General features: G+C 59.2%; 48 protein-coding genes, 1 tRNA gene and 5 pseudogenes (1 of these 54 running past the window's edge). 31 read left to right on the top strand and 23 right to left on the bottom strand.

What is annotated here, in order from left to right:
- From AC25BC_RS16255 to AC25BC_RS16225, 7 genes are all read left to right on the top strand, one after another.
- Positions 1 to 547, top strand: partial view of a class I SAM-dependent methyltransferase gene (locus AC25BC_RS16255; RefSeq protein ID WP_012758601.1) — the 3' portion only. It extends 146 nt beyond the left edge of the window; the window shows 547 of its 693 coding nt (coding positions 147-693); the start codon falls outside the window, past its left edge; the stop codon is at positions 545 to 547.
- Positions 548 to 718: 171 nt separating this feature from the next.
- Positions 719 to 1,144 (top strand): helix-turn-helix domain-containing protein, encoded by a 426-nt coding sequence (locus AC25BC_RS16250; RefSeq protein ID WP_012758600.1) that lies wholly within the window; start codon positions 719 to 721, stop codon positions 1,142 to 1,144.
- Positions 1,145 to 1,153: 9 nt separating this feature from the next.
- Positions 1,154 to 3,001, top strand: coding sequence for an SARP family transcriptional regulator (locus AC25BC_RS16245; protein ID WP_012758599.1), 1,848 nt, complete (start codon positions 1,154 to 1,156; stop codon positions 2,999 to 3,001).
- Positions 3,002 to 3,021: 20 nt separating this feature from the next.
- Positions 3,022 to 3,234, top strand: coding sequence for a hypothetical protein (locus AC25BC_RS16240; RefSeq protein WP_003561841.1), 213 nt, complete (start codon positions 3,022 to 3,024; stop codon positions 3,232 to 3,234).
- Between the two features lie 42 nt (positions 3,235 to 3,276).
- Complete coding sequence (locus AC25BC_RS16235; RefSeq protein ID WP_012758598.1) at positions 3,277 to 4,452, top strand: YcaO-like family protein; 1,176 nt, start codon at positions 3,277 to 3,279, stop codon at positions 4,450 to 4,452.
- Positions 4,449 to 5,165 carry a TfuA-like protein gene (locus AC25BC_RS16230; protein ID WP_487778524.1) on the top strand — a complete coding sequence of 239 codons (717 nt, stop codon included), beginning with the start codon at positions 4,449 to 4,451 and terminating at the stop codon, positions 5,163 to 5,165. Before AC25BC_RS16235 ends, AC25BC_RS16230 begins: the two co-directional genes overlap by 4 nt.
- 103 nt (positions 5,166 to 5,268) lie before the next feature.
- Entirely contained in the window at positions 5,269 to 5,517 is a 249-nt protein-coding gene (locus AC25BC_RS16225; protein ID WP_012758596.1) for a hypothetical protein, read from the top strand.
- A 404-nt stretch (positions 5,518 to 5,921) separates the two neighbouring features.
- On the opposite strand, the gene AC25BC_RS16220 is transcribed toward AC25BC_RS16225, so the two are convergent.
- Complete coding sequence (locus AC25BC_RS16220) at positions 5,922 to 6,128, bottom strand: hypothetical protein (protein WP_003542083.1); 207 nt, start codon at positions 6,126 to 6,128, stop codon at positions 5,922 to 5,924.
- 269 nt (positions 6,129 to 6,397) lie between these two features.
- Here AC25BC_RS16220 and AC25BC_RS16215 point away from each other — a divergent pair, with 269 nt between their 5' ends.
- Positions 6,398 to 6,646, top strand: a complete 249-nt coding sequence (locus AC25BC_RS16215; protein ID WP_128438247.1) for a hypothetical protein — start codon at positions 6,398 to 6,400, stop codon at positions 6,644 to 6,646.
- A 687-nt stretch (positions 6,647 to 7,333) separates the two neighbouring features.
- Here AC25BC_RS16215 and AC25BC_RS16210 read toward each other — a convergent pair.
- A pseudogene (locus AC25BC_RS16210) lies at positions 7,334 to 7,717 on the bottom strand (glycosyltransferase family 2 protein); the annotation flags it as partial.
- Between the two features lie 145 nt (positions 7,718 to 7,862).
- On the opposite strand from AC25BC_RS16210, the pseudogene AC25BC_RS16205 reads away from it, so the two are divergent.
- Positions 7,863 to 7,985: pseudogene (locus AC25BC_RS16205) on the top strand (non-homologous end-joining DNA ligase); the annotation flags it as partial.
- A 212-nt stretch (positions 7,986 to 8,197) separates the two neighbouring features.
- Entirely contained in the window at positions 8,198 to 9,247 is a 1,050-nt protein-coding gene (locus AC25BC_RS16200; protein ID WP_012758595.1) for a glycosyltransferase family 2 protein, read from the top strand.
- Here the strand turns inward: AC25BC_RS16200 and AC25BC_RS16195 are convergent.
- Positions 9,236 to 12,277 (bottom strand): trifunctional glycosyltransferase/class I SAM-dependent methyltransferase/polysaccharide deacetylase, encoded by a 3,042-nt coding sequence (locus tag AC25BC_RS16195; RefSeq protein ID WP_245459794.1) that lies wholly within the window; start codon positions 12,275 to 12,277, stop codon positions 9,236 to 9,238. The two genes, AC25BC_RS16200 and AC25BC_RS16195, sit on opposite strands and share 12 nt — an antisense overlap.
- Before the next feature lie 121 nt (positions 12,278 to 12,398).
- Between AC25BC_RS16195 and AC25BC_RS16190 the strand changes: the two genes are divergently transcribed.
- From AC25BC_RS16190 to AC25BC_RS16175, 4 genes are read left to right on the top strand one after another with little or no spacing between them, the layout of a single operon-like run.
- On the top strand, positions 12,399 to 13,247 hold the full coding sequence (locus AC25BC_RS16190; protein ID WP_012758593.1) for an ABC transporter permease: 849 nt from the start codon (positions 12,399 to 12,401) through the stop codon (positions 13,245 to 13,247).
- Positions 13,244 to 14,545: an ABC transporter ATP-binding protein gene (locus AC25BC_RS16185; RefSeq protein WP_012758592.1), complete on the top strand. Its 1,302-nt coding sequence runs from the start codon at positions 13,244 to 13,246 to the stop codon at positions 14,543 to 14,545. Before AC25BC_RS16190 ends, AC25BC_RS16185 begins: the two co-directional genes overlap by 4 nt.
- Positions 14,545 to 15,729 (top strand): glycosyltransferase family 2 protein, encoded by a 1,185-nt coding sequence (locus AC25BC_RS16180; RefSeq protein ID WP_113546066.1) that lies wholly within the window; start codon positions 14,545 to 14,547, stop codon positions 15,727 to 15,729. Before AC25BC_RS16185 ends, AC25BC_RS16180 begins: the two co-directional genes overlap by 1 nt.
- Complete coding sequence (locus AC25BC_RS16175) at positions 15,722 to 17,089, top strand: glycosyltransferase (RefSeq protein ID WP_113546065.1); 1,368 nt, start codon at positions 15,722 to 15,724, stop codon at positions 17,087 to 17,089. The genes AC25BC_RS16180 and AC25BC_RS16175 overlap by 8 nt, the downstream gene beginning before the upstream one ends.
- A 20-nt stretch (positions 17,090 to 17,109) precedes the next feature.
- On the opposite strand, the pseudogene AC25BC_RS16170 reads toward AC25BC_RS16175, so the two are convergent.
- The 8 genes and pseudogenes from AC25BC_RS16170 to xylF all read right to left on the bottom strand — a co-directional run.
- Positions 17,110 to 17,425: pseudogene (locus AC25BC_RS16170) on the bottom strand (glycosyl transferase); the annotation flags it as partial.
- Between the two features lie 28 nt (positions 17,426 to 17,453).
- Entirely contained in the window at positions 17,454 to 18,407 is a 954-nt protein-coding gene (locus AC25BC_RS16165) for an NAD-dependent epimerase/dehydratase family protein (RefSeq protein ID WP_012758588.1), read from the bottom strand.
- 840 nt (positions 18,408 to 19,247) lie between these two features.
- On the bottom strand, positions 19,248 to 20,624 hold the full coding sequence (locus AC25BC_RS16160) for a peptidoglycan L,D-endopeptidase MepK (RefSeq protein ID WP_026157450.1): 1,377 nt from the start codon (positions 20,622 to 20,624) through the stop codon (positions 19,248 to 19,250).
- Between the two features lie 463 nt (positions 20,625 to 21,087).
- Positions 21,088 to 21,450, bottom strand: coding sequence for a hypothetical protein (locus AC25BC_RS16155; protein WP_017994903.1), 363 nt, complete (start codon positions 21,448 to 21,450; stop codon positions 21,088 to 21,090).
- Between the two features lie 215 nt (positions 21,451 to 21,665).
- Positions 21,666 to 21,742: transfer RNA gene (locus tag AC25BC_RS16150), tRNA-Arg, on the bottom strand.
- Between the two features lie 205 nt (positions 21,743 to 21,947).
- Positions 21,948 to 22,730, bottom strand: a complete 783-nt coding sequence (locus AC25BC_RS16145; protein WP_003561812.1) for an ATP-binding cassette domain-containing protein — start codon at positions 22,728 to 22,730, stop codon at positions 21,948 to 21,950.
- A 14-nt stretch (positions 22,731 to 22,744) separates the two neighbouring features.
- Positions 22,745 to 24,058, bottom strand: a complete 1,314-nt coding sequence (locus tag AC25BC_RS16140) for a sugar ABC transporter permease (RefSeq protein WP_012758585.1) — start codon at positions 24,056 to 24,058, stop codon at positions 22,745 to 22,747.
- A gap of 266 nt (positions 24,059 to 24,324) precedes the next feature.
- Positions 24,325 to 25,365 (bottom strand): D-xylose ABC transporter substrate-binding protein, encoded by a 1,041-nt coding sequence (xylF, locus tag AC25BC_RS16135; RefSeq protein WP_003542055.1) that lies wholly within the window; start codon positions 25,363 to 25,365, stop codon positions 24,325 to 24,327.
- 227 nt (positions 25,366 to 25,592) lie between these two features.
- Here xylF and AC25BC_RS16130 point away from each other — a divergent pair, with 227 nt between their 5' ends.
- The gene (locus AC25BC_RS16130) at positions 25,593 to 26,843 is read left to right on the top strand and encodes an ROK family transcriptional regulator (protein ID WP_113546063.1); all 1,251 of its coding nucleotides are present in this window, start codon (positions 25,593 to 25,595) and stop codon (positions 26,841 to 26,843) included.
- 309 nt (positions 26,844 to 27,152) lie between these two features.
- Here AC25BC_RS16130 and iolG read toward each other — a convergent pair whose 3' ends face one another.
- Positions 27,153 to 28,145, bottom strand: a complete 993-nt coding sequence (iolG, locus tag AC25BC_RS16125; protein ID WP_012758583.1) for an inositol 2-dehydrogenase — start codon at positions 28,143 to 28,145, stop codon at positions 27,153 to 27,155.
- Between the two features lie 313 nt (positions 28,146 to 28,458).
- Here iolG and AC25BC_RS16120 point away from each other — a divergent pair, with 313 nt between their 5' ends.
- On the top strand, positions 28,459 to 28,740 hold the full coding sequence (locus tag AC25BC_RS16120) for a hypothetical protein (RefSeq protein ID WP_026157448.1): 282 nt from the start codon (positions 28,459 to 28,461) through the stop codon (positions 28,738 to 28,740).
- A 103-nt stretch (positions 28,741 to 28,843) separates the two neighbouring features.
- Entirely contained in the window at positions 28,844 to 29,137 is a 294-nt protein-coding gene (locus AC25BC_RS16115; protein ID WP_487778523.1) for a hypothetical protein, read from the top strand.
- A 120-nt stretch (positions 29,138 to 29,257) separates the two neighbouring features.
- Here AC25BC_RS16115 and AC25BC_RS16110 read toward each other — a convergent pair whose 3' ends face one another.
- The 3 genes from AC25BC_RS16110 to AC25BC_RS16100 all read right to left on the bottom strand — a co-directional run bounded on the left by AC25BC_RS16110 (position 29,258) and on the right by AC25BC_RS16100 (position 32,107).
- A complete protein-coding gene (locus AC25BC_RS16110) occupies positions 29,258 to 30,136 on the bottom strand; it encodes a Hint domain-containing protein (RefSeq protein ID WP_128438245.1) in 879 nt (292 codons plus the stop codon).
- A 310-nt stretch (positions 30,137 to 30,446) separates the two neighbouring features.
- Entirely contained in the window at positions 30,447 to 30,920 is a 474-nt protein-coding gene (locus AC25BC_RS16105; RefSeq protein WP_128406827.1) for a hypothetical protein, read from the bottom strand.
- Between the two features lie 182 nt (positions 30,921 to 31,102).
- Positions 31,103 to 32,107 (bottom strand): LysR family transcriptional regulator, encoded by a 1,005-nt coding sequence (locus AC25BC_RS16100; protein WP_020487016.1) that lies wholly within the window; start codon positions 32,105 to 32,107, stop codon positions 31,103 to 31,105.
- Positions 32,108 to 32,377: 270 nt separating this feature from the next.
- On the opposite strand from AC25BC_RS16100, the gene chvE reads away from it, so the two are divergent.
- From chvE to araD, 6 genes are all read left to right on the top strand, one after another.
- Positions 32,378 to 33,442 carry a multiple monosaccharide ABC transporter substrate-binding protein gene (gene chvE / locus AC25BC_RS16095; RefSeq protein WP_012758577.1) on the top strand — a complete coding sequence of 355 codons (1,065 nt, stop codon included), beginning with the start codon at positions 32,378 to 32,380 and terminating at the stop codon, positions 33,440 to 33,442.
- A 92-nt stretch (positions 33,443 to 33,534) separates the two neighbouring features.
- A complete protein-coding gene (mmsA, locus tag AC25BC_RS16090) occupies positions 33,535 to 35,073 on the top strand; it encodes a multiple monosaccharide ABC transporter ATP-binding protein (protein ID WP_012758576.1) in 1,539 nt (512 codons plus the stop codon).
- Positions 35,070 to 36,281 (top strand): multiple monosaccharide ABC transporter permease, encoded by a 1,212-nt coding sequence (mmsB, locus tag AC25BC_RS16085; protein ID WP_003561801.1) that lies wholly within the window; start codon positions 35,070 to 35,072, stop codon positions 36,279 to 36,281. Before mmsA ends, mmsB begins: the two co-directional genes overlap by 4 nt.
- Positions 36,282 to 36,399: 118 nt before the next feature.
- Entirely contained in the window at positions 36,400 to 37,395 is a 996-nt protein-coding gene (gene araD1, locus AC25BC_RS16080; protein WP_128438244.1) for an AraD1 family protein, read from the top strand.
- A 69-nt stretch (positions 37,396 to 37,464) separates the two neighbouring features.
- Positions 37,465 to 38,898: an aldehyde dehydrogenase family protein gene (locus tag AC25BC_RS16075; protein WP_012758574.1), complete on the top strand. Its 1,434-nt coding sequence runs from the start codon at positions 37,465 to 37,467 to the stop codon at positions 38,896 to 38,898.
- Between the two features lie 61 nt (positions 38,899 to 38,959).
- On the top strand, positions 38,960 to 40,699 hold the full coding sequence (araD, locus tag AC25BC_RS16070; protein WP_017994899.1) for an L-arabinonate dehydratase: 1,740 nt from the start codon (positions 38,960 to 38,962) through the stop codon (positions 40,697 to 40,699).
- Between the two features lie 90 nt (positions 40,700 to 40,789).
- Here the strand turns inward: araD and AC25BC_RS16065 are convergent, their stop codons facing one another.
- The 5 genes from AC25BC_RS16065 to AC25BC_RS16045 form a co-directional block, all read right to left on the bottom strand.
- Positions 40,790 to 41,851 (bottom strand): HD domain-containing phosphohydrolase, encoded by a 1,062-nt coding sequence (locus AC25BC_RS16065; protein ID WP_012758572.1) that lies wholly within the window; start codon positions 41,849 to 41,851, stop codon positions 40,790 to 40,792.
- Between the two features lie 362 nt (positions 41,852 to 42,213).
- On the bottom strand, positions 42,214 to 43,038 hold the full coding sequence (locus AC25BC_RS16060; RefSeq protein WP_012758571.1) for a transglutaminase family protein: 825 nt from the start codon (positions 43,036 to 43,038) through the stop codon (positions 42,214 to 42,216).
- A gap of 12 nt (positions 43,039 to 43,050) precedes the next feature.
- Complete coding sequence (locus tag AC25BC_RS16055) at positions 43,051 to 43,992, bottom strand: alpha-E domain-containing protein (protein ID WP_003561792.1); 942 nt, start codon at positions 43,990 to 43,992, stop codon at positions 43,051 to 43,053.
- Positions 43,992 to 45,401: a circularly permuted type 2 ATP-grasp protein gene (locus AC25BC_RS16050; protein WP_012758570.1), complete on the bottom strand. Its 1,410-nt coding sequence runs from the start codon at positions 45,399 to 45,401 to the stop codon at positions 43,992 to 43,994. The genes AC25BC_RS16055 and AC25BC_RS16050 overlap by 1 nt, the downstream gene beginning before the upstream one ends.
- Positions 45,383 to 45,550, bottom strand: a complete 168-nt coding sequence (locus AC25BC_RS16045) for a hypothetical protein (RefSeq protein WP_155248925.1) — start codon at positions 45,548 to 45,550, stop codon at positions 45,383 to 45,385. The genes AC25BC_RS16050 and AC25BC_RS16045 overlap by 19 nt, the downstream gene beginning before the upstream one ends.
- 218 nt (positions 45,551 to 45,768) lie before the next feature.
- On the opposite strand from AC25BC_RS16045, the gene AC25BC_RS16040 reads away from it, so the two are divergent.
- Positions 45,769 to 46,668, top strand: a complete 900-nt coding sequence (locus AC25BC_RS16040; protein WP_128438243.1) for a DMT family transporter — start codon at positions 45,769 to 45,771, stop codon at positions 46,666 to 46,668.
- Between the two features lie 96 nt (positions 46,669 to 46,764).
- On the opposite strand, the gene AC25BC_RS16035 is transcribed toward AC25BC_RS16040, so the two are convergent.
- Positions 46,765 to 48,492 carry a DEAD/DEAH box helicase gene (locus tag AC25BC_RS16035; RefSeq protein WP_128438285.1) on the bottom strand — a complete coding sequence of 576 codons (1,728 nt, stop codon included), beginning with the start codon at positions 48,490 to 48,492 and terminating at the stop codon, positions 46,765 to 46,767.
- A gap of 447 nt (positions 48,493 to 48,939) precedes the next feature.
- Between AC25BC_RS16035 and AC25BC_RS16030 the strand changes: the two genes are divergently transcribed.
- The 6 genes and pseudogenes from AC25BC_RS16030 to AC25BC_RS16005 all read left to right on the top strand — a co-directional run.
- Complete coding sequence (locus AC25BC_RS16030; RefSeq protein WP_128438242.1) at positions 48,940 to 49,977, top strand: hypothetical protein; 1,038 nt, start codon at positions 48,940 to 48,942, stop codon at positions 49,975 to 49,977.
- A gap of 162 nt (positions 49,978 to 50,139) precedes the next feature.
- Positions 50,140 to 50,223: pseudogene (locus AC25BC_RS16025) on the top strand (DUF2200 family protein); the annotation flags it as partial.
- A 36-nt stretch (positions 50,224 to 50,259) separates the two neighbouring features.
- Positions 50,260 to 50,940, top strand: coding sequence for a hypothetical protein (locus AC25BC_RS16020; protein WP_206642357.1), 681 nt, complete (start codon positions 50,260 to 50,262; stop codon positions 50,938 to 50,940).
- 125 nt (positions 50,941 to 51,065) lie between these two features.
- Positions 51,066 to 52,907: an FAD/NAD(P)-binding oxidoreductase gene (locus AC25BC_RS16015; protein WP_128438241.1), complete on the top strand. Its 1,842-nt coding sequence runs from the start codon at positions 51,066 to 51,068 to the stop codon at positions 52,905 to 52,907.
- Between the two features lie 177 nt (positions 52,908 to 53,084).
- Positions 53,085 to 53,231 (top strand): hypothetical protein, encoded by a 147-nt coding sequence (locus AC25BC_RS16010; protein ID WP_409565984.1) that lies wholly within the window; start codon positions 53,085 to 53,087, stop codon positions 53,229 to 53,231.
- Positions 53,232 to 53,441: 210 nt separating this feature from the next.
- Positions 53,442 to 54,083 (top strand): annotated as a pseudogene (locus AC25BC_RS16005) (type IV secretory system conjugative DNA transfer family protein); the annotation flags it as partial.
- On the opposite strand, the gene AC25BC_RS16000 reads toward AC25BC_RS16005, so the two are convergent.
- Positions 54,080 to 55,195: a DNA alkylation repair protein gene (locus AC25BC_RS16000; protein ID WP_128438240.1), complete on the bottom strand. Its 1,116-nt coding sequence runs from the start codon at positions 55,193 to 55,195 to the stop codon at positions 54,080 to 54,082. The pseudogene AC25BC_RS16005 and the gene AC25BC_RS16000 sit on opposite strands and share 4 nt — an antisense overlap.
- A 155-nt stretch (positions 55,196 to 55,350) precedes the next feature.
- The gene (locus AC25BC_RS15995) at positions 55,351 to 56,379 is read right to left on the bottom strand and encodes a LacI family DNA-binding transcriptional regulator (RefSeq protein ID WP_128438239.1); all 1,029 of its coding nucleotides are present in this window, start codon (positions 56,377 to 56,379) and stop codon (positions 55,351 to 55,353) included.
- Positions 56,380 to 56,541: 162 nt separating this feature from the next.
- Between AC25BC_RS15995 and AC25BC_RS15990 the strand changes: the two genes are divergently transcribed.
- Positions 56,542 to 57,489 carry a dihydrodipicolinate synthase family protein gene (locus AC25BC_RS15990; protein ID WP_027683480.1) on the top strand — a complete coding sequence of 316 codons (948 nt, stop codon included), beginning with the start codon at positions 56,542 to 56,544 and terminating at the stop codon, positions 57,487 to 57,489.
- Positions 57,490 to 57,671 lie beyond the last annotated feature (182 nt).

The following is a 57,671-nucleotide window of genomic DNA, read 5'->3' as shown; positions in this document are numbered from 1 at the left end:
CGGCGGGGCGGCGGCGGCTCTTGCGGGAAAAGGATATTATGTCGTCGGCGTCGATCCTTCCAGCGATGGCATCGCCAAGGCCAATGTCAATTATCCCGAATTGCCGTTGAATGTCGGCTCGGCCTATGACGACCTTTCCAGGGAATACGGCACCTTCAATGCTGTCATCAGCCTGGAAGTCGTCGAACATGTCTACGATCCGAAGGCTTTCACCTCGACGATGTACGATCTCGTCAAGCCGGGCGGCATCGCCGTGATGTCGACGCCTTATCACGGTTATCTGAAGAACCTGGCCCTGGCTGCGATGGGGAAAATGGACGATCATTTCATGCCGTTGAAGGATCATGGGCATATCAAGTTTTGGTCAAAAGACACGCTGAGCACGCTGCTGCTGGATGCCGGCTTCGACAATGTTCATTTTGAATATGTCGGAAGGATTCCCGTTTTCGCCAAGTCGATGATTGCCGTTGCGCGAAAGCCTCTTAGAGATGGCGTCGGAGCGACACTGATTTCGGAGGGCATTCGTGCGCTGCGACGGGTGCGATAGAGCACGATGCGCATCCGCGCCAGATGGTGCTGGCTACGATAATCCACAGGTTGTTTTTACTGTGTGTGCTGCTGAAAAAATTCCTTACGAAATATTTACTTTTAGTTGCATTCTTGCTTAAACTCTCCATTATACAGCCGGGCGTGCTGATAAAGCGGGAGACTTATTCACATGAAGGCTAAATCGCCGAATTCGATTGACGTTTATGTTGGCAACCGCGTGCGCGTTCGGCGAAAGACGCTCGGGATGACCCAGAACGGCTTGGCCGAACTTCTGGGCATTACCTTCCAGCAGATCCAGAAATACGAAAAGGGAACGAATAGAATAGGCGCCAGCCGTCTTCAGCGCATATCCGAGATTCTTCGCGTGCCCATCGGCTTTTTCTTCGAGAACGGCGGCGCCGGACCGATCGACGGCGCGACGAATGAATTGAACAGCTTTTTGTCCTCGAAGGAGGGGTTGGCGCTCAACAAGGCATTCATCGCCATCGAAGACCCGAATATCAGGCAAAAGCTGGTGGCGTTGGCCAAAAGCCTGGCAGTCACGGGATTGTCTGACAGCGACAATGAGTTGCAAGATTCGGTTGTGAACAGCTGAGGATGGATCGTGCTTCATCTGCAGACATTTGGCGATCTGCGGTTGATCGAGACGAATGGCGACCAGGTTCGCTATCCGATCAAGGGCCTGTTGATGATGGCCCATCTCTATGCCGGCGCGAGCCATGAGCTCAGCCGGTACGAATTGGCCCAGTTTCTGTGGAATGATGTCGAACCAGAGCTGGCGCGGCTCAATCTGCGCAAACTGCTTTCCCGCATCCGCGAGACAGACGGCGGGCGCGCCGAATTGCCCTTCGATTTCACCGCCACCACGGTTCGTCTCAACACGCAGGCAGTTTCCAGCGATCTGGATATTTTTCGCGCCGGCGGTTCGCCGCTGGAGCGGCTGAACGCAATCGCCGAATTAACCCAGCGCGGGTTCATCGGAAATATCAAACCAGCGACAAAGCTGATAGACGCCTGGATCAGGGCCCAACGGGACGCTCAGGCGCTGCAGTTGCGGCAGGCACTGCTGGACGCGTTGCCGGATGCGCAAAAGCCCGGCGCTACGCGCTCCATTTCCGGCGCCGCTCTGCAGATCCTCGAACGGGATCCGAATGACGAGCAGGTCAGAGCCTTACTGCACCGGCTATCCGGCGGTTCGTCCCTCAGCGAAAGATTGCCGAACGATGACGGCCATGCCAGGGTACAGGTGAAGCGTTCCGAGGCCGGCGGTGAGGCAACTGCCGACATCGAACGCATGTCGCCAGCGCCGCTGATCCTGCCTCGACTGGTGCTGCTTCCCCCGACATCGAAACATGCCGATGCCGGGCTTGCGCTTGCCAATGCCCTGATCGAAGACGTCACGATCGAACTCTGCGCGCTCAGAAACATTTCCATCGTAGCGCCCCATACGGCCGGCCAGATCCGCCGCGATTCCGAGAAGGCTGCTGTGGTCGCCCGTCACTCGATCGCCTATCTTCTGGATACACGGCTTTCCGAAGAGGGATTGTTCGCCCAGCTGGTTTATTTTCCCACGGACGAGATCATCTGGGCCAATCGCTTTACGATGACGCCCGATATATTGCCGCGTCAGAGACGGCTGATTGCGCAGCAGTTGACTATGTCGGTGGCCCGCGAGCTGGCTGAAAACGAGGAAGAGCGCTTACGCTTCGAAGCCAATCCTGAGGCCTATCACGCCTATCTGGTCGGCTCGAGCCTGATGAGCAAATTGACATTGCCGCATATCCGCCGGGCACGAAAAGCTTTCAAGCAGTCGCTGTCGCACAAGGCGGATTTCTCTCCGTCATTTACCGGGCTGGCGAGAACCTTCACCAGCGAGTGGCTCGTGACGGCGCAGGGTAACAATGAGCTGCTGCATCTGGCGGAGCAGAACGCGCTTCGGGCCATCGAGCGGGATCCGGCCTCGGCGGCGGGCCATCGCGAGCTTGGCGTCACCAAACTCTATCTCGGCGATGTCGATGCCAGTGTCGCCGCACTTGATCTGGCGGAACAACTCAGCCCGCATTTTGCCGATGTCATCTACAGCCATGCCGACACGCTCGTGCATGCATCCCGCCCTGGCGACGCGCTCGCCAAGATCAGAAGAGCGATTTCGCTCAATCCGATCGCGCCTGACGCCTACCTCTGGTGCGCTGCGGGAGCGAGCTTCTTCCTGGAACAGTACGAGGAGGCCATCGCCTATGTCGAGGCGATGAAAGACAAGGCGCCGGCCCATCGCATCGCCGCGGCCAGTTGCGCAATGATCGGCGATCGAAAACGGGCGCTGTTCCATCGGCAACGAGCCGAAAGCATCAACCCGGTCTTCGACGTCGAGAAGTGGCTCACCATCGTTCCCTTCAAGGAAGATTGGCAAAAAGAGCTTTATCGGGAGGGCCTGCTGAAGGCCGGTTTTTAACAATAGCTGAGGGGCGTTACATGGCAAAAGCTGTTATTATAGGAATACCTGGTGAGGCGGGTCTCTGGCTTGCCGATCTCGACGCGGGTACGGTCAAGCCTCTCAATCCGACGGGGGAATTGGCGACTGCAAACGGCCTGCGCAAGGCCGGCGGCACTTTCGTCAAGGGCGTCGACCTCGCCGTTGCGGTTTCGTCGGCGCAGGTTGCCCTTTCCGGTCACGTCGACGGCTGAGCCGGCATTCTGACGCGCCGGTCCATATATTCCGACAGGATCATGTCGCCGCGGGAAACCCTTTCCCGCGTCGAACCTCTTTTGGCCGGGTTCGGCATTACCAGGGTTGCGCGACATACCGGACTGGACGACATCGGCATCCCCGTCTGGTGCGCATACGCTCCGAATTCCCGCTCGATCGTGATTGCCCAGGGAAAGGGCCTGACCGATCTCGATGCCAAAGTCTCCACTGTCATGGAAGCCCTCGAACGGGCGGTTGCCGGCGAACCCTCCGTCGATCTCGTCCGCGGCACCTCTTCCCGTCTGCAGGAAATGGGGCACAAGACCGACACGCTGAACTGCCTCACCGCTCTTCATAAACCCGATCTCGGACCGGACGAGGAGACGGAATGGGTTGCCGGCGTCGATATCCTCACCGGCGGCGAGGTCTATATCCCCTTTGAAGCGGTGGTGCTCGACCGCACACGTGACGCGCGATACTGGATGTCGTCGGACGGCCTGGCATCGGGAAACAATGTCGAGGAGGCGATCTTCCACGGCGTCCTGGAGCGTATCGAACGTGACGCCCATGTGCTGTGGCAGGTGGGCGCGGAACCGGATCGTTATGCCGGCTGCGTCGATCCCCGCGGCTTTAAGGACGGCGCCCTGGACGGGCTGATCGACAAGATCGAAACATCGGGATTGGCGCTCAGGCTCTTCGATATCACCAGCGACATCGCGATCCCCTGTTTCACCGCCATGCTGGGCCCTGGAGATCCGATTCTGGGCCACCGGGATATTCGCCTCGTCGAGGTAACCGGCGGAACCGGCGCTCATCCGTCTCCCGTGCGCGCGGCCATTCGGGCGGTGACGGAAGCCGTGCAATCCCGGCTGACCTATATCAGTGGAGCCAGGGACGATATTTCTCCCGCAACTTTCTCACGATCGTTGCCGCCGCTGATGCGGCGGGCCTTCGATGCGGTTGCCGCACCGCCCGCTGCCGCCATCGGCAATGCCGGGGCGGCAGGACTTCGGCAACAAGATCTGGCGCACTTGCTGCAGCATGTGCTCGATGCGCTCAGAAACAGGCGGATCGCTTCGGTGATCGCCGTGCGCCTGAGCGAGGACACGCTTCCCTTCAGCGTCGTCAAGATTGTCATCCCCGAGCTCGAAAATCCGGAGGGAGCGCGCGCCCGGCGGTTTGGAACGAGGGCGCTTGCCAGGGCAATAGGGTTTTGAAGATCATTTTCGCAGGTCCCAGTCTTCCCGATGCGGCGTCGCTTGCCGGCGAGGGGATACGCATCCTGCCGCCTGCCACGCAAGGCGATGTCCTGGCTGCCGTGGAACAAGGCGCCAATGTCATCGGCCTGATTGACGGCGCCTTCGAATATGCCGCACCGGTCTGGCACAAGGAAATTCTCCATGCTCTTTCGCTGGGCGTCGCGGTTTTCGGGGCGGCAAGCATGGGCGCGCTGCGCGCTGCGGAATGCCATCCGTTCGGCATGATCGGGATCGGCCGCATTTTCGAAGATTATCGCACCGGCCGGCTGGTCGACGATGCCGCCGTCGCACTCACGCACGCGCCGAGCGCGCTGGGCAGCAAAGCGCTGACGGTACCGCTCGTCAATGTCAGCGCAACGCTCGATGTGATGGTGGATCGCGGGCTGCTGGCAAGTGGGGTGCGCCAGGAGCTCGAAGATGCCGCAAGCGCGATCTTCTTCAAGAAGCGGTCATGGCGATCGATCGTCGAGCAATGTGGAGGGCTGGCCGAGCGCGATCGTACGGATCTGCTCGCGGTACTACTGTCGAATGCCATCGATCAAAAACGCATCGATGCCTTGGCGTTGCTGAAAGCCGTGCAGGACTCCCGTGACATTCGCTCGAGTGCCGATCTGCCCTGGAAACTGCACGAAACCTCATTCCTGACGCGCCCTGCATGTGAACCATTGTGAACCGAAGCCGGCAATAGTCACCGAGGGTTGTGTCACGCTTTTTTCACGGGCTGGATCACCTCCACACGCGTATCATTTCTTCAATTCATTGGAGAAATGGGGCATGGGCGTGACATCGGTTTTCAAGATGGATGCAGACCAAGGGGCGGAAGACGGTCTGGAAGAGCTCGTCGCGTTGGCGCGAATGATCGCCTATGCGCGACAGGTCGCTCAGGATGTCAAACTGCCGTTCGCGACGAATTGCCTCGACCTTGCGCTCGAGGCCGTGAAGCAGGAGGTGGGGGAGGGTTTGACCAGGGAACTGGCTGAATTGAGCTCTCCAGTTCCGCAAGTGAGTGTGAGAAGTCATTAGTACGGCGCGTCCGATCGGACACGCCGAGAACGCTCCACCACTTCAAACCCGCGATAACCCCGAAAATCAGCTTCGATTTTCGGGGTTATGCGTGTGGTTGCGCGCAGCCAAGCAGTCGTCAATCGAACGGAGCCGTTTATTTCAATCGCCGTGAGGCAACGCGCTGAAACGGACGCCCGGTAAGGGCCTATGGTTCGGCGTTTCGTGTCAATTGTAGGTTAGGGGAGCCCGGCTCGTTTCCGGCCGCTGGCGCTTTATTCAGAAGCTGTTCGACATCCATCTCACGGATGGTTTCGAGCGAGGGGCAAGCGGCTTCACTGACGTTGCCTCCGGGCAGGGAGGCGGCGCGATTTCGCACTCAATGTCTTCTGCACGGCCAGCCTTTCGACGACCGACCCTTCATCTTAATGGGTCAGGTTGCGCTTCTGTGCCAGCAGCAGAATGTAGTCGTCGGCGATGTCTGCGATGGCCATTGCGACTTCCGCCGGATCGCATCCCTCGACCTTCGTATTTGCAATGAACTGATAGACCGCCTTCTCGATCTGCTTCCGGCAGATCATCACGCGCTCATCGTAACCAAATTCCGGAATCTGCGATGCTATATCACTCATCAGGTCGGCTCCCTCACTACTTACAGTGACCATGACACAAATTATAAGTTGAGCAAGCAAATGCTTTATGAAGGGTTAATTCGTTGGCGAGGTGCGACCATTTCGACACAGGTCGGGGTGTGAAACAGGCTATTGGCGTGTTGAATCAGGACTGACCAACTTCGCCCAAGCGTATCGGTTGTTTCGTATCGGGAGGCTCGCCAAAGGGGATAGGTATGTCCTGCGCCGCGGGTTGTGGGTCATATTTCCATTGGCGAGTGCAGGCTTATATGCCGACCTTTGAAATGACAGACCGAATGCTGTTGGCTGAATCGATCGGTACAGGTCGCGTGGAGTTGGAAAATATTTTTATTTATCAATATATTACCTTTTTATTCGGCAGTCTTGAATTGCATCGGCAGCTTTTTCCCGCGCAATCATCCCGAGATTGTTGGGCTATCGGCTGGGACAACCTCACCAATGATGAAGGCAGTTGCCGGGTCGTTGAGAGCCCCGGGGCGGGAAGTGGCTGTCGGTAGATCTTCTGTTCCGGCGTCGAAGGTAATGCCGATGCTTTTGAAACTTTAGGCACAATAAGTTTGTATCTGTAACTGACTTTAGAAAGTAAAATTTTATCAAAAGGTAAAATTATTAATTACAGATAATGGTTGTATTTAAAAATCAATTATAAGATGACTAAGGAGTTTCATCCCGATAATCATAAGAGGTATTATGCTTCCGTGTGGCATCGATACTTATGATGTTTTACCGGATGACAATCTCGACTTTATGACAATCTTTCTGTCTCTGCAATTCATTGCGGATCCGAAAACACCCCGAGATGAATTGAAGCGCCGGTCGAAATATTGACAAAAAAGAACCCGAGCTTTGACCTTCACTTGCCGATGATGGGGGATTTTCTGATCAAGCCGATCTCAACAGCATGATACCACTATCCAAGTAAGATCTAATTATGCTGATGCAGCGAGAACGGCGACCGCATTATGGCAATCAGCCGGGAAGCAAAGTTGAGGACCCGCCGGGGTGGTTGGCGGGTCCTCCAGTAGGAATGCTTGCACAGTGCGTACGTATGATTGCAGTTAAAATCGACATTGTCGAAGTTCATTATTGGGGTAATTCTTTTTTATGTAGATTACTCCATTTTTTAGCAATTACTATTCTGTTTTAATATAAAATTTTGTAGTACAAAATAGTGGAGATAGTCGTCAGGCCTCCTGCGAAATCGCCGCAGAGCATTGGCCAGACCGATCGATCTCAGACAAGCGGCTGAGCAATGCCTCCGTTCTAAAGCGAGACCAACCGCCAACCAACGGGAGAAGCGGGTCTATCTCGTCGAATTTCCTGAGATTCTTTTGCTTCTGTTCCCTCGCTGGCCAGACTTTCGATAACGCCCTGCGTGAGGCTCTGTTGGCTTTTGTAAAGATCAATCTGGTGAGGATGCAGGAGGCGAGCATTGGGCCATGATGATAAATGTGTCTGAGCGAGGTCGCAGCGCTGGACCAGTCTTTCAAAGCGGCAAATTTTGAAAATGCATAAAGATGCGCCGACGCGCGGGCGCAGCAGACGACAAAAGCTGGTAGAGTTTCATTATCGATGGCACCCATTTTACGGGGTTGTTTTCGGCACGGAGGTCGCGAGGATCGGGCCAGCAGTGCGATCGTACGGATAGAGGTTCGACCGGGCGAAGTCATTCAGGTTGCAGAATGGACGTTGGACCGGGCGTTTTGCATCGGCATGGGGCCGGCGTTGATGATCATCGATGGCGGGGCAGTTGTGCTCGACGAGGAGGGGCGGCCGGGTTTCGGGCTGCTGCAGCGATCGCTGGGCGCACCCGGCAAGAAAGCTGGCAATCACAGCTGTGCATCGATGGATACGGATCAGCTTCTTCACAGGTAGATGGTAGCCGTCTTTTTGGCGGCGCGCGTCACTTTGCACCGGCAATCTATCGACTACGAACAGCTGCTGGCTAGAAATATCTTTGTCGAATAACCATTGCTCCATTTATTGAAACTCAAACGTCCATCTTGGTGTAACTTCCTCGCGATCGTGTGGACTTCGGAGTTGAGAGCTTGAAGAAATCGGCAAGAAGTGAAGTAACTGTTGCTGTTGTAATCCCGGCCTACAACGCGGAACGAACTCTGGCTGAAACAATCAGCAGCGTTCGCAATCAAACGCATCATGCGCTCGATATCGTCGTGGTGGACGACGGTTCTAAGGACGATACCCTGGCTGTTGCGCAAGAAATCGTTAAAATTGATCCGCGCGTGCGAGTATTGAAACAAAGAAATTCCGGCGTCGCTGCTGCTCGAAATGCGGGTTGGCGCTCTACCCCTGCCGACCTAGTGGCATTCCTAGATGCTGATGACCTTTGGTCACCTGATAAAATTGAGCGACAATTGGTGGCATTGGAGACAGGCGGCCCACAAGTTGGGCTAGTCTACACGTGGTATGCGATGATCGACCACAAGAATTACGTCATTTACCGGAGCAATGAGATTTCTGTCGAGGGAGATGTGCTCGACGAAGTACTTGCCAAAAACTTCATCGGAAATGGAAGCTCGCCACTCGTACGACGGAATATCCTCGACGCGACGGGAGGATTTGACTCCTCACTCCAACAGCGCGAGGCGCAGGGATGTGAAGATTATCTCTTCTACTGCCTTGCCGCTGAACTCTCGCATTTTGTAGTGGTGCCGGATCATCTTGTCGGCTATCGCCAAACCCCCGACAACATGTCAGCCAACCTCACGCGAATGCTTCGGTCCTGGATTCTGGTCGCGGATGAAATGCTAAAAAGACACCCGGAAAGGGGCTTTGCAATCCGGGCCGGCCTACGCGGCTGCGGCCGGTGGCTCGCCCAGAGGGCGGTTGAACAAGGCCGATACCGCGCGCTCATCGGACTTGTGGCTACCATGTCGCGACATGATAAGCCAATTGCCGCCAAGATGCTTGTGGTCGACGCGAGATCAAAGGCAATGAAGAGCCTCAAGAAAAAGGCCCGGTCATGGCTGAAGCAGGAACCTTATTTCTCTCCAAATCCCAATCATCGCTTTGCTCTAGGAACAAAGTACGATGCGGGTTGGACGGTGGCCCCCCCCATTCTTGTCTCAGCCAAATAGCAGATTTGCAAACTCTGACTGGCTGATCCCGCGAAAGACCTCCTGTCTTTTCAATGCGAGCTTATCGGCATCCGCCCGCACCGTGCCACCGACGCAGCTTAACCCGATCCGGTAACCACATTGTTCGGCTATGTCCCGGATAGCGGGGTCGAAGTCGCCGTACGGATAAGCGACCGCCAGCACTTCTCGACCTAGACGTTTTTCAAGCATTGCTTTGGAGCCAGCAAGCTCTCGCAATAGGCTCTCCGGTGCCAGGGCAGATAAACGCACGTGCCGGACACCGTGGGCGCCCAGCGTCACGTCGCTGTTCGCGACTGCCGCAAGTTCCTCCCAAGTTAGCAGTGGAGCTGGCGATCCATAGGCCGAATCCCATATTGCCGAGCCGCCGACCCGATCGGTTGGGACAAAGAGTGAGGATGGGAAGCCGTATCGATGGAGCAGTGGGAGGGCATGCGTCATGAAATCGCGTGTAGCGTCGTCAAAGGTCAGAACTAATGTCTTTTCGGGCGGTTTGGCACCTTCATCGAAACAAGCAAGCAGCCGATCCAAAGTCATCCCGCGCCATCCGGCGTCGCGCAGGAAGGCCAGTTGAGTTTCGAAAGCCTCCGGAGACTGGCGGTATCGAGCAAGCTGTTCAGCACCGTCGTCCGAAACCTGATGATACATCAAGATCGGGACATCGTTCCAGTCGGCGGCCGCTTCCACAACTTGCCCCCCTCTCCAGCGTACTTGGCTGGCGACCTGAAGAGGCAAGGGCTGTGCCGTGTTTACTTCCACGCGTGTGGGCTCAAGGAAGCCCCCGAGCTCCACCTTCTCGAACCTTTGGATTCTATAGAGCGGACTCTTGGCTTCGACCGAGAGAGTTAAATCCGGATGCTGGTCAAACATCTCACCTATGCCGACCGCACCGAATTCATGCGGCCACCCAAATCCTGTCTCATGCGGCATATCAATCAGGAGGTTGGCGTGGGCAGTAACGAACCAACCACCCGTGCGAAGACTGCCCGCAATCTTATCGACTATCTGCTGGAGTTTTTCTCTGTTCTCGAAATAGTACAGAACTTCACTGCAGACGATGAGATCGTAAGGCCCTTCTAGCGCGTCGCTCAAAAGATCCAACTGCCGATAGGCTACCGCGGAACCATGGTCCTGAAGCGAGGCCGCTCGAGCGACTGCCGACGCCGAAATGTCGGTCGCCAGCAGGTTGTCGACGCGGGGGGCCAACATCCGTGTAAAGGTTCCTTCCGCGCAGGCCAGCTCAAGGCCGTTTGAAAAGCGCCGATCGTCCAACAACGAGAGTGTTTGAAGATATTTCACAGTCTCATAGTTGTTTCGGTAGTCCCAAGGGTCTACCTGGGAAAACAGCTCCTCCCAGTACGCCTCCGTATCGTATCTCGGCACCTCATCGCCCACTGGGCCGGTTTTTTTCGACGGCATCTCCATGGACATCTGCGTTGAGGCTGCAACCGCCCGCTGGCTTTCCTCTTCAACGATTCGATCGAATTCGGCGCGCCCGGCGTGCGCCATGCCTGATATCGAGTCGACACGTGTTGGTGTCGGCTCTTTCTTGCTCCACCAACCCGTTACTGTCTTTGCTTCGGCCCAATATGATACTTTCGCCATGAGCTTCAGCACCTGTTGAGCTACTCCGCTGTAGCTTGGCGCTGCCATGCTGGCGGCGGCGCGCCCGTCATCCTGATCAGAAAGATTGACGAAGCCATCTTCTGCCAACAAAGCTGCTGCTGGGTGGTTCAGATCGTCGAACTCCGGGCCGAACTCCCTCCTAAGTCGATTTCGTATAGCATCCGCTTCGATTGCTCCGAAGACAACAAACTCCAGTTGCCCCAGCAGCGTCGAACCTCGCCAGATGCAACAGCGCAACCGCTCAATGTCGGGCAAGATAAGGTCGACGATAGGTTGATCCAAATCAATTGGCTGTATCCTTGTTCTCCCGATCGTGGTGGGCACGTTGGTCGGCAGCTGGTCAGCGACCTTTCGCTCCAGTGAACGAACCAACAGGGAACCAAAAGCTTCTTGGGGAGCATGCCGATCAAGCCAAGCCTCTAGGGCCGGAAGCTTGTCCTGGATCTTCGACCAGAGTCCGGGCCAGATCGGCTCGTCGGGGAAGGCGCCGACCACAATCCCGTCTATCATTATTGCGCAGAACGCGTAGACATCGGCGTCAGGTGGGATAGGCTCTGCCACCCGGTCAAGCAGTTCGACAGGATTGTCGCCCTGACCTATTGAGGCGCCGACAAGCCAGATCGCGAGATACCAGCACGCCATTCCCAAAGCAGCTTTTGTTATTCCCTGGGCGAGCGCCGGCACCGGATAGGCAATGCGCGGATCGGAATTGTGGCCGCGCCGGATCACCTGAAGACCAAAATCGAGATGCTTAACCCTGTTTGACGACAGCGAACCGGCCGCTACGCTAACGTCAGCCATCAGGCCTTCGACCGGCGCGAATTCGGCGCCAGCTCGAGCGAGACGCTGCCACAGGTCCCAATCCTCGCACATTTTCATCTCTGGATCGAAGCCGCCGACTTCTGCAAGCCGGGACCGGCGAAGCAAGGCGGCGTGGATCGCGAAGGGGCAATAGCGCGCTGTTTCGGCAAACGGATTGTCCATTTTTACTGCGGGGTGAGACTGCCACCAGGGAGCACCATTTTTCAGACGGCGCCAACCGCAATGCAGAATGTCGGCCTGCGGCAAAGTTCGTGTGTGATTCAGCATGGTTTCGAGATGGAAGGGTGCCAGCGCGTCGTCTGAGTCGAGAAAGACGACCCAGTCGCCTTTCGCCTGTGCCAGGCCCGCATTGCGAGCAGCCGAAACGCCGCTCTGCTCCTGCCGCAGCACACGGAAGCGCGTATCCCGAGCCGCGAAACGGTCCGCGATCTCAGCGGTCTGATCGGTTGAACCATCATCAATGATGAAGCATTCCCAGTCGGGATGACTTTGCGCTATCAGGCTCTCCAAAGTCGAAGAAATCGTTGTTTCCGCTCCATGCGCCGGTGTGATGATGGAAACCATCGGCATAATTGTTGCTTCCTACGATAACGATCACGCTAGTGTACCGTGTCAGTTCGCGAGTATGATGATCTTTACTACTTTGAGGCAAGGTGTATTTAACCGGTGGCAAAAGTGAGCCGAAATGCCTGAACAGCTCAAGGATGATGCGCTTGATCGCGCGAAGCGACGGGACCAATACTGGCGCCGTGATCAGTGGAAGTCCTTGATCCACATCTGTCTGCAATGGAACGATTTGCTGTTAGAACTTCTGGCACGCGATCTGAAGATGAGATATCAACGGTCCGCAATTGGCCTCGGCTGGTCCTTGATGCGGCCATTGAGCCAGCTGCTGGTTTTTTCGCTGATCTTTCGTCACGTTCTGCCTCTAGATATTCCCCATTACACCACTTTCGTCTTTTCCGGCGTGTTGGCCTGGGGTTGGCTCAGCACTGCGGTACCCGCAGCGACGACTTCCATAACCGGCAGCAGCGAACTGGTGCGCCGGCCGGGCTTTCCGGTCGGCATACTTCCTGTTGTCGCAGTCATCACACAAGCAGTGCACCTTCTGCTCGCTCTGCCACTCCTCTTCATCATCTCGTTTATCGAGACCGGGGGCCTGACTTTGAGCGTCGTCGCACTTCCACTCGTCTTCCTTGCGCAGGCGCTATTCACGATGGGCCTGTCCTATCTTGTTGCGATTGCGCATGTCCACTTCCGGGATACTCAACATTTGGTAGGCGTAGTTTTGATGCTGGGTTTCTACCTGACACCCGTGTTCTACAGCCCACTTAAGGCGAGTGAGCCGATGGCGTTAATTCACACCTTGAACCCGATGGCCTGGATTCTCGAGGGCTACCGCGCCATTTTCGTCGAACACGCGTGGCCTCCCGTTGATATCTATTGGAAGACTGCGCTGATTTCTTTGCCGATGCTATTTGCTGGAATTTGGCTGGTCGAGCGCGGCAGCGCAAGCCTAGTGGACGAACTATGAGACAAGGCGCCATCACCGTCCACGACGTCGGCAAGCGCTACCGTGCGCAAGGGGGTGCACGCTCCACCACGTTGAAGGGTTACCTTTTGTCCGGACGGTCCGTGGTGCCGTCGAAAAGCTTTTGGGGCCTGCGCCACATCAGCTTCGCGGTTGCGCCAGGGCAAGCTGTCGGCGTGGTCGGGCTAAACGGGGCCGGGAAGTCCACTTTGCTGCGTCTGATCGGCGGCGTTGGTCGTCCCGACGAAGGGCAGATCAAGGTGATGGGTCGAATTGGCGCCTTGCTCGACATCGGGGCGGGCTTGACCGACGATTTGACGGGGCGCGAGAACATCTTCCTGCTGGGTGTTATCGCGGGAATGCGGCGGACCGAGGTTGCCGAGCGGTTTGACGAGATTGTAGCCTTCGCCGAGCTGGAGGCGGCCGTTGAGAACCCGGTTCGCAGTTATAGCACCGGGATGCGCATGCGCCTGGCATTCGCCGTGGCAGTCCATGTGCGCCCGGACATCTTGCTTATCGATGAGGCCCTCGCCGTAGGCGACCAAGCCTTCCAGCAGAAGTGCATTGCAAGAGTGAAGGAGATACTGAACGACGGCGCCACTATCTTCTTCGTGTCACACGACGTCTCGCAGGTAAGAGAAATCTGCGACTACGTGCTGTTCCTGAGAGGCGGACGCGTCGTGGGCTACGGACCAATCGACGAAATGCTCCCACTTTATACCTCGGCTGTCGAGGCGAAGGTCGCCAGTGTCCAGCACGAACCGTTCGGCGTTACAAAATTGCCCGTCGAGCTTGTGCCGCAGGTCAGCCGGTTCGGCAATGGCGAACTCCAGATCACAGCCGTAGCATTGCTGAACGAGCAAGGCATGCCGACAAGTACCATCGTTGCGGGCGACCGGCTGTCGATTTCACTGACCTATGTGGGCGCCACCAGAGATCGCAACGCCGTTATCGTCATCGGCATCTATGCGGCGGACGATACGTGCTGCTTCGAGACCGACAGCAAGTTGGCCGAATTCGCCCCTCTCGTAGATACGGACACGGTGCGCATCGAAACAACACTCAATCGTATCGACCTGGCGCCAGGCGACTATCGCGTTACGGTGGGCCTTTTTTCGGCAGACTGGCAGCAGGTTTACGATTATCATGCTGAAGTCTATCCTCTCGCCGTGACCGGCCCCGGCCCAAGAAAGGGTATGCTGAATCCCCCGACACAGTGGCAGCAGGTGCAGTCGCGCCCCACCGCGACCTCGCCGGACCACGGCTCATTGGGGCAGCACAGCTTGGATCCGAACTCCTGATGCGCCTTGCGGTCCGAGACATCGACATTCTTGACCTTCCGCCAGATTTTGGGCCGACTGGTGACTATCAGGGTGCACTTGTGCTGATCCGGGTCGCCGGTCGTCCGTGCGGCCAAGCTGTGATCGCCTTCGACACCGATGGCGGCAAGACGCCAATTAAGGATCGGATTCTGTCTGCGGCCAGTTCGTCGGTGTTCGAGGCTTGGCTGAGGCATCGGCTGGCCCTCCCTGACCCGTCGCCGACTCCAAATCAGCTGCCGAAAGCTTCCGTCGTGATCTGCACGCGCGATCGTACCGAAGATCTGGAGCGCTGCCTCACCGGGCTTTTGGCTATGCCCGATAAGGCCGATATTCTAGTCGTCGACAATGCCCCATCGAACGAGGCCACGCGAGATTTAGTCGGGCGCTTCGATACTGTGAGATATCTGCGCGAGCCGCGTCCTGGTCTTGACGTCGCGCGCAATACTGCCCTTCGCAACACAGAAGCAGACGTCGTCGCCTTCATCGACGACGATGCGGTCCCCGACCCGCTATGGCTTAGAACCTTGCTTCGCAATTTCGAGGACCCCCTGGTGCTGGCCGTAACCGGCCTTACTATGGCGTCCGAGCTGGAAACGGACTCGCAGATCGCCTTTCAACATTTTGGCGGTTTTTGCCGTGGTTTCAGGCGTCAGGTCTATGACGCCTACAACCTGGACCCTTTCACCGGATGGCATGCGGGTGCCGGTGTCAACATGGCATTGCGCCGAACGATGGTTGACGTGGTGGGGTGGTTCGACGAGGCCCTCGACGCTGGAACACTAAGTCTGGCTGGTGGCGACACAGACATGTTCCGGCGCGTGCTCGAAGCCGGGTATCGGATCATCTACGATCCCGAAGCTCTGAACTGGCACCGCCATCGTCGCTCAAGCAAGGAACTGCAGCAGCAGATGTATGGCTACGAGGCTGCATCGCTCGCCATCTTGACGAAGGCCCTCGTGTTCGAGGGAAACCCGCGTGCGCTCCCTCGCATGGTTCGTTCGTACATCAGGCTTTTTCGGCGATTGTTTCAACCTCGACGGACACACCAATTCAGCCTGCCTTACAACGACGCCTTAACCCAGTTCAGAGGGGCTGCGAGCGGCCCGGTTCGTTATCTGAGGGCGCGGGCGCGAGCAGTGAAGGCAGGGCATAAGCGTGGTTGACATCAGCGTTATCATACCAACCCATAATCGTGCTGCCATGCTGAGATCGCTTCTGGGCAAGCTCGACGCCCAGCGAGATGGGACCCCAGCGTTCGAAGTCCTGGTTGTGGCTGACGGGTGTGAGGACGACACGTCGACAATGCTCGCGTCGCTTCGTACCCGCGTTCCGCTTCGTACCCTGTCGTTGCCGGGCGTCGGTCCGGCACTCGCCCGCAATGCGGGGTCGCAGGTCGCGAGCGGCCGTTTATTGATCTTCCTTGATGACGACATTGAGCCCGGGGAAAACTTCGTTGGGGCGCACGTCGTTGAACATCAGCGCCACCCTGGGGGCGTAGTGATGGGCCCCTATCCGCCACTTCCGCACATTGCAAGGGACCGCTTCCGCCTCAGCGCGCGCGCATGGTGGACGAGGCACTTCGAGCGCGTGTCCCTCCCTGGACATCAGTTCGCCTTTACCGATGTGCTGACAGGAAACCTTTCGCTGGATGCGGAACTATTTCACGCAATGGGCGGCCTCGATCCTCAATTCGCCCGTGCACGAGAAGACTTCGAATTTGGTCTGCGTCTGATCAAAAAGGGAGTTCCAATTCGTTTTGCTCCTGACGCATTGGGCTATCATCTCGAACATCAGACGGCGACACTGACCGGAAAGATGGTGCGCAGGCATCAAGAGGGACGCTCCGATGCCTTGATGGCTCGCAAGCACCCCGACATACAGCGGCGGCTCGAGATCCATCGGTTTGCCGGAAAAAAGGGGCGGAAAAAACGTCTGCAAAGGATCATCGCTACCCGCGCCGGTTCTGTCCTTGACCCCCTCGTCAAGGCTGGCCCCCGCGTCCTCCAAATGTTGGAAAAGGCTGGCCTTCGCAGGCTCTATGAGAAGGTAGAGCGACAGCTCAATGGATATCATTATCTTCGCGGCGCCGCGGAAGTTTTGGGTGAGGATTGGCGGCTTCCGACGGATCCGACAGCTTCCGCTGACGAAATCGAGGTGCTCGAGATCAATCTGGACCAAGGCCTTGAGGCAGCCGAAGCTATGCTGGCGGAACGCCGACCCCTCGCTGCTCGTATCGTGAATGGGACGGTACCCGTCGGCGACATGGGTCACCAGATCGGCGCCGAACCGTGGGACGCACGGCATCTCCGTCCGTGGCTGAACGGCCAGGCAATACGCGGATATCTTCCTGTGGCGCTTGCCGAATGGCAGATTCAGCCGAACAACGTCCCCCCGCATTTGTCCGACTTCACATTGAACACCCTCAATAACCCCGGTTTCCGCGCGCATATAATCGAACAGCACGTCCAATGGATGCAGGCGAAACTGAGTTCAGCACTCTATGACAATACGACCAAATCGTAGCGGCCGACGCTGCTGCGGCCGAGTGCCAGGTTCAGACGCCCTACCGCGCTCATGCCGATGCGCCTGCCGTGGGGCAGTTCCGGCTGTCGAGTACGGCACGCTCGGCGAGTGCCGCCGCCGTCTCAGGCCTTTCGATTAGGCTTGTCCTACGGGAAGACCATCCGACAGGAAGACCACGAGCCCATCGGAGACCAGGAGCGAAACGGCATCACGGTGAGAGGTGGCGAGATCAAGATAGTGAATCGATATGAGAAAACTTATATCCTTCAGATCGGACGGAAGTGGTTCCCGCATCATCACTCTCTCAATCACGTCGTGAACATACGCCATCTGCACCTGGGACGAGAATCTCGAAAGTCATAGTTTATTCCGCGGCGTGCCTCATTTGGTCCCTGAACCAGTCGAGAGTCATCGCCACGCCCTGTTCGTAGGTGATGTTGCACGACCATTCGGGCATGACATAGTGCGCATTGGTCAAATCAGGCCGTCTGTTCGTGGGGTCCTGCGGTGGTGACGGCTCGAAGACGATCGGCACGCCGCCAACGAGCCTGGAGACATATTGCGCGACCTCGAGAACCGAAATCTCGCGATCATTGCCGACGTTCAGAGGCCCCTTATAGTCGGTTTCATTTATCCAGAAATATCGCGCGAAACCATCGACAACGTCATCGACATAGCCCCAACTGCGTGACTGAAGACCGTCACCGAACACGGTAATCGGGCGACCCGAAAGCGCCTGGGTGATGAAGTTGGAGACCGCGCGCCCATCGTCGGAGCGTGTCCGGGGACCATAGATATTGAAGGGGCGAACGATCTTGACGTCGAGCCCTTGGGTACGCTGCATCTCGAACAGCAGCGACTCAGTGCACCTTTTGCTTTCGTCGTAGGACGAGCGCGGTCCGGTGCAGTCGACCTGACCCTTGTAGGATTCCGGCTGCGGCGACACCAGAGGATCGCCATAGACTTCGGAAGAGGAGGTGAAACCGAAACGTCCGCCCTTCTTCAGCAAGTCGAGCAACCGGAATGCCCCGAGAAGATTGGCGGAGATCGTTCTCTTCGGCTCCTTCATGTACCACGGCGGCGATGCGGGGGATGCAAGGTGATAGATTTCGTCGAACTTATCCGAGGTCTGCAGCGTCTCGACATCAGATTTCACGAAGTGGAAACGGGGGTCGCGGATGTGCGCGATATTTTCGAAAAGCCCGGTCCAGAGGTTGTCAACAACGACTAGCTTCTGGACGTCCTTCCTCAGCAAAAGTCGATCGCACAAGTGGGATCCGATGAAGCCAGCCCCGCCAGAAATCAATACGCTTTTCATTGCTTCGTGCCTCGTGACTTGAGATTAAGCTGTTTGCTTATTAGCATCACCTGTAATGCATGACAATTATTTAGAAGAGTTCTAAGAATTACTCACTTATTAATGTCAATTGTTAAAAGTAACCACTTTAAGGTGTTTCTGACGAGCTGCGCTCGACAACGAGCAGCCGGGCCGGACCGGATGCTACAGATGTTCGTCGCGCGATCATCGTGACCTGCCCAATCTCGACCATCCGTTCCATGAGACGGCCGCGACCATTTGCGGTTCGATCGGAGGAATCGGCATGGTATCGAGAACCTCTCCAACGAGTTCCGGATCCAGGGAGCTGAGGTTGCCTGTGGAAAGGAGGGTTCCGAATGTGTGTTATATTTTCGAAAGGTCCGGTGCAAAGATTGTCAACAACAGCCAGTTTCTGGGTATCATTTTCGAAGTAGAAATCGTCGCATAAATGCGATCCAATGAAGCTGACCCCGTTTCTCACATCGTTTCGCCTCGTTACTTGAGAATATATTATTGTTATTACAGCGATCGACAGTTTAGTATGGGCACGAAGTCCGGGGGTGGATCGGACTTTGGTCTGAATTTCGCGCGCGCGGAAACGTCGTCATAGAAGTCGACAGCGCTTCTGGTTCGGGACGCTTATCTCGGCTTCCCGCCATTCGTGGTGACGCTGGGCTTGCTGTCGATTGCCCGAGCCCGGCAGGCGTTACATCGAACAACCGTCGTCTGGCGCTGGGCAAGGGGCGCTTGGTTTTTCGAGATCGCAAAGCCGGTTCTCACCGGGTCGTTCTGGCGCGGCTGACCGGCTTCGTCCGGCGTATCAAGCCTTGATGATTGAGGTCAGCCCTCCGGGGGCGACGCAAACCGGCTCGCATCGAACAGGTCTGTCGCGGCGACCGGAATGATATCCTCACCTGACGTCGCGACATTGACCTCACGATGAACCGTGCGGGGGGAAACGCGAGGCGCGTTCAATCCCATTACTTCGCCGGGAGAATGCAGCGCCCATTTCATCAGCGCCGCGTCGGACGTCGATTCAAAGAAACTTGCTTCTTCCCAGGAAGCGGTCATGGGCAGAGAGGCGATCATATCAGCGCCCTGCTTGGAGGCCTGGTGTGCAACACGGAGGGGTTCGAAGCGGGCGTAGGCCGGCAATGCAGGCGCCGGCCTGTCCGGAAGGACATCAATTGGGCCGATCGACGCAGTCTCCAGTTTGTCATCTGCGCCCGCGTCGTGCTTGAGGGCGGGCGGGCGCATCGCCGGTATCGGAATCGGCAAAGATGAAACATCCCCCGCGGACCGTTTGTCGTCCCGCTCGACCGCGCCGGTTTGCAGCGCGAGCGCATTCAATGCCCGGCTTCTGGGCGCGGGCAGAAGCGCCGTCACGAGCTTATTGTCTATGGTGTCGCCGTTCGGCCTGGCCGACGCGCTCACGTCTTCGTCTTCTCCCGCGCTGCTGGCGATCTGGATCGAGGTGGGGCCGCCGCGCTTCTTGTAGTTTGCAACCGCCTGATTGTATCCCGGCAGCGGCCTGCCATCGGCCGGGAGATGGATCGTCTGCCCATTCGGGAATATTCGAGCGAGTTCCTGCCGGGACATGCGGGGCCAGGCCCTGACATTGCCGACATCGAGATGCACGAAGGGCGATCCCGAGGTAGGGTAATATCCGACACCGCCGACCTGCATCTGCATTGCAAGCGCACGCAGCGTCGAAAGCTTCACGCCGGGAACGTAGAAGTCCATCGCCTTGCCCAGCATGTGCTGGCTCTTCTTGGCGACGCCCGTGATGCGCGAGCGGTTGCGGAGCATGTTGTTGGTGGTGGGCGAACGATAGGCGGAGACGATGTGGATGTAGTCCTTGCCGCCGCTGCGCTTGTACACCTCCCAGACCAGGTCGAGCAGCCGGGGATCCATCCGGGTCGGCTCGTTCCTTCGCCAGTCGCGCAGAAACCGATTGATCTGGGTGAGGCCCTTTGGATCGAACTTTCCGTCCCGCTTGTAGGTGATCGTGGCCCTCTCGCCTGTATGGGTAAAGAACAGCTTCAGGGCCCGATCTTCCGCCGAGGCAAATGTTGCGGAGCCGACAAGTGCGGGCAGCGCAAACAGAGCCGGCAGAATGGTCTTTGCGACGAACCGTTCCGCACGCGACAGCAGTGTGGCAATTCCGCCCAAGGCTCCGCCCGATAATCCTTGCACTGGATACTTCAACACGAACAATTCCGTCCTACACCAAACACTCGACGGTGTGCGGGAATCTCCGCATCCATCACGCTTAGTAAAGCCAGCTTATGGTCAACAAATTGCTAACGAGCGGATGCGTATGCTCAGCGAAGTGAGGATGCGCGTCATCACAAGCGCAATCGGACCCTACGCCCGCGAGAGGAGCGCATCGAGCGCATTCTGTGCTGCTCTGAAATCCCCGCCGCTCTGAAACGGTTACAACCGCTCCCAACCTTCAGTCTCCCGGAACACGCGACCTCAACTCCCGCCTAGCGGCTGACCAGAACATGCATCGACCTTAAACCCGGATCAATCAATAGGGCGGGCCAGTTGGGAATGAGGCATCCGATGCGCTGCTAACCGCCAGCCTCGTCGATCGGTAGAGACGCGACGCCTTGCCCAGAAATGCGTACCTCGGTCGGAACTGGAAAAGTTCGCTGAACAAACTCTGGCTATGTCCTTAGAAGTTTGGACTATCCTCATGGCCCTCCAACTCAGGACACCCCCTGATGTTGCCGAAACCGATCGTTCGCCGGTCGCCCGATTCATCCAGACCACTGAGCACGATGACATTGTCATCCTGCTGTATAATCTCGCTACGATAGATGCCGGCCCGAAGCGCCCGGTTTTTCGCCTGGCTTATGTTGCATTGCCCGGGCGGCGGAGTGACGTGCCAGTATCTCGTCCCTTGCCCATCCGAGTGCCATCCGCCCGAAGCTGCGAATGCTGACAGGCTGGATAGCAGTATCCCAGACGCCAATATTGCGCTGCCTAGAACCAGTTTCATGTAACCTCCGTAAGCTGCGGCAGGGCTGGTCTTCATTCTGCTTGTCCTGTTTTCAACGGACAGCCGGGTTTCCCATGGCGTCACCACATTAGGTGGCTCGCGCTAACACTGTGCTAACGCCCGCTTCGGCGGCAATTTCCGGATACTAAAAACAAAGGTTTTTTTCGACGCGGTTCGCCTTGTGCTACCGATGTCACCGCTCGGAGGAAGAGCAAGTAAAGGGAAATATTTCAATAATTTCAATGTGTTTGTGGCGCACCCGACAGGATTCGAACCTGTGACCTTTGGAATCGGAATCCAACACTCTATCCAGCTGAGCTACGGGTGCATGCCTACGGCGGTTTGAATCGCCTGTCCGATGGGTGGTTCTTAGCCTAGCTTGCGGCTGGCTTCAATCGCGAAATTCTCAGAAATACGGGTGCTTGCGCTTTGAAGGGTGTTTTTATCCGTCGGCCCGGGGAATGCTTACAGAAATCTCCGCCGGCCTTGCGGGCGGCGGAGTGTGTTTGTCGCGAGCTGTCGCTTTGTGGCGGTCAGATCTGCATGGCGCCGGGGCCGGGGATGGCCTTTGACGGTACCTTGCCGAGGATGATCATGCCGAGGACCTCGTCCTTGGTCACATCCTCGGTGCGGGCGTGGCCGACGACCTGGCCGTTCTTCATCACCGAGACGCGGTCGGCGAGGTCGAAGACGTCGTGGATGTCGTGGCTGATGAGGAAGATGCCGATGCCTTCCTTCTTCAGTTGCTTGATCAGCTCGCCAACCTGCGCCGTCTCCTGGGGGCCGAGCGCTGCCGTCGGCTCGTCCATGATCAGGATGCGGGCGTTGAAGAGGATCGCACGGGCGATCGCCACCGATTGCCGCTGGCCGCCCGAAAGCGCCTTCACCGGCTCCTTGAAGCGCTTGAAGTTGGGGTTGAGGCGCCCCATCACCTCGCGGGCCGAGGCTTCCATCGCCACGTCGTCGAGCGTGCCCCAGCGGGTCTTCAGCTCGCGGCCGAGATAGAGGTTGGCGGCGGCGTCGACATTGTCGGCGACGGCGAGCGTCTGGTAGATCGTCTCGATCCCGTATTTCTTGGCATCGCGCGGATTGCGGATATCGGCAGGCTCGCCGTTGATCAGGATCTCGCCGCCATCACGCTTGTAGGCGCCGGAGAGGATCTTGATGAGCGTCGACTTGCCGGCGCCGTTATGGCCGAGCAAGGCGACCACTTCGCCGGGGTAGAGATCGACCGAGGCATTGTCCACGGCGTGAATGCCGCCGAAGGAGATCGAGATGTTTTTCAGTTCCACGAGGGGAGTGCGTTGATCAGCCATGTCTGGGGCTCCTCTCACTTGGCACGGGCGCGGTAGACGGTGTCGAGCCAGACCGCCACGACAAGGACGGTGCCGACGACGACGCTCTGCAGCGGCGTATCGACATGCGCGAGCACCATGCCCGACTGCAGCGACTGCATGACGAGCGCGCCGAGCATTGCGCCGGCGATGGTGCCGGTACCGCCTGCCAGCGACGTTCCGCCAATGACGGCGGCGGCGATGGTGTAGAGCTCGTCGAGCGTACCCTGCGAGTTGGTCGCGGCATTGAGGCGGGCGGTGGAGATCGCCGCTGCTATGGCTGCGAGAATGCCCATCAGCGCGAAGATGCGCACGGTGACCCAGCGGGTCTTGATGCCGGCGAGCTCGGCCGCTTCGGGGTTGCCGCCGATTGCGAAGACGTAGCGGCCGAAGCGCAGCCTTGTCGCGATGAAGGTCATGATGATGCCGACGACGATGGCGATCAGCACCGGCACGGCGATACCGTAGGGGATATCCAGGCCGGTCTCGGGCCAGGGAATATTGTTGGTCTCGGCATATTTCTTGGCGATGTTGATCGGCCAGTAATAGCTGTTGGCGATCCAGACCGCGCCGAGGATGAGCACGCAGCTCAGGATGGCGAGGAAATATTCAGCCCACATCGGCCGGCGGGGGAAACCGAAGCGCCGGCGCTGCCGGCGCGAGCCGACGATGCTGGCGATGACGAAGAGGCAGGCGCAGATGCCGACAATCCAGCTCCAGGTGGCGCCGATCGAGCCTTCGGCACCGCCGCCCATGATGCGGAAGGTCTGGTCCATCGGCGCAACCGTCTGGCCGCTGGTGACGAGCCAGGTGGCGCCGCGCCAGACGAGCAGGCCGCCGAGCGTGACGATGAAGGAGGGAACGTTGAGGAAGGCGATGATGATGCCCTGGAAGGCGCCGATCAGGCAGCCTGCCGCCAATCCGACCAGCAGCGTGATCGCCCAGGTGAAGGGGCTGTCGAAACCGATATATTCCGGCAGGATCTTGGCCTGCGTCACGCCCATGATCATGCCGCAGAGGCCGAGCACGGAACCGACCGAAAGGTCGATGTTGCGGGTGACGATGATCAGCACCATGCCCGTCGTCATGACGGCGATGTCGGTCGTCTGGACCGAGAGGTTCCAGAGATTGCGCGGAGTCAGGAAGAGGCCGCCGGTGATGATGTGGAAGCCGATCCAGATGATGATCAGCGCGCCGATCATGCCGAGCAGACGCGTGTCGATCTCGGTGGCGCGGAAAAAGCGGGTCACCGGACTGGCTTCCGCCGCTCGCGGTCCGCTTGATGTTGTGGATTTTACCATTTCGGCCATGGGTTTGCCGTTCCCCCACTTTGTTTGGACGGACGCGCCGGCGTGCTAGAGGCTGCCATCGGCGTCATGCATCTGTTCTTCAACTCACCATCGCGATGCTTCCGGAAGCCGGTCGCGTGGCGTCGCGACACCCTTCCGGCAGGGAATGAAAACCCGCGATGGTGCGGCGAGGCGGAGAAAACTTCGTCGTTGGAATTCTCATCCGCATCCGGCGCCGCAACGGTGTTTCGCTGCGGCGCCGGCAATTCCAGTTTACAAGCCCTGGCTTACTTGCAGGCAGCGACGCTGTCGGCCTTGACGCCCTGGCACGCTTCCGCCTTGGAGATCCAGCCGGCGTCGATGACGACGTTCAGATTGTCCTTGGTGATCGCAAGCGGCTTCAGGAAGACCGACTGCATTTCGACGCCCTTGGGGCCGCCCTTGAAAGCCTGGGCGCCGTCGATCTTGCTCATGTCCTTGCCGCCGGCGAGGTCGAGAGCGATTTCAGCGGCGCGCTGGCCGAGTTCGCGGCTGTCCTTCCAGACGGAAACCGTCTGCGTGCCGAGAGCGATGCGGTTGAGGGCCGCCTTGTCACCGTCCTGGCCGGAAACCGGAACGGAGCCGGCGAGGCCCTGTGCGTCGAGAGCAGCGATCGCGCCACCGGCGGTGCCGTCATTCGAGGCGACGACGGCGTCAACCTTGTTGTTGTTGGCGGTCAGGAACTGCTCCATGTTGCGCTGAGCGTTCTCCGGCAGCCAGCCGTCGGTATAGGCTTCGCCGACATTCTTGATCTTGCCGGCGTCGATGGCGGCCTTCAGGACTTCCTGCTGGCCCGAGAACAGGAAGTCAGCATTCGGATCGGAAGACGAGCCCTTGATGAAGACGTAATTGCCTTCCGGCTTGGCCTTGAAAACGCCTTCAGCCTGCAGTCGGCCGACTTCCTTGTTGTCGAAGGTAATGTAGAAGGCAGCTGGGTTTTCGATCAGGCGGTCGTAGCCGACGACGGGGATGCCTTCAGCGGCGGCCTTCTCGATGGCCGGGCCGATCGCATCGGAATCCTGGGCGAGAATGATCAGCGCGTTGGCGCCCTGGGAGATCAGCGATTCGACGTCGGTAAGCTGCTTTGCGGCAGAAGACTGCGCGTCAGCGGAAATATACTTGGCGCCCTTGGCTTCGAGAGCCTTCTTGATGGCGGCTTCGTCCGTCTTCCAGCGTTCTTCCTGGAAATTCGACCAGGAAACACCGACGACGAGATCGGCAGCCATGGCAGCGGTATGCACGGAAACGAGGATGGCAGCACCTGCCATCAATTTCAAAATAGACTTCATAATGTCCTCCCGAGTGGATTGCGACCGGCCCAGCCCATGCTTCCTCCGGCCACCGCGAATAGCTGTCGAGAAAGGTTCGGATTTTTTTCTCGACAGTCGAGAAATTTAGTGTCAGAGATTTTTTCAACTGTCAACACTGCACTGCCAGCTTAATTTCCTTGCGAAACATCGGCTGGAGATGCAGTGGAAACCACGGGAAGAGCAAGCAGGAGGAGAGGGCGGCATTCATGCTGACCAAATCGAGCACGGAGCTGGTCCGGCAGAGAAACAGCGTGCTCGTGCTGTCCGTGCTGCGTCGCCACGGTGCGCTCGCGCATACCGAAATATCCGATTTCACCGGGCTGTCGTCGGCCACCATTTCGGCGATCACCACTGAGCTGGAAAAAGCCCAGATCATCGAAAAGTCGGAACATCAGCCGGCAAGCGGCCGCGGCCGGCCACGCGTGCTGCTGCGCCAGCGGCGCGATTGCGGCTATCTTATCGTCGTCATCATCTCCTCGGATGCGGTGCAATATTCGCTGGTCGATTATGCCGGCAAGCTGATCGACCGCTTCAGTGAGGAACGTTCGCATGATCCTGCAGGCGCTGCCCGCTTCGTCGCTGCGGTGCGGGCCGGGCTTTTGCGTATTCTCGATCGTTCGAAGATCAGCCAAGAAAAGGTGCTGCTGATCTCGATCAGCAGCAAGGGGCTGGTCAATTCGACGGAGCCGGTTCTGGTATGGTCGCCGATCTTCGGCAGCGACCAGATCGATTTCGAATCGGCACTCCGGCCGGAATGGCAGGCCAAGGTGATCCTCGACAACGAGACGCTGCTGGTCGCAGCCGCGCTCGGCGCGCGTGAGGAGATGGTGAAGGGCGCCGATTTCCGTTCGCTCGCCGCCCTTTCGCTCGGCCACAGCGTCGGGCTTGGCATCGTCAGGCGCGGCAACCAGACGGGCCAGGAGATATCGGCGCCGAATTTCGGGCACATGCTGCACATGGCCAACGGTGGGCTCTGCCGCTGCGGCACCCGCGGCTGCATCGAGGCCTATGCCGGTTTCTACGCGATCCTGCGCAGCGCCTTCGAAGTGCCGCTCGATACGATCCCGGCAAAGTTCGTGCCGGTGGCGGAACTGGACAAGATCGCCGCAAAGGCGCGCCAGGGCCACCGCGTCCCCGCCTTTGCCTTCCGCCAGGCGGGGCTGGCGCTCGGCAACGGGCTGTCGCGCATGCTGAGCTTGACGGAGCGCATGCCGATCGCCATCACCGGGCCGGGCACGCGTTATTACGACCTTCTTCGGCAAGGGATCGAAGAGGGTCTCGGGCAGTCGCATATTGTGCGCATGGAAGGCATGCCCGAGATCAGGGTGGTGGCCGACGAGCAGATCCTCGTCTTCGAAGGACATCTGAACCGGGCGCTGTCTGTCATCGACGAGGATATCGTTCTCTCGGGCGTTCAGGGAATCCAGGCATCGGCGATTATTCAGGAATCGGGTTGAGGGTTTCTTTGAACCGACGTGTGGTGATTGCAGCAGCAACGGGCCAGTCGGTAGTATGCGACTTTGAGGGGTGTGCCGTGCCAGCCCCCCTCTGGCCTGCCGGCCATCTCCCCCACAGGTGGGGAGATCACAAGTGGCTAAACCTTACCGCCCGTCTAGCGTTTCGTCGTTCTGTTACCCATCTATCGGCTGGACACAGGCCAGAGGGGGGCGTTGCGGCACGCCGTTCACCAAAAGATCTCTGAAACGCGAAATGGCCGGGCAAGTGCCCGGCCATCTCATGCATGGCTTCCGGCCGGGAGAGGGCCGTCAGCCGATCTTGATGAGCTTGCCTTCCTTGACGGACTGGACCGCGGCATCGGCGAGTGCCAGCGCTGCGAGGCCATCGGCGCCTGATGGAGAGATCTTGGAGCCCTTCTCGATCGCGGCGATGAAGCTGGCGATCTCGTTTGCATAGGCTTCGGTATAACGGGTCATGAAGAAGTCATGCAGCGGCGGGCGGGTGTAGCCTTCGCCGTTTGCGACTTCGATCGAGACCGGGCGCTGGTTTTCGGCCGAGACGAGGCCCTTGGAGCCGTGCGCCTCGATGCGCTGATCGTAGCCGTAGGTGGCGCGGCGGGAGTTGGAGATGATGGCCTGCTTGCCGGATTTCGTCTGCAGGATGACCGAGACGCTGTCATAGTCGCCAGCTTCGCCGATCGCCTTGTCGACGAGCACCGCGGCGGTCGCGAAAACCGACACCGGTTCTTCGCCGAGCAGGAAGCGGGCCATGTCGAAGTCATGGATCGTCATGTCGCGGAAGATACCGCCGGAGCGCTTGATGTAATCGACCGGCGGGGCGCCGGGGTCACGCGAGGTGATCGTCACCATCTCGACATCGCCGATCTTGCCTTCGTCGATGACTTTGCGCACCGCCATGAAATGCGGGTCGAAGCGGCGGTTGAAGCCGACCATCAGCTTGGCGCCGGTCTCTTCCACCACCTTGATGCAGGCCTTGACGCGGGCGACGTCGAGGTCGATCGGCTTTTCGCAGAAGATCGCCTTGCCGGCGCGGGCGAAGCGCTCGATCAGGTCGGCATGGGTATCCGTCGGCGTGCAGATGACGACGGCGTCGATATCCTTGGCTGCCTCGATCGCCTCGATGGTGCGGACCTCGCAGCCATAGGCGGAGGCGATCGCGTCGGCTGCCTGCGGAAAGGCGTCTGCGACCGCAACGAGCTTTGCATTGGCGTCGCCGCTGACAGCCTTTGCATGAACTTTGCCAATGCGGCCGGCGCCGAGAAGACCAAATCTCACTGTCATTCTAACCTCCCTTGAATTCGGAACAAATAAACCGAACTGCCAAAATTATGGAATTTTCATTCCACCTTCTGTGGACCGCGTCAAGCCCGCGGATCTTTCACATTTGCAAGATTCGAACCAGGCCTGTCCTGGTCGGATTGAACTATTCTGCCGGAGCAGGTTTTGGTCAGGGCAGAGCCGATCGCTTCTGATCCTGGCGGAAAGATGCCCGGCCTTTCAGCCAAGAGAATACTTTAATCTGACCAGGAAAGGCTCTAGAGACAATCACGGCATGGGCCGAAGGCAGTGCGACAAATGCGACCGCGGGGCAGGAATGCAACTCATAGATCCGAATCATCCGGCATATCGGCGCCTCTGGGTGCGAATTGCCATTGTTGCCGTCTGCTTCGGCTGGGCCGTGGTCGAACTTGTCACCGGCGATCCGTTCTGGGCGGTGCTGGCCGGCGGGGCAGGCGCCTATTCCTTCTATATATTGTTCTGGACCTTCAATCCGCAGCCTCCGGCCATCGAGCTGCCCGTGCAGCCGGACCCCGAGGACGAGGACGAACCCGCGGCGGCCGCTGAAAAACCTCCTAAGGACGGGCAGGCGGAATAGTCAGCGGCTCAATCGCCGCAGCGCTTCGTCGATCAGCAGATTGGCCAGCATCATGCGCTTCGTCGCATTGTCGCGAAAGAGCAATTCTATGCCATCGGGATGATTGGCGCGCGTGAAGGCGCGGCGCTTTTCACGGAGCGTCAGCGGCCTACCGGCACCTTTGGTTCCGCGTGCTCATTGTCGTCGTCTGTTTTGGATGGGCGATCGTCGAATTCGTCGGCGGCGACCCTTTCTGGGCGTGCTGGCCGGCGGTGCGGGTGTCTATTCCTTCTATATGCCGATCTGGCTATATGCTGATCTGGCCTTCGATCCGGCGCCGCCCGAGACTGTGGTCGTCACACCCGATGACGCGGACGGGAACGAGCCGGCAGGTGACGAAGAGAAGAAGGCCGAATAATCAAAGCGTGCCGCGATCTTTCCGATGCGCGCCACGCTTGACGTCTGGCTTGATACTCTCGCAAAACCGACGCACGGCTTCGCGTGCAGCCAGCCCGATCCCCGGCGCATTCCCGTCCTGTCAGAGTGACAATTCCTTGGCTTGCGCGTCGATCTTTTCGCAGGCATTCCCGAATGGATCGTGCATCGGTACCAGCGGCGAAACGCCGAGCAGGAAAAGCGCCTTCAAATGTGACCAGCCACCTCCCAGCAACGGCGCAAAGGATGTCATCACGATGCGTTCCTTGCCATAGAGACGCTCGTACTCTGGAAAATTGCAGAAGTTCTCGTGATTGCTGTTCTTCAGATGGAAGGACTCGGCCTCAGCACCTTCGGCAAGGATAGCTTCGTGCGTATCGAGCATGACGGCATAGTACTCGATCGATACGTCGGCGGCGGGAGTGACCGATGCAATCGTCGTGCCGTTCACGAGGTCCTTTACCTGGATCAGAATGCCGTTCAGGTGCAGCGCATGGCCAGGCGACAGATAGAGATCCGAATGGGGTGCGTGCCCGCCCAGTGCGTGGCGTGAAACCCGGATAGGCACGACGTCCTTCTGCCAGCGCGCGCCGCTCTTCTTGAAGCTTTGGCGGCCGACCCACTTTACGGAACGCGTGCTACCGTCAGGAAGGGCAACGCGATCGCCGATGCGCAGATCCTCGACAGGCTTCTCACCGCAATCCGTGAGGATCGCCGTTCCCCGCAGGAAACATTGTGCGCCGCTCCCGCTGCCGCCACCGCCACTGGAGCCACCACTTCCGCCTGAGCCACCGCTCCCGCCAGAGCCTCCACCGGAGCCGCCCCGTCCCCAAAGCCGCCCCAGCGCATTGGCCGGAGAGGTGGTAATTGCTGCGGCCAAGGCGGCCACGCCGGCAATACGAGCTCCGGCGGCTGCGGCTACACCTAGAAAATGTCTGCGCGCAGTGTTGCGTGGTAGCTTCGGATCTTCCGTAGATGACATGTCGGCGCTCTCCTGAAAAACATTTACACCGCCCTATGTTACACTGGGTTGTATCGCATTCAATTTCGCTAAATTGCGCTAGGTCCTACCGAAAAGGGCGTAGGCATGGTCTATTGGGGTCCCGAAATACGCTATTGCCGCTGCCAAAAAGCGGAAGATTTATCTGCTACCCGAACGCGAAAGAATCAAACTGATTACCATGGCCACAGGTTGAAACGCAGGAAAAGCAGCCCATATAGAATTCGCGAATCGAGCCGGAAACGGCGGCTCTTCCAAAGCCTCGGAACGTTTGTCTGCGTTCGAGAAAGCTTCAGCTGTGCGGCAGCCGGCGCATCGCCTCGTCGATCAGCAGATTGGCGATCATCATGCGCCTGTTGGCATTGTCGCGGAAAGGCTCTGCGATGCCATCAGGATGATTGGCCTTGGCAAAGGCGCGCCGCTTCTCGTTCAGCGTCTGTTGGGTATCGGCGGCAGCGATCGCGAGTTCCGCGGCGATCTCTTCCGGAGCGATGCGGGCGAGATGGTCCGGCATGACGGGCTCGGGTGGGGGCGCAGGCGCCGGTTCCTCCGCGATCGCGGCGGCGGGATCGAGTTCCAGATTGTCGAAATAGGCCTGGCCGACGCGTTGCGAGACGGCCGAGACGCCCTCCATGACATCGAAGGCAAGCCCGGTGCCAAGACCGGAGACGCGATGGACGGCCGGCGCTTCGGCGTCTTCGGCCGTCTCGTCCTCCGCCTTCAGCCGCTCGAGGACTGATTGAAATACCGACCGTCCGAACAGCATCCCGCCTTCCTTGAGAGCATTTCCGTTTTTCTTCGAACCACGGAAATGCTCTATCTCCTTGTTCACGCAATTCCTGGGAAAGTCGCTTCGCGCTTTTCCCGGCAAAACCGCTGCACACTTTTGCTGGAATTGCTCGAGGCGCATTAAAAGAGAGCAAGATGGTGCAGGGCTTGCGGGTGTCGTCAGCCGGCCTGCTTGCGGCTCTCCTCAAGGATGATGTCGTAGAGCAGCCTTGCGCTCGGCGGCAGCGCCCGTTCCCTCGCCGTGATCATGCTGTAGGGCTTGACGTTGATGTCGAAATCGATCGGCAGCATGCGCACATCCGAGGCATTCGAGCCTTGGCTGGCAAGGAACTGGGCGACGTCGACGGCGACCGGAGCGATCGCATCGGTCTCGCAGATGATGGCGCAGGTCAGAAGCAGCGAGGAGGTGTTGACGATGTTTTCGGGCAGCGCCACGCCACGCGACAGGAAAACGTCCTCGATCGTGCGGCGCAGCAGCGTGCCGGGCGGCTGGAACACCCAGTCGTAATCCCTGACGTCGGCGAGGCTGCTCATCTTGTGCTTCATAAGCGGATGGCGGCTGCGCACGATCAGGCAAGCCCGCTCGATGCCGATCTCCGTCACCTCGAACAGGCGCGGGTTGAGATCATCGGGAATGCGGCCGATGATGAAGTCATGGCGGGCGGCGAGCAGTTCGCGGGCAAGCACATTGCTCGTCTCCACCTGGATGTTGATTTCGATGCCGGGATAAGCCTTGCGCACCTTGTTGATCGCCGGCACGACGAGGCTCATGGCCGGCGCGGTCACCGCGCCGATGAAGACCGAACCGCCCTTGCCGCTTTTCAATTCGCCAATCTCGCGGCTCGCCTCGCGCAGTTCCAGGAGGATCTTCCGAGCCCTTCGGGCAAGCGCTGCGCCGAAGGTCGTCAGAACCACGCCGCGGGCCACCCGCTCATAGAGCGACGTCTTGGTGATCGATTCCATTTCGGACAACATCCGCGATGCGGCGGGCTGCGAAATGTTCAGGACTTCCGCAGCTGCGGAAATCTGTCCGCTATCTTCGATTGCGACGATCATGCGCAGGTGATTCAGCTTAAGTCCTGCACGCAAAAGGCTGTCATCGCCGAAATTATCGCTGTGGATATCGACGTGATCCATCAAAAATGGCTCAGAAATAACCGTCATGGTTGCAGCCTCCTCGCTGCGCTCCATCAAAAGTAATACTTTTTAACGATATACCAAAATTGTTATGCACGTTAGCACTTATTCTATTTGACAGTTATAGGAATCCATACCAGTTTGCCGCCGTGTGCTGGTTGGCACTCAACACGTGTGAGATCGTGGAGGAGACCTACTTCGTTTCTCACCATCTGAAGTAACTATCCAATACGGAACCTGCCACAGTTTCGGGGCGGGCGATTTTTCGTCCGCTGCTTATTAACAAGGGAGAGAGAAATGAAATCCATTATCTCATTGATGGCTGCGGCTGCCTTCGGCGTCGCTTCGTTCGTTGCACCGGCTCTGGCCGCGGATAAGGGCACTGTCGGCATCGCAATGCCGACCAAGGCTTCTGCCCGCTGGATCGACGACGGCAACAACATCGTCAAGCAGCTCCAGGCTGCCGGTTACGGCACTGACCTGCAGTATGGCGACGACGACATTCCGAACCAGCTTTCGCAGATCGAAAACATGGTCACCAAGGGTGCCAAGGTTCTCGTCATCGCTTCGATCGACGGCACGACGCTTTCCGACGTTCTCCAGAAGGCACACGACGCCGGCATCAAGGTCATCGCTTATGACCGTCTGATCCGCGATTCGGGCAACGTCGACTACTACGCGACGTTCGACAACTTCCAGGTCGGCGTTCTGCAGGCTGGCTCCATCGTTGACGGCCTCGGCCTCAAGGACGGCAAGGGCCCGTTCAACATCGAACTGTTCGGCGGCTCGCCTGACGACAACAACGCCTTCTTCTTCTATGATGGCGCCATGTCCGTCCTGCAGCCTTACATCGACAGCGGCAAGCTCGTCGTGAAGTCCGGCCAGACCGGCATGGACAAGGTCGGCACGCTGCGTTGGGATCCGGCAACGGCCCAGGCCCGCATGGACAACCTGCTCTCGGCTAACTACACCGACGCCAAGGTCGATGCCGTTCTGTCGCCTTACGACGGTCTGTCCATCGGTATCATCTCCTCGCTGAAGGGCGTTGGTTACGGTACTGCGGCTCAGCCGCTCCCGATCGTCACCGGTCAGGACGCTGAAATCCCGTCGGTCAAGTCGATCATCGCTGGCGAACAGCACTCGACGATCTTCAAGGACACCCGCGAACTCGCCAAGGTCACTGTTGCCATGGTCGACGCTGTGATGTCCGGCAAGGATCCGGAGGTCAACGACACGAAGACCTACGACAACGGCGTCAAGGTCGTCCCGTCCTATCTGCTGAAGCCGGTTGCCGTCGACAAGACCAACTACAAGCAGATTCTCGTCGACAGCGGTTACTACTCTGAAGACAAGCTGAAGTAATGAGAAGGACCGGAGCCCGCGCTTGCGGGTTCCGGTCTTCGATTTTATGATCGCCCGGCTGGTTGACGGCTGCAGGCGCTGGAACTTTGACTATGGACAATACTATCCTCGAAATGCGGAGCATCACCAAGACGTTCCCGGGCGTCAAGGCGCTGGAGAATGTGAACCTCAAGGTTCGCCAGGGTGAAATCCACGCATTGGTGGGCGAAAACGGGGCCGGCAAATCGACCCTGATGAAGGTGCTATCCGGCGTCTATCCGACAGGAAGCTATGAAGGCGACATCATCTACGAAGGTGAGACGCGCAACTTCAAGGTCCTGAAGGACTCCGAAGAAATCGGCATCGTCATCATTCACCAGGAACTGGCGCTCGTGCCGTTGCTGTCGATCGGCGAAAACATCTTCCTTGGCAACGAGAATGCCAAGAGCGGCGTCATCAGCTGGGACGAGACATTCAACCGCACCAAGCAGCTGCTGAAGAAAGTAGGCCTGTCCGAATCTCCGAACACGCTGGTCACCGACATCGGCGTCGGCAAGCAGCAGCTCGTCGAGATCGCCAAGGCGCTGTCGAAGAGCGTCAAGCTGCTCATCCTGGACGAGCCGACCGCCTCGCTGAATGAACGCGATTCCGACGCGCTGCTCACTCTGCTCATGGAGTTCCGCAAGCAGGGCATCACCTCCATCATCATTTCCCACAAGCTGAACGAGATCCGCAAGGTCGCCGACCAGATCACGGTCCTGCGTGACGGCATGACAGTCAAGACGCTCGACTGTCACGCGGACGAGATCAGCGAAGACATCATCATCCGCAACATGGTCGGCCGCGATCTTGAAGACCGCTATCCGCCGCGTTCGGTGCCGATCGGCGAAACCATTCTCGAAGTGAAGAACTGGAACGCCTACCACCAGCAGCACCGCGACCGTCAGGTCCTGCACAATATCAACGTCACCGTCCGCAAGGGCGAAGTCGTCGGCATCGCCGGCCTGATGGGGGCAGGGCGCACAGAATTCGCCATGAGCCTGTTCGGCAAGGCCTATGGCCACAAGGTTTCGGGCGAGGCGCTGATGCACGGCAAGCCGGTCGATGTCAGCACCGTGCGCAAGGCAATCGATGCCGGGCTCGCCTACGTCACCGAAGACCGCAAGCAGCTCGGCCTCGTGCTCAACGACACGATCCTGCACAACACGACGCTCGTTAATTTGGCGGCGGTGTCGAACGCGTCCGTTATCGACAGCTTCAAGGAAGCGCGGGTTGCGACCGACTATCGGTCGAAGTTGCGTATCCGTTCCTCCAGCATTTTCCAGGAGACGGTCAATCTTTCCGGCGGCAACCAGCAGAAGGTGGTGCTGTCGAAATGGCTGTTCTCCAATCCCGATATTTTGATCCTCGACGAGCCGACGCGCGGCATCGATGTTGGCGCAAAATACGAAATCTATACTATCATCAACCAGCTTGCCGCCGATGGAAAGGGCGTTCTGATGATCTCGTCGGAAATGCCCGAACTGCTCGGCACGTGTGACCGCATCTACGTGATGAACGAAGGACGCATCGTCGCGGAACTGCCGAAGGGAGAAGCAAGCCAGGAAACCATCATGCGCGCTATCATGCGCTCAGGGGAGAAGAAACAATGACGCCGATCAATCAACCCATCGCAGAGCAAGGGCGTGTCGTCTCCATCGGAGACTACGTTCGCGGCAACATCCGCGAATATGGCATGTTTATCGCGCTTATCGCGATCATGGTGTTCTTCCAGTTTTCGACCGGTGGCGTTCTCTTCAGGCCGCTCAACCTGACAAACATCATTCTGCAGAACTCGTTCATCGTCATCATGGCGCTCGGCATGCTGCTGGTGATCGTTGCCGGCCATATCGATCTTTCGGTGGGATCGGTCGTCGGCTTTATCGGCGCTATCGCCGGCGTAATGACGGTGCAATGGCACACCAATTATGTTCTGGCGGGTATCGTCTGCCTTGCCATGGGCGCGCTTGTCGGCGGCATCCAGGGCTATTTCGTCGCGTATCACAAGATCCCGTCCTTCATCGTCACGTTGGCCGGCATGCTGGTCTTCCGCGGCCTGACGCTGTTCGTGATGACGGCATCGGGGACCGGCACCAGCATCGGTCCTTTCCCGCCGGCTTTCCAGCTGATCAGCATCGGCTTCCTGCCGAACGCTTTCGATATGGGCGGCATCAACTCGACCTCGATCATTCTGACCGTTGTCGGCGCCGTAACCCTCTTCTATCTGGCATGGCGCAAGCGCCTATCGAATGAAAAGCATGGCAATGATGTCGAGCCGCTGGGCTTTTTCCTCGCCCAGAACGCCCTCGTCACGCTCGCCATTCTGGCGCTCGGCTACCAGCTGTCGATCTATCGCGGCTTCCCGAACGTGCTGATGGTCATGCTTGTTCTGGTGGCCGCCTATGCCTTCATTACCCGCCGGACGACGATCGGCCGCCGCATCTACGCCATGGGCGGCAATGAGAAGGCGACGAAGCTTTCCGGTATCAACACCGAGCGGCTGACCTTCCTGACGTTCGCAAATATGGGTCTGCTTGCCGGACTGGCCGGACTGATCGTTGCCCTGCGTCTCAACTCGGCGACGGCCAAGGGCGGCTTTGGTCTTGAACTCGACGTGATCGCGGCCTGCTTCATCGGCGGCGCATCCGCCCAGGGCGGCGTCGGCAAGGTGACCGGCGCTGTTATCGGGGCTCTGATCATGGGCATCATGAACAACGGCATGTCGATCCACGGTCTCGGCACGGACTCGCAGCAGATGGTCAAGGGTGCGGTGCTTCTCGCTGCCGTGTTCTTCGACGTCTACAATAAAAACAAGGGCTGAGCGTCTCAAGGCGTCAGCCAGGCATTCGCAGTCATATGAATGATGGATTCCGGCTCCTGATGGAGCCGGACAGGCGGAGCTTTTTCCTGTCTTCGCCGAAACGAGAAGGATCGAAGACGTGCTTATTTCACAGATCAAGGGTGTAAACGGAGAGATCATCGTCGCCGTGCGTGAGCAGGGCGGCGCTGCAAGGTCGATCAAGAACGCCGTCAGCGTCTATGCGCTGGCGATGGAAGCCGCAGACGGCGGCAAGTCTCTTGCCTCAGTCATCGAAGCGCATGGCTACGGGGACGCCGTCGATCTTGAAAAGGCCTATGCGGAAGACCGCTTCCTTCCGCCGATCACCCATCCAGATGCCGCGCACCTGCATCTGACCGGCACCGGCCTGACACATTTGGGCTCGGCAGCAACGCGCGATTCCATGCACAAGAAGACCACCGAGGCCGCCGAGGAAACCCTCACGGACTCGATGAAGATGTTCAAGATGGGCCTTGAGAACGGCAAGCCGAAGGCCGGCGAAAAGGGCGTCCAGCCCGAATGGTTCTACAAGGGCAACGGCCATGGCGCCGCAGCCCCTGGCGCGCCCCTCCTCTCGCCCTCCTTCGCGCTCGACGGCGGTGAAGAGCCGGAGATGGCCGGCATCTACGTGATCGGCAAGGACGGCTCGCCCTTCCGTATCGGTTTTGCGCTGTCGAACGAATTTTCCGATCACGTCACCGAGCGGATCAACTATCTCTATCTCGCCCATTCGAAGCTGCGCCCGGCCAGCTTCGGCCCGGAAATCCGTGTCGGCGCTGCCCCGGAGGATATTCGCGGCACCTCGCGCATCAAGCGCGGCGACAAGGTGATCTTCGAAAAGCCGTTCCTATCCGGTGAGGCGAACATGTCGCACACCTTCGCCAATCTGGAATATCACCATTTCAAATATGGCCTCTTCCGTGCTCCGGGCGATGTGCATGTCCATATGTTCGGCACGGCGACCCTTTCCTTTGCCGACGGCGTCAAGACCGAAGAGGGCGACGTCTTCGAGATCAAAGTTGCCGAATTCGGCCTGGCGCTCCGCAATCCGCTGAAGGTGGCCGCCGAGGAAGAGATCGCCGTCAGGCAGCTCTGAATTCAAGACCTGGCCGCATCCGGCGGCCGGCTCTTTGCTCGTAAACGGTAAAGGAGGCTTGTTAAGCCCATGACCATTTATCAAAACCTGATCGCCGGCGAATGGGTCGGCTCGAACGCGACGAAGAATATCAACCCATCGGATACGAATGAGGTCGTCGGCCTCTATGCCGATGGCAGCGCAGACGACACGAGAAACGCCATTGCTGCCGCCAAGGCTGCCTTCCCAGCCTGGTCGCGCTCCGGCATCTGGGAGCGCCACGTCATCCTGAAGAAGACAGGCGACGAGATCATGGCGCGCAAGGATGAGCTCGGTGCGCTGCTTGCCCGCGAAGAAGGCAAGACGCTGCCGGAAGCCACCGGCGAGGTGATCCGCGCGTCGCAGATTTTCGAATTCTTCGCCGGCGAGGCACTGCGGCTGGCCGGTGAGGTCCTTCCGTCGGTTCGCCCGAATATCGGTGTCGAGATCACCCGCGAGGCGCTCGGCGTCATCGGCATCATTACGCCGTGGAACTTCCCGATCGCCATTCCCGCCTGGAAGATCGCGCCGGCGCTCTGCTACGGCAACACTATCGTCTTCAAGCCGGCCGAACTGGTGCCCGCCTGTTCCTGGGCGATCGTCGATATCCTGCACCGCGCCGGCCTGCCGAAGGGCGTGCTGAACCTCGTCATGGGCAAGGGCTCGGTCGTCGGCCAGGCCATGCTCGAAAGCCCCGACGTTCACGGCATCACCTTCACCGGTTCCACCGGCACCGGCAGACGCGTCGCCGCCGCCTCCATCGAGCATAACCGCAAGTTCCAGCTGGAAATGGGCGGCAAGAACCCGATGGTCGTGCTCGACGATGCCGATCTCAACGTCGCCGTCGAGGCGGCCGCCAATTCCGGCTTCTTCTCGACCGGCCAGCGTTGCACCGCTTCCTCGCGGCTGATCGTCACCGAAGGCATTCACGACAAGTTCGTCGCCGCGCTGACCGATAAGCTGAAGACGCTGGTCGTCGACAACGCCCTGAAGGCCGGCACTCATATCGGCCCCGTCGTCGATGAGCGGCAGTTGAAGACCGATACGGACTATATCGAGATCGGCAAGTCGGAAGGCGCCAAACTCGCCTTTGGCGGCGAGGTGATCTCCCGCGAAACGCCCGGCTTCTATCTGCAGCCGACGCTGTTCACCGAAGCGACCAACCAGATGCGGATCTCGCGCGAGGAGATCTTCGGGCCCGTGGTGTCGGTAATCCGGGCGAAGGATTACGACGAGGCGCTGGCGACGGCCAATGACACGCCGTTCGGCCTTTCGGCCGGCATCGCCACGACTAGCCTGAAACATGCCACGCATTTCAAGCGCAATTCCGAGGCCGGCATGGTGATGGTCAACCTGCCGACGGCAGGCGTCGATTTCCACGTGCCGTTCGGCGGCCGCAAGGGCTCGTCTTACGGCCCGCGCGAGCAGGGCAAGTACGCCGCCGAATTCTACACAACCGTCAAGACCGCCTACACCCTGGCTTGAGACAAGTGCGATAACCCGGGCCGTACGAGGCGGTCCGGCGATATCCTGAAGGATAGAGACTATGAAAAAGAAAGCGGAATGGCCGCGCAGGCTGAGGTCGCAGGAATGGTACGGCGGTACGAGCCGCGACGTGATTTATCACCGCGGCTGGCTTAAGAACCAGGGTTATCCGCACGACCTGTTCGACGGCCGGCCGGTGATCGGCATCCTCAACACCTGGTCGGATATGACCCCCTGCAACGGTCATCTCAGAGAGCTCGCCGAGAAGGTGAAGGCGGGCGTATGGGAGGCCGGCGGCTTCCCGCTCGAGGTGCCGGTGTTCTCGGCATCCGAAAACACCTTCCGCCCGACCGCGATGATGTACCGCAATCTTGCCGCGTTGGCGGTAGAAGAGGCGATCCGCGGCCAGCCGATGGATGGCTGCGTATTGTTGGTTGGCTGCGACAAGACCACGCCGTCGCTTATCATGGGGGCGGCTTCCTGCGACCTGCCTTCTATCGTCGTCACAGGCGGACCGATGCTAAACGGCTATTTCCGTGGCGAACGGGTCGGCTCGGGCACGCATCTGTGGAAGTTTTCCGAAATGGTGAAGGCCGGCGAGATGACGCAGGCCGAATTCCTCGAGGCTGAGGCCTCGATGAGCCGTTCGTCGGGCACCTGCAACACCATGGGCACCGCCTCCACCATGGCTTCCATGGCCGAGGCACTCGGCATGGCTCTGTCAGGCAACGCCGCGATCCCGGGCGTCGATTCCCGCCGCAAGGTCATGGCGCAGCTGACCGGCCGGCGTATCGTGCAGATGGTCAAGGATGACCTGAAGCCCTCCGAGATCATGACGAAGCAAGCCTTCGAGAATGCCATCCGCACCAACGCGGCCATCGGCGGATCGACCAACGCCGTCATCCACCTGCTCGCCATTGCCGGCCGTGTCGGCATCGATCTTTCGCTTGACGACTGGGATCGCTGCGGCCGTGACGTCCCGACCATCGTCAACCTGATGCCATCGGGCAAGTATCTGATGGAGGAGTTCTTCTATGCCGGCGGCCTGCCGGTGGTGCTGAAGCGCCTCGGCGAGGCGGGCCTGCTGCACAAGGATGCGCTGACGGTATCCGGCGAAACCGTCTGGGACGAGGTCAAGGACGTCGTCAACTGGAACGAAGACGTTATCCTTCCGGCCGAAAAGGCGCTGACAGCTTCGGGCGGCATCGTCGTGCTGCGCGGCAATCTCGCGCCGAAGGGCGCGGTGTTGAAGCCTTCGGCGGCTTCGCCACATCTGCTGGTGCACCGGGGCAGGGCGGTCGTGTTTGAGGACATCGACGACTACAAGGCCAAGATAAACGACGAGAACCTCGACATCGACGAAACCTGCATCATGGTCATGAAGAACTGTGGGCCGAAGGGCTATCCCGGGATGGCCGAGGTCGGCAACATGGGTCTGCCGCCGAAGGTGCTCAAGAAGGGCATCCTCGACATGGTGCGTATTTCCGACGCCCGCATGTCCGGAACTGCCTACGGTACCGTCGTGCTGCACACCTCGCCGGAAGCGGCGGTCGGCGGTCCGCTCGCAGTCGTGAAAAACGGCGACATGATCGAGCTGGATGTGCCGAACCGTCGTCTGCATCTCGACATTTCCGATGAGGAACTGGCGCGGCGGCTCGCTGAGTGGCAGCCGAACCATGATCTGCCCACATCCGGCTATGCCTTCCTGCATCAGCAGCATGTCGAAGGGGCCGATACCGGCGCCGATCTCGACTTCCTGAAGGGATGTCGTGGAAACGCGGTCGGCAAGGACAGCCATTAACAGGTGCAATCAGGACAGTGAATCGACGAAGAGGCGGGGTATCACCCCGCCTCTTTTTTTGTCCGCCGGTTCCTTGCAGGCTAATGGTGATCAGGCGTTTGAGACCACCATGCTGTGATCTTCGTCGGCGCCATGTTCGAAGAGCGCGCGGATTGCCGGCCATTTGCGGCGGAAAGCGGCGACGCAGGCGGGGTCGAAATGCGATCCGCTGCAGGCGATGATTTCCTCGTAAGCCCGCTCGATCGGCCAGGCCTGCTTGTAGGGCCGGTCGGAGCAGAGCGCTTCGAAGACGTCGGCGACGGCGACGATGCGCGCTTCGATCGGGATGGCGTCGCCGGACAGGCCCTTTGGATAGCCGGTTCCGTCCCATTTCTCATGATGGCCGGCGATGATGGCGGTCGCGACGCGGGAGAGCTCGGCGGAGCTGTTGGCCAGAATGGCGACGCCGATTGGGACATGCTCGCGCATGCGTTCGATCTCGTGCCGCTCGAGCTTGCCCGGCTTCTGCAAGATGGCATCGGGAATGGCGATCTTGCCGATATCGTGCAGGGGAGCAGCGAGATAGATATTGCGCCGCTGGATGCGATCGAGGCCGAGGCCTTCGGCGATCAGCTCGGCGATATTGGCGACGCGCTCGATATGGTCGCCGGTATTGCCGTCGCGCGAGGCCATCGCTTGGGCAAGGCACCAGATGATCTCCTGCTCGCGCATGTCGGCCTGTTCGGTGGCGTGGCGGAAGGCCATGTCCAGTGATTTCGCCCGGTCGGCAAGCGCCAGCTGGGCCTTGTGCAGGGCCATCAGGTTGAGGACGCGTGCCTGCAGTTCCAAGGGGTCGAAGGGCTTGGCGAGAAAATCCGTGGCGCCGGCCTCCAGCGCTTCCAGCCGAACCGACCGCTTCGCCTGCGAGGTGATCATCACGACGGGCACATCCTCATAACCCGGCTGGCGCCGCAGCCTGCGGATCATCTCGATACCGTTCATCTCAGGCATCATATAATCCACCAGCACAACGTCGAAATCGACCTCCCGGCAGCGGGCAAGGGCTTCGAGCGGATTGGTGAAGCTTTCGACCACACAGCCGGCGAAACCACAGACTGCGGTCTCAAGGGCGAGAAGGCTGGATTCGCTGTCGTCGACGATAAGAAGAGGCATGGACGATCCCGTTAAATCCCAGAAGCAAACAGGCTGCCCTCATCGGAGGGCGCGTTCGTCGCCTCATCCATGCCGGCAACTGAAGATCATTATGAAAGCTTGCATCATGCCGCTTCTTAAACGACGCCTGCCGAAATACACTAGGCGTCGCCGCAGACAAGCTTGTGCCTGCGGCCTTAAAATAGAGTTAGTCTGCAATGAAAAATTGACGAACGGCAATTATGACGTGTGATGGGTGTCGGAAAACAGCGGAATTTCGAGACCGTCGGTCGCTATATTCAAGTCCAACATGTTTGTTTCGCGACGAGTTCGGCAGCTATTCTACCGGCCAATCGCAGGGTGCGATAAAGCTGCATGTATGTTCAGCTCTGGCTCTGGCTTTGCATCTGTCCGCCGTCCTCGACCTTCACGGTGACCGTCAGCGTTTCGCCCGGCGTGCCGATGCGCATGCCTGAAATCGGCGCGGCATCACGATAGCAGAGGCCGGAGGCGACTCTGATGTAACGGGCATCCGGGCAGATCTCGTTGGCGGGATCGAAGCCGACCCAGCCGAGGCCGGGAATATGGGCCTCTGCCCAGGCATGGGTCGCCGCCTGTTCGATCTTTTCCTCCATCATCAAATAACCGGAGATGTAACGCGCCGGCACCTGCAGGGCGCGGGCGGCGGCGATGAAAATATGCGCATGGTCCTGACAGACGCCGCTCTTCCTCTCCAGCGCCTGCTCGGCCGTCGTCTCGGTATTGCTGGTGCCGGGCCTATAATCGACCGTTTCGTGGATCGCCGCCATCAGCGCATGCATGCGGGCGAGCTCGTTATCGCCACCGACGCCCTTGATCAGTTCCTTCACCAGCTTGCCACCCTTTGTCAGCGGTGTGTCGCGCAGGAAGAGCCAAAGCGGGCAGAAGCCGGTATGCGGACCGGTGACGCCGTTGTTGTCCCCCGTCTCGACCTCGCCTTCGGCGAGGATACGCGTCACCTCTTGTTCGCCTTCCAGCGAGACTAGATTGACGTGATTGCCGTACTGGTCGTCATATTCGACCTCCGGCGTAGCGCCCTCGACCTTCAGGGCCCAGCCGAGTACTTTTTGAGTGGAGTTCGTTGGCGGCGTCAGCCGCAGCCGTTGCAGCGAGAACTGCGCCGGTTCGTCGTAGCGGTATTCGGTGAGGTGGCTGATCTTCAGTCTCATGTTGTTATCCGCTTATACATAGAACCGGTAGCCATCGGAAATTTCCGCGCCGAGCTTGTTGTTGCGCGAGACGAAATCCTCCAGGAACTCGTGCAGGCCCTGATCCATGATATCCCGGATCGCCCTCGTCTGCAGCGTGGTGCGGATTGAATCCGCGGTATCGTGGGCAGGGAGCCGCGCCTCGTAATCCTGGGCAAGATAGCCGAGATTGCTGACGATCTTCTCGTAGCAATAGGCAAGCGAGCGTGGCATCTGGACATTCAGCGTCAAGAAGTCGGCGATGTTCATCGCCCGGTATTCGCCGTCATAGGCCCAACTATAGGCGCGGTGCGCGGAGACCGATCGCAGGATCGATTCCCACTGCACATTGTCGAGGGAGGAGCCGACGGCCGAGACCGAGGGCAGCAGCACGTAATATTTCACGTCGAGGATGCGGCTGGTATTGTCGGCCCGCTCGATGAAGGTGCCGATGCGGGCAAAATTATAGAGCTCGTTGCGCAGTGTCGAGCCATGGAAGGCACCGCGGATGAGGCCGGCGCGGCGCTTGATGACATCGATCACCTCGGGCATTTCAGCCGCCTTGACGCGCTTTTCGAGCAGCGACTTCAAGTCGATCCAGCATTCGTTGGTGGCTTCCCAGGTCTCCCGCGTCAGCGCCGTGCGCACCATGCGGGCATTGTTGCGGCCGGAATCGATGCAAGACATGACGCTCGACGGATTGGTGCGATCGCGCAGGAGATAGTCGATCGCGTCGGCGTTGGTCAGCTTGTTATGGCCCTCATCATAAGCCTCGCGCACGCCCGCACTTTGTAGAACGCCATCCCAATTGTCATCACCGGTGCTGCTGCGGGTCAGCGACATGCGCAACCCCGCATCGATCAGGCGGGCTATATTTTCGGCGCGCTCGATGTAACGAAACATCCAGTAGAGGCCGTTTGCTGTTCTTCCGAGCATCAGTCCTCCAATACCCAAGTGTCTTTGGTGCCGCCGCCCTGGCTGGAATTGACCACCAGCGAGCCCTGCTTCAGCGCTACGCGGGTGAGCCCGCCCGGAATGATCTGCACCTTGTCGGATACAAGCACATAGGGGCGAAGGTCGACATGGCGCGGCGCAATGCCCTTGTTGACGAGGATCGGCACCGTGGAGAGCGACAGCGTTGGCTGGGCGATGTAATTGTTCGGTTTGGCCTTCAGCTTTTCGGCGAAATCGGCGCGCTCCTTCTTCGATGCCGTCGGGCCGACCAGCATGCCGTAGCCGCCGGAGCCGTGCACCTCCTTGACCACCAGCTCTTCCAGGTGTTCCAGCACATATTTCAGGCTGTCGGCTTCCGAACAGCGCCAGGTCGGCACGTTTTCGAGCAGCGCCTTGCGGCCGGTATAGAATTCGACGATCTCGGGCATATAGGAGTAGATCGCCTTGTCGTCGCAAATGCCGGTGCCCGGCGCATTGGCGATGGTGATGTTGCCGGAGCGGTAGACATCCATGATGCCGGGAATGCCGAGCGCGGAATCGGACCGGAAGGTCAGGGGATCGAGGAAGTCATCGTCGACGCGGCGGTAGAGCACGTCGATCGCCTCGTAACCGCGTGTCGTCCTCATTTTCACCTTGCCGTCGATGACGCGCAGATCCGCGCCTTCGACCAGTTCGACGCCCATCATGTCGGCGAGGAACGAATGCTCGTAATACGCGGAATTGTAAATGCCCGGCGTCAGCACGGCGACGCGCGGCTTGCCCTTGCAGCCGGGAGGGGCAAGCGAGGCGAGGCTCTGACGCAGCAGGTAGGGATAATCCTCGACACGTTGCACCTTGTTCTCATGAAAGAGCTCAGGGAACATCTGCATCATGGTTTCCCGGTTTTCCAGCATGTAGCTGACACCGGAGGGCGTGCGGGCATTATCCTCCAGCACGTAAAACTGGTCCTCTCCGGTGCGCACGATGTCGGTGCCGACGATGTGGGTATAGACGCCGCCGGGCGGCCGGAAACCGATCATTTCGGGGATGAAGGTGACGTTATTCTCGATCAGCTCACGCGGAACGCGGCCGGCGCGGATGATCTCCTGCTTATGGTAGATATCGTCGAGAAAGGCGTTGAGCGCGATCACCCGCTGCTCGATGCCTTGGGCGAGCTTGCGCCATTCGCGGGCGGAGATGATGCGGGGAATGATGTCGAAGGGGATGAGCTTTTCGGAACTGTCGGCATGGCCGTAGACCGCGAAGGTGATGCCGGTCTTCCGGAAGATGTTTTCCGCATCGCGGGACTTGGCAATCAGATGCGCCCGGTCTTGGCTGTTGTACCACTCGAAGTATTTGTCGTAAGGCGGGCGAGGGCTTTCGTCCCCGGTAATCATTTCATCAAATGCCAAAAGCGCGGCTCCCCTTTTTGTTCATTTGAATACAACGCAAATGGCAATGCAAGAACCATGCGCAGTTCAGGGAAAAGATTTTGCGCTGCGGGAAACGGGTGAAAATCTGGGCATTTAAAGTGATGCGCTGCGGCATGGCGGATATTCATCCAAGGTGTCTGCGCAAAATCTGAGCATGTGACCGTTTTTCGTTCTGTCAAGGCGATCGAATATGGTCATGTGTGCGAGGCTCGCCGCCCCTTGCCGAACCGCCATCGGTCTCTGCATCAGTGAAATTTCAAATAAGCATCAACCCTTCGCTTTTGACTACAGCCGCCGGGTGGGGCTATCAGCACGGCGAACCCTCCTCTGTCGAGCCGCGCGCCCCATGTCCCTCGATCGCCTTGCCCCCGCCGTTTTCGTCCTGCTCTGGTCTACGGGCTGGGTGGTGGCGAAATATGCCTCGCTGCATTCCGAGCCCTTCACCTTTCTTTCGATACGTTATGCGCTGTCGGCGGCGGCATTCCTGGCACTCTGCCTTGTGGTGCGGGCGCAATGGCCCAGCCGGGCGAGGGCGCTGCGCGCCGTCTATTCCGGCTTCTTCCTTCATGGTTTCTATCTCGCCGGTCTCTGGTGGGCGATCGCCAATGGCGTGCCGGCCGGCATATCGGGCATCATCGCGGCGCTGCAGCCGCTGCTGACGGCAATGGCAGCTCCCTTCCTCATCGGCGAGCGGCTGCAGCAGGCACAGAAACTCGGCCTTGCCCTCGGCTTCATCGGCATTGCCATCGCCATTTCGCCGAAGCTGCTCGATCCGGCGACCGCCGATCTCACGCATGCCGCCCTGCCTCTGGCGATCAACCTCGTCGCCATGGCGTCCGTCACCTACGGCACGCTCTATCAGAAGAAACACCTGCAATCCGGCGACCTCAGAACCATCGCGACCTTGCAATATATCGGCGCGCTGATCCTCACCCTGCCGCTGTCGCTGATCTTCGAGCATCAGCATTTCGACGGCGCCGCGCAGGCTTATGGCGCGCTGGTCTGGTCGGTCTTCGGCCTGTCGATGGGCGGCGTCGGACTGCTGCTCTATCTGATCCGCCGGGGTCAGGTGTCACGCGCCGCCTCGCTGATCTATCTGATGCCGCCAGCGGTTGCTCTCGAAGCCTTCATCGCCTTCGGGGAACCGCTGACCCTGCCGCTGATCGTCGGCACCGTGGTGGTCGTGACAGGCGTCTATCTCACGAACCGCAGGGCGTCCAGCGAGCATAGGCCTGCGGAGGTTTAGAGCGCCGCGCGTCCTTTCGGACGCCCAAAGCACGATGCGCTAGATAATAAAAAGGCCGGAGATCCCCGGCCTTTTTGCCTTTCAATCTTTCAACGATCAGGCGCGTTCGCGGCGCTGGCCGCCGCCGTTGCGGGAGCCACCGCGGTGGTTGCCGCCGTTGCCGTCCCGGCGCGGTTCGCCGGCCTGGGCCTGCTGCGGGCCGCGGTCCTCGCCATGCTTGCGGGCCGGGCGGCCATGGGCATGGCGGCTGTTGCCGCGATGATGACCGCTCGGCTCACCATTGGCATGGGCGCCATGATGCGCTGGACGCTGTGGCTTTGCAGAGGCGCGGAAATCGGAGGTCGAGGCCAGATCGTTGTCGGGGCCGAGATCCGGGGTCGCTTCACCGCGGCGCTGACCGCGGAAGTCCTCGTTGCGGCTGGTCGAGCGCTCCGGACGCGGACGACGCTCCTCGCCGCCGGCGCGGACTTCGCTGCCTTCACCTTCGCGACGCGGGCGGCGTTCCTGACGGTTGCCGCGATGCTCGGAGCGGTTCTGGTCGCCACGGCCTTCGCCACGACCCTGGCCTTCGCGACCCTGGCCGCCATTGCGATTGCGGTTGTTGCCATTGCCGTTGGCACGGCGGGGTCCGCCGCTGATGTTTGCCGGCGCTTCGCCGCTTGCGACAGTGATATCGATGCCCATCAGGCGCTCGATATCACGCAGCAGCTTGGCTTCGTCGGGAGCGCAGAAAGCGATGGCGATACCGTCGCGGCCGGCGCGCGCCGTGCGGCCGATGCGATGGACATAGGCGTCAGGCACCTCAGGCAGGTCGTAGTTGTAGACGTGGCTGACAGCAGGAATGTCGATGCCGCGGGCGGCAACGTCGGTGGCGATCAGCGTCTTGATGCTGCCGTCGCGGAAGGCCTTCAGCGCCCGCTCGCGCTGACCCTGGCTCTTGTTGCCGTGGATCGAGGCGACGGAATAGCCGATGTTTTCGAGATGCTTCATCAGCTTCTCGGCACCGTGCTTGGTGCGCAGGAAGACCATGGCGCGGCCATCGGGGTTTTCGGTCAGCGACTTGCGGAGCAGCTCTGTCTTGTCGTTCTTGCCGGCAACGAAATGGACGTACTGCTCGACCTTGTCGGCGGCCTTGCCTGGAGGCGTGACTTCGACCTTGACGGGATCGACGAGATATTCGCCGGCAAGATCGGCGATCGCCTTCGGCATGGTGGCCGAGAACAGCATGGTCTGGCGCTTTTTCGGCACCATCTTGGCAATCTTGCGCAGATCGTGGACGAAGCCGAGGTCGAGCATCTGGTCGGCTTCGTCGAGCACGAGATAACGAACCGCAGTCAGCGTGATCGCGCGGCGATTGATGAGGTCGAGCAGGCGGCCGGGCGTGGCGACGAGAATGTCGGTGCCTTTTTCAAGCTGAAGCTGCTGCTTGTTGATCGAGACGCCGCCAACGACGACGTTGATGCGCAGCGACGACTTGCGGATGAACTTCTTCAGGCTCTCGGCGATCTGGTTAACCAGTTCGCGGGTCGGCGCCAAGATCAGCGTGCGCGTCGTGCGGTTGTCGGGGCGCCGTTCGTCGGCAAGCAGCTTTTCGATCAGCGGCAGGCCGAAAGCGGCCGTCTTGCCGGTGCCGGTCTGGGCAAGGCCGATCAGGTCGCGGCCTTCGAGGAGGAGGGGAATGGCATGTTCCTGGATCGGCGTCGGCGTTTCGATGCCGAGCTGGAACAAAGTAGCGACGATCGGCTTGGAGACACCAAGCGATTCAAAATTAGTCAAGGTATAACCTTTCGGGGCGCCACAATGACTATCGCCGGAACGCACCATGCGATCCGGTTTCATTCTGGCGTCAAGAACCCCGCGTGAAGTGGGAACTTGTGAGTTGGAAAAAGCTTTCCAGCGCTTCTGGCCGCTCATGGGAGTGCGGCGCTCTATCGAAATGCGCTTTTGTCCCTTCTTCCTGCATCTGTATTTTTCAGCAGGGGCACGCTCACGCGGCGGCCGGAAGGGTGAAAGCTGACCCGCATTTGGGCTAGTTCGCGTGGAAAGTCAAGTGCAGTGCACAAGAAAGCCTAGGCGAAGTTCAGCGAATGGCCAGAGTTGACCAATTGCGTCCGTTAAACGTTGTGGTAGTGAACGTTCAAGTTTGAGAAAATTGCTGTTCGGCCCGACCGACGCCGCCCTTCGATTCAACGAAAAACTTCAAAATATCGCGTTGCTACCAGCTTTATATGGAGCGTGGTAGATTGTACCGATGCCAACTCGGAGCCGACCATGCGATCCGCCATCTACTATCCCCGATCCCAGGTTCACAGCCGCCCAATCATGCAGTCGTCCTTGCTGCTTTGGGACAAGCTGCACACAATCGTTCCGATGAAGCATTACCGACCTGACTATTTGGATCGCCAAGACATGGCGGAGGCCTGGGAGTTGATCGGCGCCTCGATCGTGCCGAACGACGCGCAGCGGAAGCGGATGCACATCGATATGGAGACGACGTTGAAGGCCGGGACACTTCCGCCTGACCTCTATTATGTCGGTCAAGTCGACCAGCCGAGCGACCCATATGAAATTTGGCCGCAGAAGCTCTCGGAGCAGACCTGGGACCTGATGCGCAGCCACCGTCTCACCGATCTGCCGCTTCCGAACGGGGATTATCCCTTCACGCAGGAAGGCGGCTTGCTTGTTATGGCTAAGCTCGCGGACGCGTGCGCCGGTTCCCAATTCGCGCGCGTGACCGATCGACTAATGGCCTATGGCATGATCGGAAGCGGGGATAAGCGATCCGCGACGGAAGCCGAAGTTGTTCCGATCACCCTTGATCTGATCGACGCGACGAGCATCCCTATTGAGAGGCTGATCGCGCTGCGAAAGCGCGAGGCGTCCGAACGCCGCGGGAGTGACTTTACCAAGATGCGGCATGCTTATGCCGACGCAGTCCATGCGCACACAATTGCGCTGGGTAAGGCCCTTGATCAATTCGAACGCGACGAACTCAATCGGCAATTCAAAGAGAAGATGGAGTTCGACCTCAAGGATCTGCGAGAAGCGCTTGGCGCTAACAAATTGGATCTTTTGATGAAGCCGGTCGTCGTCGCGACGGTGGTAACGGGCGCCTCCCTCGCCTCTGGGCTCGGCTTGCCCGTGGCCCTGACCGCTGGCGCAGCTGCAGCCGCCGGTTCCGAATGGAAGGACATTGCCAAGGCGGTCACGGATTTCTTCAGCAGCGGATTCAATTTCAATCGCAAGCAGCGCGAGACAATGACGAAGCACCCGATGGCATATATGTATTCGCTATCGCAAACCCACTGATTCGTCCGTTCACGAAGACAAATACGCAGTTGACCATCGGGATTATAGACGATCGAAGTTGAGCAGTATGTCGACGTCATGCGCAAGCGGCACTCAAAGCTCCGGCTCAGCGGCATAGATCGCGCGTTCAGCCGAGATCGTCCGCTTGATCTCGGCGACCCGCTAATGAGGGAAATCCGCTACCTCGATAAGTTGATCGACGAGCTTGCCAAGGGCAAGGCGATGGAGAAGATCTTGCGGAAATGACGCGATCACGTCGGACGCTTCTAAAAAAGAGACAGCATGGGCACGACGCCCGCTTTGCCGGGGTCCCAGGAAACCTTCATGAATGACCCTAAGATCGAACTTCCGCGGATATTTCAAGCCAACCTCTCCCGATTCTACCTGAATGTCGTCGCGCCGGTGCTGGCCGACCTACTAGAGCCGGTACTAGAAGAAATCGCGATGACGAATTCGATGAATGAGAACCTCGATCTCATGGCGGCGCAAGTCCAAGCGCATACGCGCAACGAGGCCGCCAAGGCGTTCGTGCTGGTGGTATCGGGCTTGTTCGAGCGGCAGGTGCGTCATTGGGCGCTGCATCTGTTCGCGCCTCAAAACCCGCGCGAGATCCAGCACGGCGATTTCGAAAAGCTACTGGATAAGTGCCTCGACGCCAAGCAGGTCGATGGTGCTCGAGATGACATGCGAAAGGACCTGGTGGAGGCAATTTTCGTAGCAAATGTCGTCCGCCACGGCGACGGGCGCACAAGCGATGAATTGCGGAAGGTCGCGCCGCAACTGTGGATCTACGACCCGAGCGAATATGTAGACATCAACGCTGGACCATCACCTGACAGCGAACAGATTCGCATTCGGGCTGGCGATGTAAAACGGTATGTTCGAGCAGGTCTTCGCTTTTGGGGTCGCGTCGATACGCAACCGATGGCGGTCACCGAACCGCCTTTCGGGATGATAGACTGACATGCGCGAAACCGCAGTCGCATTTTGATGGGTTGGACCTGCGATCAGGAATCCGTCCTCACAATCTTCAGTGCATCTGCCGCACGGAGCCGGCTAGCGGCGAGTTGGAAAAAGGGAGCGACCGCATGGCGATTTCAGATCGCAAACGTCTGAAGATCATTGCGGAGGATATGCTTGGCGAGGCGCGGGCGGTCGGGCGCGCAAGAGTATATTCGGCGACCGGATTTTCGCAGCAGAACATTTCGATCGTTCATCAGCAGGTCCGCTGCACGAATCTCGCTTGGGCCCTCGGCCACCGGCGGAAGGTCAGCAAGGGGGATGTCGTCGCGATCGTCGGCGGTTCGTTTTCAGGCATTATGCTGGCTTGTTCGCTCGCGATCGCCCACGACGTCATCGTCTATATCCTCGAAAAGGAGAGCCGCCTGCTTCATCGGTTCCTGGACAAGAGCCAACGCTTTCTCTCGCAGAACCTCAATTCGCGCGACCTGCGCAAGGGGTTCGACCCTTCTTATACGGCGCATATCGATAAACCCGCCATCTTCGAATGGGAAGCCGGCGTTGCTAGCGATGTCGCAGGCGCATGGTTGCGGGAGTTTGACCGCTATGCGTCCAAATTGCCGATTTTCACCATCCATGACTGTGAAGTCGAACCAAACGCAATCTCGGAGATGGACGACAAGGTCATCGTCCAACTTCAAGCACCGACCGACGCTAAGCTGAGGCCCCTTGTCGTAGACCTGCTTATCGATGCGACCGGCTTCGGTCCGGAAGCGAACCCCCTCGAGCTGGCTGACTACAGCTACTGGGAAGGTGGGCATCGCCTCATCTACGATCACCTGCCGCCCGAAAGCCGCGTTCTGGTCTCCGGTTGCGGCGATAGCGGCGTGATCGAACTGATGCACTATGCCATCGCAGACTTTCAGCATGAGATGGTGACATATTTCTGGCCACCCAAGGCGGGCCTAGAGGCAATATTGGATGTGGGCCTGGAGCGGATCAACAACGTCCTCCACAGCGACGAGATTGTTGATTTCGAAGGGCGGTTGATCTCAGAGCTATGCTGGTGGCTCGGCCACTGGTCGTATCTGCAGTATTGGCAAAAAAATCATGGAAGCGAGTCGCCGCCGAGTGACTCGTCCAAATCGATTTTTGACGCAATTGAAGCGGAACTTGCCGAGCGCATCGCAATTGCTTTCCCGGGAAGGAAGTCCTCTACGATACCCGAAGACGAGCGTGAAGCGTTCGTTCTGGCCTTGTCTCTGGAAGAGCAATTGGCGGTACGTGCCGCTGTCGGCCCGGCAGTTGACGACGCGCTCAGCCTGGAGATTGCTGCGCTGATGAAACCAGTAAAGGTGGCGCGGCTGCTCAATTTACGCACGCTGCGTAAGCGCCTTCGCCCGGGTACCGAAATTGTGCTGAACGGCCTCACGCCGACGCCCTTCACGCGCAACCTATCCCCCTACAATGTTTGGCTCACCCATGTGATGATGGGGCTGCCGAATGTGCATTATCGAAGGGGGCGGATTGTCGATACCGAGCGCATATCGGGTGGTCAGACGCGCGTGATATTTGGCGACGGCACCTCAGACGTCTTCGACCGCGTTGTGACCCGTTACGGACCCGGACGGCGAGAGCCGAGTAAGCAGTTGTCGATGGGGAACCTGCGCGATCCCTATCCAGGGGACTTTCTGCTGGATTATCCAACATACTCTGTGCCCACGGACAGACCGCAGATCTGGCAGAACATTCGAGTGGGGACTCATCGCGTCAAGGCGCGGGCGCCTGTCGTCCAGCGACGACGCGGAACCGATCCCAGCAATCCCATTTTCAAGCCACTCTATATTGCCGAAATGTTGCGCGCCGATCCCAATCCATGGAACGAGGATCCGCGCTACAAAGACCCCCAGACTTGGCTGAGTCAGGCTATAAGAACGGGGCACTATCCTGCATATCGGGATCGCTTATAGATTCAGAAATATGCAAGTTATCGCTAGTCTATGGTCGCCTGTCGCATCTCCCGATAGAACATCGACTTATTCCAAATGCACGCCAATGACCGCCATTTCAGCGCCAGCGCATCGCGATGCCTTGAAACCATTGAATGGCTGCCCTGACTTCTCCGCTTTATCTGAAGGGAGGTAGTCGTGTCGGGTACGAAAATTCTTTGGGGCCAGATCCTTATCGTCTTCCTGATCGTGCTGCTGACCACTTGGGCAGCGACGCAGTGGACCGCTTACAGGCTCGGCTTCCAACCCCAGCTCGGCCCGGCCCGGTTCGAGCTCGGCGGCTGACCGATCTACTATCCGCCCGCCTTCTTCTGGTGGTGGTATTTCTACGACGCCTACTCGCCGAAGGTTTTCGTGGAGGGCGCCTATATCGCGGCGTCCGGCAGCTTCATCACGATCGCCGTCGCGATCGGTATGTCCGTCTGGCGCGCGAGAGGCGAAGAATGTGGAGACCTATGGCTCGGCGCGCTGGGCGCGGCCGGACGAGATAGGGCCGACAACTCGGTCCTCGACAACTGCCATGTCCGGGTGAGTGTCGCCACCAACGACGAGCGGACCGCTAAGCGCGTATCCGGCGCGCTCGGCACCGCCACCGAAATGAAGGCGATGAAGAACTATGCTGGCCATCGCCTCTCGCCCTGGCTCGGCCATCTGATGGTATCGCGGTCGGAGACTGCGCGGCCGCTCCTCACCCCCGGCGAGATCATGCAGCTCCCGTCTGCCGACGAGATCGTCATGGTCGCCGGTACGCCGCCGATACGGGCGAAGAAGACGCGATACTTCGAGGATCGCCGCTTTCAGGAACGCATCCTGCCGCCGCCCGCGCTCAGCACATCCGACCAAGGATCGGCGGACGACTGGAGCAAGCTCTCCTTGCCGGCGTCGCAGCAGCTTCCAGCAGCAGCAACACCGACCAGCTCCGATGACGAAGACACGACCGAATCCGAGCGCCGCCGCCAGCCAGAATTGAACCGAATCCAGTCGATCGAGAAGAAGGCGCCGATCGAGAACGAATTCGAGCTCGATCCTGTCGACGACGGGGACGACGACGTCGCCCGCAACAGCCAACTGCGGGACACCATGCGCCAGGTCGCGCGCCAAGCCGCGCTCGATCCGCGCGATGGCATCGAGCTCTAGGTCGGCTTGGGCGACGGCATTTTTAGGATGAAGCTTTCCGACGCGCTTTCTGCGCCGTTGACGAGGATGGTGATGCGGTGCTGCCCGGGATAATAGCGTCGCGTCGTGATCGGCCGCATGGCGTGGCGGCGCTCAATTGTATGGCTATGCCCCGGAGCGAGCAAGATCGCCTTGCATTTGAAGACCTTGGGTGAGAGCGAGCCGTCGCTCTTCACGTGGTGAATGGCGTAGTCGATCATCAGCGACTGCGCTCGCTCGCCGGCGTTGGTCACCCGGATTTCGAAATCCAGCCCTTCGCCGAACATCACCTCAGCATTCCGGAGCCGCAGTTCGCATTCGAGCGAAGCGGCCGCCGCGAATCCTAAATTGGCAAGCGCCTGCGCGTGGCCTTTCTTCAGAAGCGTGCGCGAGGCATGTTTCAGCAGCCAGCGGCGTTCGGCTGAAGCGCCGTCGATATGACTGGCGATGAAGGCGGCGACCAGATCCGGGTGGTCCTTGGCGACGTCGTTCAGGCTGTTGGCCACGGATCGGCGCACATAATCCTCCGGATCATCCATCAGCGCGGTCAGGATGGGCAGAATCGGCGCCGGGTCCTTCACGAGCTGCGTCAGACGCATCGCCCAGGGCAGGCGCGGCCGCGTTCCCTCGCTAGCCAGCCGGCGCACATGCTGATCGGGATCGTCGACCCAGGCTGAAATGATGGCCAGTGCGCGCTGCTGGTCGCGGTGGATAAAGGGGCGGATGCCGTATTCGGCTGTGAAATGCGGCGTCAGCGTCTTCAGGAGATCGAGACCGAGATCGAAATGATCGGGGCCGCGCGCGGCGATGAACTGATTGACCGGCAGCAGCATCCAGCCGGAGAGCCCCGGCCTGCCGGCGGCAGGCAGGCTCGCCTTCAGAATGGCTGCGGCCTCCCGGAAATCGCCGGGAAGGGTGGCAAACAGCGCGTCGCGGATCAGGGCCGAGCGCTCCATCAGCTCCCGCGCTCCGAGGCCGTCGGTCGCCAGCATCACGAAGCGGTTTTTATCGAAGGTCGGCGCGTTGCTGGCAATGCGATCGGCCATATCGCCGACCAATGCTTCATGCAGCAGGTTCTTGAGCGGTTCCGGCATGCTGGTCCTTCCTCTTTATGCGACCGCCGCATGCCGGCCGCATGAGGGCGGCATGGTCTGCGAAACATCTGGCGATTTGCTGTCGGAGAATAGAGTGATCGCACCCACTCGAGCAATCGTGTGCAGATAGTGGGGGTGTGCGTGTGACGCGAGCTTTAGCGTATCGGTGCCGTCGATTTCCTTGGAATGAGGGTTGGAGCCGAGATCCGAATACGCTCGTCGGCAGGGCTGTTGTCACCGGCGAGAAGATCAAGGGCGTTTGATGCAATTTGCTCAAACGGCACCCGCAACGTCGTGAGCGGTGTGGGGAGGTGGCTTACAATCGGAATATCGTTATAGCCTACGATCGAGATGTCCTGCGGCACGGAAAGGCCAAGTTTCGTCAGTCCCGACAAGGCGCCGATGGCGGTGTTGTCGTTGACGGCGAAAATAGCGGTTGGGCGCGGACTAAGATGCATCAGTGTCTCGACGGCTACCGCACCGGACTCGATGCCGAAAGTCGAGGGAATGATGTAGGAGGGATACGCATTCAGTCCAGCTTCTTCCAGGGCGTGCCGGAAACCCTCCACTCGGCCCCGCGAACTGGAGGCATAGGATGGACCGGCAATGACGCCAATTCTGCGATGGCCGAGATCGAGGAGGTGGCGTGCCGCGAGGTAACCACCGAGCCGGTCATCGCCGACCGACGAGAGGCTGTGGCCATCCGTCCGGAGTGCCAGGACATAAGGAATACCGCGTTTTGCCAGCTCGTCCGGAAAGTCATCGTCTTCCCGCGCTGTCGAAAGAATCAGTCCATCGACACCGCGCTTCAGCAGAGACTCGGCCGCGAGCCGGTCTGCCTTTGGCTTGTCGTCGGTCGTTGCGACAATGGCGAAGCGGCCACTACGGCTGCAAGCCTTGGCCAGTGCTTCGTAAAGCATGGCCATGACCGTATCCGTCAACCTGGGCACGATCACCCCGATTGTCATTGTGTTGCCGCGCCTAAGGCTCGCTGCGGAAACATCCCGAACGTATCCCAGCTCTTCGGCAACCTTGCGCACGCGCCGCGCGGTCTCGCTGTCGGAGCGGGGTAGCCTCTCGTCCAGTATGCGGGACACGGTAGATTTGGAGACACCGGCTGCGGCAGCGACGCCGTGAATAGTGACGCGGGTCTGCCCCGGAACTTCATCCGTCTTTGAATTCATTGAGCCTTTTCCAATCGAGTCAGCAAGACGCCGCCGCTCTCTCAGCATGCACCAAAAAAGATATTGACTCCAGAGGTTTCGAGAACGATAGTGGGAACGTTCCCGTAAACGATCCTATATCGATCGCGAGCGAACTGCGATCGCACGAAGGAGGAGACCAACATGCAACCGATGGATATGCGCGGGCTGAGCCCGGCCCCCGTTACCGCTTTCACCCGCGACGGTGAAGTTGATCACAAAGCCAACGCCAAACTCGCCAAATGGCTGGTCTCGATGGAAGGCGTCAAAAGCCTCGTCATCCTCGGCCATGCCGGCGAGGGCACTTTCCTCACGGAAGAGGAGCGCCTTGCTCTCATCCGCACCTATGTCGAAGCGGTCGACGGTGCCGTTCCGATCATTGCCGGGATTACCGGTGAGGGCACGAAGGTCGCCGCTGAAGAGGCCAGGAAATGCAAGGCTGCCGGTGCCACCGGCGCACTCGTCTATCCGAACCACGGCTGGCTGCGTTTCGGCTTTCAGAAGGGAGCGCCTCAGGATCGCTACAAGGCAATCTGGCAGGAGTCTGGCCTCCAGTGCATCCTGTTCCAGTATCCCGACGCCACCAAGGCATCATACGATCTGGATACACAGCTTGCGATTGCTACCCAGGAAGGCGTCGTCGCTACCAAGAACGGCGTGCGCAATATGAAGCGCTGGTATGTCGAAATTCCGGAGCTGAAGAAGGCCAATCCAAAGCTGCAGGTTCTGAGCTGCCATGACGAATGGCTGCTGCCAACCATGTTCGATGTCGACGGTCTGCTCGTCGGTTATGGCAATATCGCGCCGGAACTGCTGATCGACCTGATCAAAGCTGGCAAGGCGCAGGACTATCCGGAAGCGCGCAAGATCTTCGAACGTCTTCTTCCGGTGACGCGTGCCGTCTATCACCGCGGCTCTCATATGGAAGGCACCGTGGCCCTGAAACTCGGCCTCGTCCACCGCGGTATCCTTGATCACGCCACGATCCGCGAGCCGCTGAAGAGCCTTGGCGAAAAGGCCGAAGCGGAGATCTTTGCTGCCTTCGACGCCGCCGGTATCGGTCGCGTTGACCAGTTGCTGGCTGCCGAGTGACCTCTTTGACGCCCCTGCGCAGGTCGCAGGGGCGCATTGCGAAGGGAGGAGGAAACCATGGGGCCCGCCAAGGCAGATTTGAACGTCTTTGAAGGCCATTGCCCTGACAGAACGAACTGACGCGCAGTAGCAACCATCAAGCAGGAGCGCCCCTGGCCGGGAGAGTGGTAGGCCACGGGGCG

The organism is Rhizobium sp. WSM409 (assembly GCF_057653825.1).
Note: the sequence above shows the minus strand (reverse complement) of the source record. Positions and strands in the feature narration are given on the sequence as shown.

Bases quoted from the DNA above. Each gene is read 5' to 3' on its own strand.
- AC25BC_RS16250 (WP_012758600.1), top strand. From the start codon at position 719: ATGAAGGCTAAATCGCCGAATTCGATTGACGTTTATGTTGGCAACCGC.
- AC25BC_RS16240 (WP_003561841.1), top strand. From the start codon at position 3,022: ATGGCAAAAGCTGTTATTATAGGAATACCTGGTGAGGCGGGTCTCTGG.
- AC25BC_RS16235 (WP_012758598.1), top strand. From the start codon at position 3,277: ATGTCGCCGCGGGAAACCCTTTCCCGCGTCGAACCTCTTTTGGCCGGG.
- AC25BC_RS16225 (WP_012758596.1), top strand. From the start codon at position 5,269: ATGGGCGTGACATCGGTTTTCAAGATGGATGCAGACCAAGGGGCGGAA.
- AC25BC_RS16220 (WP_003542083.1), bottom strand. From the start codon at position 6,128: ATGAGTGATATAGCATCGCAGATTCCGGAATTTGGTTACGATGAGCGC.
- AC25BC_RS16215 (WP_128438247.1), top strand. From the start codon at position 6,398: ATGCCGACCTTTGAAATGACAGACCGAATGCTGTTGGCTGAATCGATC.
- AC25BC_RS16195 (WP_245459794.1), bottom strand. From the start codon at position 12,277: ATGGTTTCCATCATCACACCGGCGCATGGAGCGGAAACAACGATTTCT.
- AC25BC_RS16190 (WP_012758593.1), top strand. From the start codon at position 12,399: ATGCCTGAACAGCTCAAGGATGATGCGCTTGATCGCGCGAAGCGACGG.
- AC25BC_RS16185 (WP_012758592.1), top strand. From the start codon at position 13,244: ATGAGACAAGGCGCCATCACCGTCCACGACGTCGGCAAGCGCTACCGT.
- AC25BC_RS16180 (WP_113546066.1), top strand. From the start codon at position 14,545: ATGCGCCTTGCGGTCCGAGACATCGACATTCTTGACCTTCCGCCAGAT.
- AC25BC_RS16165 (WP_012758588.1), bottom strand. From the start codon at position 18,407: ATGAAAAGCGTATTGATTTCTGGCGGGGCTGGCTTCATCGGATCCCAC.
- AC25BC_RS16155 (WP_017994903.1), bottom strand. From the start codon at position 21,450: ATGAAGACCAGCCCTGCCGCAGCTTACGGAGGTTACATGAAACTGGTT.
- AC25BC_RS16145 (WP_003561812.1), bottom strand. From the start codon at position 22,730: ATGGCTGATCAACGCACTCCCCTCGTGGAACTGAAAAACATCTCGATC.
- AC25BC_RS16140 (WP_012758585.1), bottom strand. From the start codon at position 24,058: ATGGCCGAAATGGTAAAATCCACAACATCAAGCGGACCGCGAGCGGCG.
- xylF (WP_003542055.1), bottom strand. From the start codon at position 25,365: ATGAAGTCTATTTTGAAATTGATGGCAGGTGCTGCCATCCTCGTTTCC.
- AC25BC_RS16130 (WP_113546063.1), top strand. From the start codon at position 25,593: ATGCTGACCAAATCGAGCACGGAGCTGGTCCGGCAGAGAAACAGCGTG.
- iolG (WP_012758583.1), bottom strand. From the start codon at position 28,145: ATGACAGTGAGATTTGGTCTTCTCGGCGCCGGCCGCATTGGCAAAGTT.
- AC25BC_RS16120 (WP_026157448.1), top strand. From the start codon at position 28,459: ATGCAACTCATAGATCCGAATCATCCGGCATATCGGCGCCTCTGGGTG.
- AC25BC_RS16110 (WP_128438245.1), bottom strand. From the start codon at position 30,136: ATGTCATCTACGGAAGATCCGAAGCTACCACGCAACACTGCGCGCAGA.
- AC25BC_RS16105 (WP_128406827.1), bottom strand. From the start codon at position 30,920: ATGCTGTTCGGACGGTCGGTATTTCAATCAGTCCTCGAGCGGCTGAAG.
- AC25BC_RS16100 (WP_020487016.1), bottom strand. From the start codon at position 32,107: ATGACGGTTATTTCTGAGCCATTTTTGATGGATCACGTCGATATCCAC.
- chvE (WP_012758577.1), top strand. From the start codon at position 32,378: ATGAAATCCATTATCTCATTGATGGCTGCGGCTGCCTTCGGCGTCGCT.
- mmsA (WP_012758576.1), top strand. From the start codon at position 33,535: ATGGACAATACTATCCTCGAAATGCGGAGCATCACCAAGACGTTCCCG.
- mmsB (WP_003561801.1), top strand. From the start codon at position 35,070: ATGACGCCGATCAATCAACCCATCGCAGAGCAAGGGCGTGTCGTCTCC.
- AC25BC_RS16075 (WP_012758574.1), top strand. From the start codon at position 37,465: ATGACCATTTATCAAAACCTGATCGCCGGCGAATGGGTCGGCTCGAAC.
- araD (WP_017994899.1), top strand. From the start codon at position 38,960: ATGAAAAAGAAAGCGGAATGGCCGCGCAGGCTGAGGTCGCAGGAATGG.
- AC25BC_RS16065 (WP_012758572.1), bottom strand. From the start codon at position 41,851: ATGCCTCTTCTTATCGTCGACGACAGCGAATCCAGCCTTCTCGCCCTT.
- AC25BC_RS16060 (WP_012758571.1), bottom strand. From the start codon at position 43,038: ATGAGACTGAAGATCAGCCACCTCACCGAATACCGCTACGACGAACCG.
- AC25BC_RS16055 (WP_003561792.1), bottom strand. From the start codon at position 43,992: ATGCTCGGAAGAACAGCAAACGGCCTCTACTGGATGTTTCGTTACATC.
- AC25BC_RS16045 (WP_155248925.1), bottom strand. From the start codon at position 45,550: ATGAATATCCGCCATGCCGCAGCGCATCACTTTAAATGCCCAGATTTT.
- AC25BC_RS16040 (WP_128438243.1), top strand. From the start codon at position 45,769: ATGTCCCTCGATCGCCTTGCCCCCGCCGTTTTCGTCCTGCTCTGGTCT.
- AC25BC_RS16035 (WP_128438285.1), bottom strand. From the start codon at position 48,492: ATGGTGCGTTCCGGCGATAGTCATTGTGGCGCCCCGAAAGGTTATACC.
- AC25BC_RS16030 (WP_128438242.1), top strand. From the start codon at position 48,940: ATGCGATCCGCCATCTACTATCCCCGATCCCAGGTTCACAGCCGCCCA.
- AC25BC_RS16020 (WP_206642357.1), top strand. From the start codon at position 50,260: ATGGGCACGACGCCCGCTTTGCCGGGGTCCCAGGAAACCTTCATGAAT.
- AC25BC_RS16015 (WP_128438241.1), top strand. From the start codon at position 51,066: ATGGCGATTTCAGATCGCAAACGTCTGAAGATCATTGCGGAGGATATG.
- AC25BC_RS16000 (WP_128438240.1), bottom strand. From the start codon at position 55,195: ATGCCGGAACCGCTCAAGAACCTGCTGCATGAAGCATTGGTCGGCGAT.
- AC25BC_RS15995 (WP_128438239.1), bottom strand. From the start codon at position 56,379: ATGAATTCAAAGACGGATGAAGTTCCGGGGCAGACCCGCGTCACTATT.
- AC25BC_RS15990 (WP_027683480.1), top strand. From the start codon at position 56,542: ATGCAACCGATGGATATGCGCGGGCTGAGCCCGGCCCCCGTTACCGCT.